The sequence below is a fragment of the Deinococcus arboris genome, assembly GCF_009755355.1.
Lineage (GTDB): Bacteria > Deinococcota > Deinococci > Deinococcales > Deinococcaceae > Deinococcus > Deinococcus betulae.
The window spans coordinates 1-57,671 of record NZ_WQLB01000011.1; the positions used below are offsets into that span (position 1 = coordinate 1).

At 66.1% G+C, this 57,671-nt stretch carries 44 protein-coding genes and 1 pseudogene (1 of these 45 running past the window's edge); 24 read left to right on the plus strand and 21 right to left on the minus strand.

Annotated elements, in window-relative coordinates; translation table 11 throughout:
* Positions 1-228: 228 nt before the first annotated feature.
* The 3 genes and pseudogenes from GO986_RS23425 to GO986_RS09845 form a co-directional block, all read left to right on the plus strand.
* Positions 229-414 (plus strand): annotated as a pseudogene (locus GO986_RS23425) (carbohydrate-binding protein); the annotation flags it as partial.
* Positions 415-528: 114 nt separating this feature from the next.
* On the plus strand, positions 529-1,296 hold the full coding sequence (locus GO986_RS23220; protein WP_198170568.1) for a chitinase: 768 nt from the start codon (positions 529-531) through the stop codon (positions 1,294-1,296).
* Between the two features lie 272 nt (positions 1,297-1,568).
* Positions 1,569-2,597: a glycosyl hydrolase family 18 protein gene (locus GO986_RS09845; RefSeq protein ID WP_198170570.1), complete on the plus strand. Its 1,029-nt coding sequence runs from the start codon at positions 1,569-1,571 to the stop codon at positions 2,595-2,597.
* Positions 2,598-2,750: 153 nt separating this feature from the next.
* On the opposite strand, the gene GO986_RS09850 is transcribed toward GO986_RS09845, so the two are convergent.
* Entirely contained in the window at positions 2,751-4,514 is a 1,764-nt protein-coding gene (locus GO986_RS09850; protein ID WP_198170572.1) for a phosphodiester glycosidase family protein, read from the minus strand.
* Between the two features lie 401 nt (positions 4,515-4,915).
* Entirely contained in the window at positions 4,916-8,200 is a 3,285-nt protein-coding gene (locus tag GO986_RS09855; protein WP_157459131.1) for a hypothetical protein, read from the minus strand.
* Between the two features lie 178 nt (positions 8,201-8,378).
* Between GO986_RS09855 and GO986_RS09860 the strand changes: the two genes are divergently transcribed.
* The gene (locus GO986_RS09860; protein WP_157459132.1) at positions 8,379-9,008 is read left to right on the plus strand and encodes an SIMPL domain-containing protein; all 630 of its coding nucleotides are present in this window, start codon (positions 8,379-8,381) and stop codon (positions 9,006-9,008) included.
* 97 nt (positions 9,009-9,105) lie between these two features.
* Here GO986_RS09860 and GO986_RS09865 read toward each other — a convergent pair whose 3' ends face one another.
* From GO986_RS09865 to GO986_RS09920, 12 genes are all read right to left on the minus strand, one after another.
* Positions 9,106-10,314, minus strand: coding sequence for a S8 family peptidase (locus tag GO986_RS09865; RefSeq protein WP_157459133.1), 1,209 nt, complete (start codon positions 10,312-10,314; stop codon positions 9,106-9,108).
* 410 nt (positions 10,315-10,724) lie between these two features.
* Positions 10,725-11,567 (minus strand): MurR/RpiR family transcriptional regulator, encoded by an 843-nt coding sequence (locus GO986_RS09870; protein WP_369409276.1) that lies wholly within the window; start codon positions 11,565-11,567, stop codon positions 10,725-10,727.
* Entirely contained in the window at positions 11,564-13,228 is a 1,665-nt protein-coding gene (locus GO986_RS09875; protein WP_369409278.1) for an N-acyl-D-amino-acid deacylase family protein, read from the minus strand. Before GO986_RS09875 ends, GO986_RS09870 begins: the two co-directional genes overlap by 4 nt.
* A complete protein-coding gene (locus GO986_RS09880; protein ID WP_157459134.1) occupies positions 13,225-14,727 on the minus strand; it encodes a serine hydrolase domain-containing protein in 1,503 nt (500 codons plus the stop codon). Before GO986_RS09880 ends, GO986_RS09875 begins: the two co-directional genes overlap by 4 nt.
* 67 nt (positions 14,728-14,794) lie before the next feature.
* A complete protein-coding gene (locus GO986_RS09885; protein WP_157459135.1) occupies positions 14,795-16,477 on the minus strand; it encodes an ABC transporter substrate-binding protein in 1,683 nt (560 codons plus the stop codon).
* 25 nt (positions 16,478-16,502) lie between these two features.
* Entirely contained in the window at positions 16,503-17,522 is a 1,020-nt protein-coding gene (locus GO986_RS09890; RefSeq protein ID WP_232337716.1) for an ABC transporter permease, read from the minus strand.
* Positions 17,519-18,547: an ABC transporter permease gene (locus tag GO986_RS09895; protein WP_157459136.1), complete on the minus strand. Its 1,029-nt coding sequence runs from the start codon at positions 18,545-18,547 to the stop codon at positions 17,519-17,521. The genes GO986_RS09890 and GO986_RS09895 overlap by 4 nt, the downstream gene beginning before the upstream one ends.
* A 19-nt stretch (positions 18,548-18,566) precedes the next feature.
* Positions 18,567-19,730: an o-succinylbenzoate synthase gene (gene menC, locus GO986_RS09900; protein WP_157459137.1), complete on the minus strand. Its 1,164-nt coding sequence runs from the start codon at positions 19,728-19,730 to the stop codon at positions 18,567-18,569.
* 582 nt (positions 19,731-20,312) lie between these two features.
* The gene (locus tag GO986_RS09905) at positions 20,313-20,816 is read right to left on the minus strand and encodes a hypothetical protein (protein ID WP_157459138.1); all 504 of its coding nucleotides are present in this window, start codon (positions 20,814-20,816) and stop codon (positions 20,313-20,315) included.
* Positions 20,809-21,726, minus strand: a complete 918-nt coding sequence (locus GO986_RS09910) for a DMT family transporter (protein ID WP_198170574.1) — start codon at positions 21,724-21,726, stop codon at positions 20,809-20,811. Before GO986_RS09910 ends, GO986_RS09905 begins: the two co-directional genes overlap by 8 nt.
* A complete protein-coding gene (locus tag GO986_RS09915; protein ID WP_157459139.1) occupies positions 21,723-22,238 on the minus strand; it encodes a DUF1697 domain-containing protein in 516 nt (171 codons plus the stop codon). Before GO986_RS09915 ends, GO986_RS09910 begins: the two co-directional genes overlap by 4 nt.
* A gap of 13 nt (positions 22,239-22,251) precedes the next feature.
* Positions 22,252-22,677, minus strand: a complete 426-nt coding sequence (locus tag GO986_RS09920; protein WP_157459140.1) for a VOC family protein — start codon at positions 22,675-22,677, stop codon at positions 22,252-22,254.
* Between the two features lie 352 nt (positions 22,678-23,029).
* Here GO986_RS09920 and soxR point away from each other — a divergent pair, with 352 nt between their 5' ends.
* Positions 23,030-23,506, plus strand: a complete 477-nt coding sequence (gene soxR, locus GO986_RS09925; RefSeq protein WP_157459141.1) for a redox-sensitive transcriptional activator SoxR — start codon at positions 23,030-23,032, stop codon at positions 23,504-23,506.
* On the opposite strand, the gene GO986_RS09930 is transcribed toward soxR, so the two are convergent.
* The 3 genes from GO986_RS09930 to GO986_RS09940 all read right to left on the minus strand — a co-directional run bounded on the left by GO986_RS09930 (position 23,481) and on the right by GO986_RS09940 (position 25,870).
* Positions 23,481-24,635, minus strand: coding sequence for a sensor histidine kinase (locus GO986_RS09930; RefSeq protein WP_157459142.1), 1,155 nt, complete (start codon positions 24,633-24,635; stop codon positions 23,481-23,483). The genes soxR and GO986_RS09930 overlap by 26 nt on opposite strands.
* Positions 24,636-24,699: 64 nt before the next feature.
* The gene (locus tag GO986_RS09935; RefSeq protein ID WP_157459143.1) at positions 24,700-25,371 is read right to left on the minus strand and encodes a response regulator; all 672 of its coding nucleotides are present in this window, start codon (positions 25,369-25,371) and stop codon (positions 24,700-24,702) included.
* Positions 25,372-25,459: 88 nt separating this feature from the next.
* Entirely contained in the window at positions 25,460-25,870 is a 411-nt protein-coding gene (locus tag GO986_RS09940) for an SHOCT domain-containing protein (RefSeq protein WP_157459144.1), read from the minus strand.
* Between the two features lie 329 nt (positions 25,871-26,199).
* Between GO986_RS09940 and GO986_RS09945 the strand changes: the two genes are divergently transcribed.
* The gene (locus GO986_RS09945) at positions 26,200-26,799 is read left to right on the plus strand and encodes a GNAT family N-acetyltransferase (RefSeq protein ID WP_157459145.1); all 600 of its coding nucleotides are present in this window, start codon (positions 26,200-26,202) and stop codon (positions 26,797-26,799) included.
* Between the two features lie 461 nt (positions 26,800-27,260).
* Here GO986_RS09945 and GO986_RS09950 read toward each other — a convergent pair whose 3' ends face one another.
* The gene (locus tag GO986_RS09950) at positions 27,261-28,271 is read right to left on the minus strand and encodes a DUF4352 domain-containing protein (protein ID WP_157459146.1); all 1,011 of its coding nucleotides are present in this window, start codon (positions 28,269-28,271) and stop codon (positions 27,261-27,263) included.
* 122 nt (positions 28,272-28,393) lie between these two features.
* On the opposite strand from GO986_RS09950, the gene GO986_RS09955 reads away from it, so the two are divergent.
* From GO986_RS09955 to GO986_RS09965, 3 genes are all read left to right on the plus strand, one after another.
* Entirely contained in the window at positions 28,394-29,713 is a 1,320-nt protein-coding gene (locus GO986_RS09955; protein WP_157459147.1) for a hypothetical protein, read from the plus strand.
* A 433-nt stretch (positions 29,714-30,146) separates the two neighbouring features.
* Entirely contained in the window at positions 30,147-31,019 is an 873-nt protein-coding gene (locus GO986_RS09960) for a carboxypeptidase-like regulatory domain-containing protein (RefSeq protein ID WP_157459148.1), read from the plus strand.
* Positions 31,020-31,124: 105 nt separating this feature from the next.
* A complete protein-coding gene (locus GO986_RS09965) occupies positions 31,125-33,311 on the plus strand; it encodes a tetratricopeptide repeat protein (RefSeq protein ID WP_157459149.1) in 2,187 nt (728 codons plus the stop codon).
* A gap of 477 nt (positions 33,312-33,788) precedes the next feature.
* Here the strand turns inward: GO986_RS09965 and GO986_RS09970 are convergent, their stop codons facing one another.
* Both GO986_RS09970 and GO986_RS09975 read right to left on the minus strand, forming a co-directional pair.
* Complete coding sequence (locus GO986_RS09970; protein ID WP_157459150.1) at positions 33,789-35,150, minus strand: FAD-dependent oxidoreductase; 1,362 nt, start codon at positions 35,148-35,150, stop codon at positions 33,789-33,791.
* Between the two features lie 144 nt (positions 35,151-35,294).
* Positions 35,295-36,428 (minus strand): carboxypeptidase-like regulatory domain-containing protein, encoded by a 1,134-nt coding sequence (locus tag GO986_RS09975; RefSeq protein ID WP_157459151.1) that lies wholly within the window; start codon positions 36,426-36,428, stop codon positions 35,295-35,297.
* Between the two features lie 654 nt (positions 36,429-37,082).
* Here GO986_RS09975 and GO986_RS09980 point away from each other — a divergent pair.
* From GO986_RS09980 to GO986_RS09990, 3 genes are all read left to right on the plus strand, one after another.
* Positions 37,083-39,101: an ATP-binding protein gene (locus GO986_RS09980; protein ID WP_157459152.1), complete on the plus strand. Its 2,019-nt coding sequence runs from the start codon at positions 37,083-37,085 to the stop codon at positions 39,099-39,101.
* A 209-nt stretch (positions 39,102-39,310) separates the two neighbouring features.
* Entirely contained in the window at positions 39,311-39,709 is a 399-nt protein-coding gene (locus GO986_RS09985; protein WP_157459153.1) for an ABC transporter substrate-binding protein, read from the plus strand.
* Between the two features lie 169 nt (positions 39,710-39,878).
* Entirely contained in the window at positions 39,879-40,769 is an 891-nt protein-coding gene (locus GO986_RS09990; protein ID WP_157459154.1) for an SDR family oxidoreductase, read from the plus strand.
* Positions 40,770-41,017: 248 nt separating this feature from the next.
* Here GO986_RS09990 and GO986_RS09995 read toward each other — a convergent pair whose 3' ends face one another.
* On the minus strand, positions 41,018-42,058 hold the full coding sequence (locus tag GO986_RS09995; protein WP_157459155.1) for a GNAT family N-acetyltransferase: 1,041 nt from the start codon (positions 42,056-42,058) through the stop codon (positions 41,018-41,020).
* Positions 42,059-42,900: 842 nt separating this feature from the next.
* Here GO986_RS09995 and GO986_RS10000 point away from each other — a divergent pair.
* From GO986_RS10000 to cobO, 12 genes are all read left to right on the plus strand, one after another.
* A complete protein-coding gene (locus GO986_RS10000) occupies positions 42,901-43,641 on the plus strand; it encodes an energy-coupling factor ABC transporter permease (protein WP_439648706.1) in 741 nt (246 codons plus the stop codon).
* Positions 43,625-43,957 carry an energy-coupling factor ABC transporter substrate-binding protein gene (locus GO986_RS10005; protein ID WP_198170576.1) on the plus strand — a complete coding sequence of 111 codons (333 nt, stop codon included), beginning with the start codon at positions 43,625-43,627 and terminating at the stop codon, positions 43,955-43,957. The genes GO986_RS10000 and GO986_RS10005 overlap by 17 nt, the downstream gene beginning before the upstream one ends.
* Positions 43,958-43,963: 6 nt before the next feature.
* Positions 43,964-44,644, plus strand: coding sequence for a cobalt ECF transporter T component CbiQ (cbiQ, locus tag GO986_RS10010; RefSeq protein ID WP_157459156.1), 681 nt, complete (start codon positions 43,964-43,966; stop codon positions 44,642-44,644).
* 132 nt (positions 44,645-44,776) lie between these two features.
* Entirely contained in the window at positions 44,777-45,595 is an 819-nt protein-coding gene (locus tag GO986_RS10015) for an energy-coupling factor ABC transporter ATP-binding protein (protein WP_157459157.1), read from the plus strand.
* Positions 45,592-49,944, plus strand: coding sequence for a cobaltochelatase subunit CobN (gene cobN / locus GO986_RS10020; RefSeq protein WP_369409279.1), 4,353 nt, complete (start codon positions 45,592-45,594; stop codon positions 49,942-49,944). The genes GO986_RS10015 and cobN overlap by 4 nt, the downstream gene beginning before the upstream one ends.
* Complete coding sequence (locus GO986_RS10025) at positions 49,928-50,713, plus strand: class I SAM-dependent methyltransferase (RefSeq protein WP_369409280.1); 786 nt, start codon at positions 49,928-49,930, stop codon at positions 50,711-50,713. Before cobN ends, GO986_RS10025 begins: the two co-directional genes overlap by 17 nt.
* Complete coding sequence (locus GO986_RS10030) at positions 50,710-52,371, plus strand: VWA domain-containing protein (RefSeq protein WP_157459159.1); 1,662 nt, start codon at positions 50,710-50,712, stop codon at positions 52,369-52,371. The genes GO986_RS10025 and GO986_RS10030 overlap by 4 nt, the downstream gene beginning before the upstream one ends.
* A 195-nt stretch (positions 52,372-52,566) precedes the next feature.
* On the plus strand, positions 52,567-54,444 hold the full coding sequence (locus GO986_RS10035) for a VWA domain-containing protein (RefSeq protein ID WP_157459160.1): 1,878 nt from the start codon (positions 52,567-52,569) through the stop codon (positions 54,442-54,444).
* A gap of 247 nt (positions 54,445-54,691) precedes the next feature.
* Positions 54,692-55,438: an adenosylcobinamide-GDP ribazoletransferase gene (locus GO986_RS10040; RefSeq protein WP_369409281.1), complete on the plus strand. Its 747-nt coding sequence runs from the start codon at positions 54,692-54,694 to the stop codon at positions 55,436-55,438.
* Positions 55,435-56,037, plus strand: a complete 603-nt coding sequence (locus GO986_RS10045; RefSeq protein ID WP_369409282.1) for a histidine phosphatase family protein — start codon at positions 55,435-55,437, stop codon at positions 56,035-56,037. Before GO986_RS10040 ends, GO986_RS10045 begins: the two co-directional genes overlap by 4 nt.
* Before the next feature lie 587 nt (positions 56,038-56,624).
* Positions 56,625-57,536: an ABC transporter substrate-binding protein gene (locus GO986_RS10050; protein WP_157459161.1), complete on the plus strand. Its 912-nt coding sequence runs from the start codon at positions 56,625-56,627 to the stop codon at positions 57,534-57,536.
* Positions 57,533-57,671 carry the 5' end (the start) of a cob(I)yrinic acid a,c-diamide adenosyltransferase gene (cobO, locus tag GO986_RS10055; RefSeq protein WP_439648707.1) on the plus strand. Its footprint extends 491 nt past the window's final position, so only the first 139 of its 630 coding nucleotides appear in the window; the start codon lies at positions 57,533-57,535; its stop codon lies off the right edge, out of view. The genes GO986_RS10050 and cobO overlap by 4 nt, the downstream gene beginning before the upstream one ends.

The window sequence follows — 57,671 nt, forward strand, 5'->3', positions numbered from 1 at the left end:
AAAGGCCAAGTGGAAATAATTTTCCAACTTGCCTCCGGCTAAGAAAAATGTTACCGTAACGGCCTCAAATCAGTCCGTCTTCGGCCGCCGCTTCATCTGGGCGCTGCGTTCATCGGCTTCAGCCGAGCCCTAGCCGTTTTTCTGGAGGAATGCCCTATGCCAAGTCGTTCAGTTGCCCACCACTGGTCTACACGAGTCCTTTTCACCACGGCGTTAGGGGTAGCCCTTATGGCCTGCGGCGCTGCACCATCCACCCCGACGAACCTCACTGCCCAGGCCGTCACCTGCGCGGTTTGGTCGTCCAGCGCCACCTATGTTCAGGGCGACACCGTCACCGCTAGTGGAAAGGCCTACCGGGCCAACTTTTGGACGCAGGGTGACTCGCCCGCCTCCCGGAACGGCCCCGCCAGCAGCGGGCAGCCTTGGACGCTGATTAGCAGCTGTGGCAGCACCACGCCGCCTCCCACCACCCCCCCGCCGACAACGCCACCCCCAGCCACTTGCAGCGCGACTACCTGGACTCGGGGCGTGAACTACACGCTGGGCACGGTCGTGCGTTACCCAGGCAACGGCCAGTATTACAAGCTGGTCAACGTCGGCAGCAACGGCAGTGACGGCACCGACCCTACCATCAGCACCTGGTACTGGCAGCCCACCACCTGCAGCACCACACCTCCTCCCTCGTCTGGCGGCTTTGTGGTGTCTGAAGCCCTGTTCAACCAGATGTTTCCCAACCGCAATTCCTTCTACACCTACGCTGGGCTGACCACGGCCATGCAGGCTTATCCTGCCTTCGCGAACACTGGCAGCGACACGGTTCGGAAGCAGGAAGCCGCCGCGTTCCTGGCCAACGTCAATCAGGAAACCGGCGCCCTGGTCTACATCCGGGAAATCAATCAGGCCAACTGGAACAGCTACTGCTCGTCGGGCAACTGCGGCGGCAAGCAGTATTACGGTCGCGGGCCGATGCAGCTGTCCTGGGACTACAACTACCGCACGGCCGGCGCGGCCCTGGGCATCGATCTGCTGAACAATCCGGACCTTGTGGCCACGGACTCGGCTGTGGCCTGGAAAACGGCGCTGTGGTACTGGATGACTCAGCGGGCGCAGGCCGCCCGCACGCCCCACGACGCCATGGTGAGCGGGGCGGGCTTCGGTGAAACGATCCGCGCGATCAACGGGGGCATTGAATGCAACGGCGGGCCCGGACGCGAGGGCATGCTGAACCGTGGCCGCTACTACACGGATTTTGCCGGGCGGCTGGGTGTTCCTACGGGCAATAATCTGACCTGCTGATACGGATTCCGTCTGTTTCGCGGACACATCAGTCCTTTCCCGATGTGTCCGCTCCACGCCCGGAACCCGTTGTTCTCCTTCTCGCTGTGCTCGGGTTAAATCGCTTCTGTGAACAATTGAACCAGAGTCCGTATGAGTCGCCAGGACCGGGGGAGGTACTTGACCTGCCCAGCAGCTGGCCCATGATGGAGATAAAGATGCGTTCGCTCCCCCACCTTGTTTCTGCCCTTCTCCTGAGCGCTGGCGTCGCGGCGTGCAGCAGCCAACCACCCTTGGCAAGCGGCGTAGCGCTGCAGCGCGCGGCTCTGTCGGCGCAGGCCGCTGCCTGCACCTTTCAAACCTGGCAGGCCAACACGACCTACACCCTGGGCACCACCGTCCTGTACCCCGCCAATGGCCGGTACTACAAGCTCGTCAACGCGACGGCGGGGGGCAGCGATAAGACCGATCCCACCATCAGCACCTGGTACTGGCAGCCCACCACCTGCAGCGGGCCGTCTTCCGGGAATAAGGTGCTGGGCACGTATTACGCCACCTTTGCGCCGAGCGCCCCAAGGCTTCGGGAGATTCACCCTAACTACACCCTGATTTACCTCTTTGCAGCGACGAACGCGCCAGGGCAGCCGGCCGGCACCCTCAAGTTTGATCCACCGCCCAATGGCAGCGGCGCCTGGACGAATTGGACGGCAGATCTCCAGTACGTCCGCTCCACTCAGAAGCGCAAGGTGCTGCTTTCGGTGGGCGGCGCCGGAAACGCCATCCGGTTTACCACCCGCGCCGTCTCGACCACTTTTGTCAACAGTGTGGACAAGCTCTATCAGGCTTGGGGCGGCTTTGATGGCTTAGACTTCAACACCTTCGAGGGCGACGCGGCGCCGAACACCAGTGAAATGATCTGGATTGGCCAGGAATTGAAGCGCCGGCATCCCGGCTTCCTCATCACTGCGCCGCCTGCGCCATGGAATACCGCCGATCAGCAGTTCTGCAAAGCCATGCTGACGGCTGGTGCACTTGATTACTGCGCGCCGCAGTATTACGACGGGCCGCAGTTGAATGACCCAGCTTACCTGCAGAGCAACCTGCAAACGTGGGTCAATCTGCTGGGGGCAGACCATGTGGTGGTGGGCTTTGGCGTGAATCCAGGGCTGGCCAACTACTGGACCATCGGTTCGGCGGTCAATACGTTCTCTCAGGCGAACAGTCGTTTTCCTGGTCTCCGTGGAGCGTTCGACTGGCGCCTCGACTGGGATGTACAGCAGGGCTCGCCTTTCGCCCAGCAGTTTGGCCCGCTGACCCGATAACAACTGCAACACAGCGACAGCGGCGGCCATACTGTGGCCGCCGCTGTCTGCTGTACTTCATCGATTCAAAGTGGCCGAAGACCGTTAGATTCAACCGCTCTGGGTCTCGTCGCACCGTTCATCTGAACGTGACAGAGCCTCAGCGGAACCCTGTCATTTCCAGACGAGGGCGTTGAGGATGTTGCGCGCATTGCCGAAAGCGTAGTAATCCGACCCCGTCAGCGGATTGATGTGCTGGCCCAACCAGGCCATAGCCGCCGACGGGCCTCCGTCCAGGCGAATGGCGCCGCTTAAGTAGCCCAGGCCTTCAAACACACTGCACAGGTCCCTCGGCGACGAAGTCCCGCTGCTTGTGGATGACACCAACGCCATGCGGTTGAGGCCGATGCCCACCGCGCTCCAGCGGTTAACGCTCGTGGTGTCGAGGTTAGGGTTGCAGGCGCCGTTGCGAATGACCGATGTGGTCGAGCCGATCACGTTGTAGTTGTGCGTGCCGAAATTCAGCGATGTGCTAGCGCCGACGAAAAACTCAGCGGACGTGCCTTTCGAGCGGTCGGCCGGCTGCATCTGGAAGCCCAGGATGGCTTCGGTCGTCGAGGTTTTCTTGCGCGCCGTGCCCGCCGTAATCAGCGTGCCCAGCGGCGTGCCGTACCCCGTGCCCATGTACGTCCCTTTGTCGCCGTCCCAGGTAAAGCCGTTGATGGCCACCACCGCGCCTGTGCCGTGAGACGTGATCGGGCGCAGCACATACTTGCCGGGGTAATCCACGCTGGGTGTCACCGGAAGGTCCACGGTGCGGCCACGGTTGGAGCGGTCAATCAACACGATGTGCACGTAGGGCGCGACGTTCTCGCAGTCAAAAATGCGAATGGCGTCCGTCCCGTCCGCGAAATACTGCTCGTATTCTGCCCGGCGGGCCGTCAGGCTGTTTTTGCAGGCGGACGTGTCCTGCGCCGAGATGGACGCAGCATTCAGGGTCTTGCCCGGCAGGGCGATCCGCTCTCCGCTGCTGGTTTCGATGACACTCCGGTCGGTGTACACCTGAGCGCCGCTGAGATCCTTGGCCTGAAAAGTCAGCGTGTCCCCGTTCATAGTCACTGCGGGCGTCGTCTTGTCGGCCAGTTGCACCTTGTAGTCCGCTGCTGTCAGGCCCTTAGCAATGCGGTCCCGGTTGACCTTGAGGGTGACTGTCATGGGGTCCTGAGTTTTCAGGGCAGGCCACACCGCCACACGCGGCACAATCCCGCCTGTGTCGATCAGTTCCATGCCAAACAGCTGCGCCTCTTTCAGGCTGCCCGCCGCCATCGCCAGGCCCATCGGGCTGCCAGCGGGCCAGGCCATCGCCCGGTCCGGGCGGTAGGCGACCACCGAACCGGCCGTTGGGGGCAGCGGCGCCGTCCCCAGATAGGTCACTTCCAAGCTGCTGGCGTCGCCAGGCCGGACGGTGCTAAGGCTCAGGAAGATTTCCTGACGCTCGCCCGCTTGCAGGGTGATCGGCTGGGCCAATCGAAGGGTACGGAACGCCACAGGCTGACCGGCGGCCGGGTCGGGCTGCACGATGATCCGGTCAATGCGACTGGGAGGCAACGTAACGTCACTGAAGAGCTTGCCCCGGCCAGTGCCGTCATCGCCGGCCAGGACGCCACCACTGACTCCGGTGGCTGTACATGTCGTGCTGCACAGGAAGACACTCCTCACCCCAATAGACGGCAGGTTAGGGACGTCCCCAATGAATGACACCCGAACGCGGGTCTGGTCTGCAGGAATGGGTCCCGGTTCAAACGGTGTGGCCGGGGCGCCCGCCGTTTCATTGAGTACCGACAGGGCGTAAGGGTCGGCGCTCTCGGGCGTACGGCCGCAGGCGAGAAGCGTGGTGAGACACAGCAGGGGCAGGGTGACGCGGGACGCATAGGACATTGATGAACCTCCGGGGTAGGAAATGACCTGCGCATCATCTCGGCCCCGACACATCTCATGGTCTGGTTTATCCCAAGGCGCCATGAATGATGCCGCAAGGGCTGCCCACGCAGGAGAAGGCTTTAAAGGGCTCTGGTATCGCATGAGCCCCCCACGACAACTTCCGGCTCAGGTCCTGACCACCCGCCAGATAACGCAGGGGAGTCGGCTCGGCGCGAAGACCAGCCCGAGCTATAGAGCCCTCACCTAAACCGAAAGCCAGACTTTCTCCGCTGATACGCCGTCCCTCGCTTATTTACAACACGCTTGAACCTGTCTGCTCGCTTCTGGAGCGGTCAACCGCAGGTCCGGTTTGATGGATCGGAGAGGCCGGCTCACGTCTGGACGCTATGTGTGCGCAGTTACGTCGTGGCCTGCTCCATTTCTGGCAGCGTGAACTGGGCGGCGCCCGCGACCAGGGGGGACGGATCAGCCCGGTAAGTCTGAAGCTGACGCAATCGCTCGGCCGTCCAGCCGCCCAGAGCAGCGGCCTCTAGGATCAGCACCTCCAGCGCCAGACGCCGAGCAAGCTCGTTGCCAGTGAGGAGGACGGCCTGAAGGGCTGGCACGGCGCCAACGTCCGGCCGCTGGTGGACCTGCTTGAGAGCAGTCACGCCCGCCATCAGCGCTTCGGCGTGAAGTTGTCCCTGCTCGGTCCAATGCTGGAGCCGCGCCCCCAGAGCGGGCCAGGGTTCGGCCGCCACCGCCAACTGAACCTGAAGGGTCAGGGTTAGCGAGTCAGTGGCCAATGCTTCTAGCACTGCCTGGATTAGAGGGGCAGTTCGGTGTGGGCTGCTCGCCGCCACTGCCTGAAGGGCTTGAAGGGCGGCTTGCAGAGCGCGGCGGTCTGGCAGGAGCTGCCGGAAGGCCTCGCCGATGGCCTGGGCATCCGGGGTCCCGTAGGAGGCGAAAATCACCCCCGCAGCCGCGGTCGTTTCTTCCGAGTAAGGAGAGGTCAGGCGCTGCAACAGAGTAGGCAAGAGGATTCGCTCAGGGTCTGTCAGAGGCTGGTGAAAGTGCAGAGTGGCCAGGCGAACCGTCGCGTCTGGGTGGCCCAGCAGGGCCTGCACGAGGGCCAGGTACTCGCGGCCACTGTGACCTGTCAGCGCCTGACCCGGCAGCCGGACGAGGCCGCTGCTCAGGGCCACATCCCCCGACTGCGCGGCGGCCAGCAGCACGGGCCACGTCTCAGCCTGACCCAGATGGTTCCACAGGCCCCGCAGCAGCGCCACCCGCACGTCACGGTGCAGGTCTTCGGTGCTGAAGTCCAGCAGGGCGCGGTAGGCACGGTCGCCACGCAGCTCGCCGATCAACCGCACCACCTCCTTGAAGACCGTCACCCGTTCGCGCGGGACGCCCAGCAGCAGGTCCAGTGCCTGATCTGGCGCCATCGCCAGCAGCGGGCGCCGCAAGGCATACAGAGCAATGCGGGCGCGGTCATCCTCCAAGGCGGCGAGGAGCGCCGGCACCCCCCGCGCCTCGTCAAGTTGCCCCAGCGATCTCAGCGCCCGGTCCCGGAGCGCCGGGTTGGAAGCGTCCAACTGGGCCAGCGCCGTGAGCCGGTCCAGTTGAGCGTCTCCTGGCGCCCTGGACAGACGCGCCAGTAAGCCAGGGCGGCGGTCCAGAGGCACTGAGGTCGGCAGAGCCGCCAGTTGGCCCAGAGCCGTCCACACGCCCGGCAGACCACGCTGCGTGTCCTGAATGACTTCTATAAGCGTGGCTGCAAACGTTTGCTGCTGCGTCCGCGTCCAGCGGGTGAAGCCAGTCATGAACGGCAGGACAATGCGGGTCTTGCCCGTACTGAACCGGCCTGCAAACGCCCGGCGGCCCAGGAAAGGCGTCAGCAGATCCTGCCGCTGCCGGTGCAGATGGTCGTAGATCACCGCCTGGGTGGCCCAGCTGGCGTCCTCGCGCAGGAGTTGGGGCACCAGGGTGGCAAAGCGCTGCGGCTCGTGGGCCTGCAGGAGGCTGAGGGCCCGCAGTGGGATCCACCGCTCCTTCGACTGCCGGATACGCTGTTCAAGCAGAGCGAATAAATCGGCTTGTCCTCGGATGTACCGGCCGAGGCTTTCAATCCCCTGCAGCAGCTGATCTTCCCGTTCACGTGTGGCCCACGCCTGAAAAACAGGCAGCAGGGCAGCCATCACCCCCGGCGCAGTCGCTGCGGTCAGGTGCCGCTCCAGACGTCCAAACTGAACCTGGCCCCTGGCCTGAACAAAGCGGGCCAGCCAGGCCGCGCTCCACTCGGGATGAAAGGGCAGGAGGCGGAGAATCAGACGCAGGGCCTGCCGCGCCGTCTGGTGGGACAGGTCTGCGGCGTCCAGGGCGACTTGCAACACCTGTCCCAGCGCGTCCAGGCTGCTCACCTGCCAGAGGCTGGGTGGTAGGTCCGCCAAACCGCTGAGCATGGCGAGGCGCACCGGGTCTTGCTCATGGCGCCTTGCGGTCAGCAGGGCGAGTAACTCAGTCTGCCGGAAACGGTCATAGCGCACGGCGAACGCGAGGCTGGTCAGCGCCTGGGCACGCAGGTCTGGGTCCGGCGACCGGAGCGGCGTGTCCAGCAGGGCGCGGGCGTCGCCCCAGGGCAGCAGAGCGGCATAGGTCAACCGCTGCGTCGGCCGAGTCTGCAAGGTAGGTAGGTCAACATGTCGCCGCGCCTCTTGAATCCGCAGGTCGGCGGGGAGGTGCTGGGCGATGGGCAAGGGCAGCACACCGGCCGAGGTTGTCAACTGCTCCAGAACAACCGAGGCCAATCTCTGGCGAGCAGCGGGCGGCAGGGTGCCGTAGGCCTGCTCAATATGGGGCAGGATGCCAGGGCGATGGCGCAGCAGGGCCGCCACGACATCGTAAGGAAGGTGGCGCAGTCTGGGCGTGAGGGTCAGGGGCCCTGGACTGTCCTCGGAACTGAGGACCAGCTCGGCCACCGCCTCCGGGCGCACCAGAGCGAGGTGCTGCAGGCGAAGGTGGCCCAGCGGCGTGGTGCGCCCCAGGGCTTGAACTAAGTTCAGCCCGAGGTCCAGGTCGCGTTTTGCCAGGACCGGCAGCAGCAGGTTCACCTGGGCTGTGACCTGAGGTGCGGGCTCAGACAGATTCTGTGCGCGCCGCAAGAGTTCCTGGCCGGCCACAACCGGGTGCCAGCGGGCGACGCGCAGCCACATCGGCTGTAGGCCAGGCTCGTCCAGCAGGGCTGGGAACAACTGCTGCACCAGGTCGGAGGAAGCGTAGGGTAAGGCCAGTTGGGCCGCTGCCGGGTCCTCCTCCAGTGTGCGCTGCACCCACTCGTCAACGGGCCCCGCAGATCGGCCCGCTTTGCGCCAGGCCATGAGCAACTGCCGCTGCCCAGCAGGCGGTAGCTGAGGCAAAAGAGTCAGCATCTGCTCATCGGTGCCGAGGAGCGCCACGAGTCGGCGGGCAGGACCGGCAACGTGCTCGGACGGGTCCAGAACGGCCTGAGCCGCCCGGCCCCCGTCCCGACTGCCAAAGCATGAAAAGAGGGCGAGGAGCCGCTCATAGACCGCGCCCCGAGACAAGTCATCCAGCAGCACTTCTCGGTCGGCAAGAGGTTGGCGGCCGATGGCCACCATGCGCTGAACGCGGTCATGGTGGGTCAACGCCTCAAATTCAGTCAGCAGCTGGGTAGTCTTCACGGCACGCCTCCTTCCCGGGTCAGGGCTGGCCTGCACCCTACGACAGATCAAGTGGCTGCATGGACTTGGTTCATCACTGTGGGGGCATATGACCAAGAACACGAAAGAGACGTTATGGACTATGGGGCACCGCCATTTTTGAGCGCAGGTGCAAGGGTCAGGCTCTTATTCTGAACAGATGGGTGTACTGCGCATTCAACAAAAAGAGCAGCAGGACGTAGCGGCAGTCGGCGCGAAACTGTATCTGGAGGTGGCTGGGGAAACCCTCGTGATGGGCACTGCCGCCACCGAACGGGTCAAGGAGGTGCGGGAAGTAACCCGGCAGCTCCAGGCAGTGGGAATCCCACCGATGCAGATTCAAGTGCGCGGTGTGGAGATCAGTAACCGGACGGGACTACTGGCCAAGCAACAAAAGGCTCGGTTCCTTCTGGTGGTTGAAGCGGCACCAGAACTTCTCCCGCAGGTTCTTGGTGTCCTGGCTGATCAAAAGCACGTGGACCTTCAGCGGTTGGAATGGATCTTCGACGACTTTGAGGTCAGTTTGCGCCTGGGGGCGAAGGCCATGCAAAGAGCCCGGCAACGGGCAGAAGCGATTGCCCAGGCCGCAGGCCACCGGGTCGTGGGTGTCCTGAACGCTTCAGATACCTGGGAGATGCCCGTCAGCACGGTCAACCTCCAGCAAGAGTGGTTGGGTCAGGACACCCAGCGGGCCAGCCGCGCCCGCTCAGGGCCGCTGGAAGCTGGTGTGCCCTACACCTCAACGCACGTCTTTACCGTCCAGCTCACGGTGGATTTTCAATTGGAATAAAGGACTGCGGACCACCTGACGCGCGGCCCTCTGTAGAAGCAAGAAGGCCACCTGAATTGCAGGTGGCCTCGATCAAGTGTGTTGTGTGTAGTCTGGCTCAGCGGGTGTAGAGGAGGCGGTTGGGGCTGCCGGCCCCGGCGTTCGTGACCTTATTGGGGGTCGAGCTGCTGATGATCGCGTTGGTGACGCTGCTCGTGCTGTTGGCCCCCAGGGCCAGTTCCAGCACCGCCGCCCCCGCCACATGGGGGCTGGCCATGCTGGTCCCGCTGATCGTGTTCGTCGCCGTGTTGCTCGTGTTCCAGGTGCTCGTGATGTCGCTGCCGGGGGCAAAGATGTCCACGCACGAGCCGTAGTTAGAGAAGCTGCTGCGGGCGTCCGTGCGGGTCGTGCTGCCCACAGTAATGGCGTTGGCGGCGCTGGCGGGGGAGACGTTGCAGGCGTTCTGGTTCTCGTTGCCGGCGGCCACCACCATCACCAGGTTGCGGCTGGCGGCGCTGTTCACGGCGTCATTCACCGCCTGGCTAAAGCCGCCCCCCAGGCTCATGTTCGCCACGGCCGTCGCGCTGCCCTTGTTGCTCACAGCCCAGTTCACGCCCGCAATCACGCCCGAGTTGCTGCCCGACCCCTGGCAGTTGAGCACCTTCACCGCCACCAGCGTCACCCCTTTGGCCACGCCGTAGGTGCTGCTGCCCACCGTGCCGGCCACGTGCGTGCCATGCCCCTGGCAATCGCTGTTGTTGCCGTCGCCCGTGGTGTTCGTGCCCCAGATTGCGCGCCCCCCAAAGTTGGTGTGGGTGGTCCGAATCCCGGTGTCGATGATATAGGCCCTCAGGCCGCTGCCGGTGGCGTCGTAGACGTAGCTGCCGTTCAGGGGCAGATTGCGCTGGTCAATGCGGTCCAGGCCCCAGGTGGCGCCGGTCTGGGTGGCGGTCATGTGCATCAGGCCGTCCTGCTCGATGTACTTGACGCGGGGGTCGGCCTGGAGGGTGGCCAAGTTCTGGGCGCTGAGCTTGGCGGCAAAGCCCTGAATGGTCTGGGTGTAGAGGTGCTGGACCGTGACGCCCTGGGGGTCGAGGTTCAGGCTGCTGATCAGGCCGCCGGCATCCTGAACGGTGAGGTTGGCGGCGTCGTCCTGGAGGACCACGATGTACTGGCCAGGAATGGCTTCGGGATTGCTGGTGCCCAGGAGGGGGGCGCCGGCCGAGGGGGCGGCCGCCGTGTCCGGGGCGTGGGGGACGGTGCTGGTACCGCAGGCCGCGAGCAGCAACGAAAGCGCAAGAGCAGAAGTCAGGGTACGTCCGTTCATGGTGATCCTCCTGGGGTAGGACCGCAACACCCACGCGCCGGCACTAGACTCGACAAAAAGGGTCGGCCAGCGCGGCAAAAGTAATCTGTTGTCGGAACTGGACCGATCATAGGCAGCTGGCCGTCAAGTCAACATGAGAACGGAATCTTAAAGGTTCTTGAATGTTGCCTGTGGGCTTAGGAACATACCCCTTCACAACGTCAAGGTGCTGGAAAATAGATGTCCCTATATACAGGACACCTGAGAAAATGAGTCTTTAAGTCAATGGAAATCTCATGATTCTAAGCTTTGTTGATTTAGGCCTCTGCGATGGCTGGAGTGGTGAAAGCAAATGACACGAAGACGTCGTCAACCAGATGAGACAGTTGACTCGCTGCGTGACTGGCTACCAACAGCTCTCTGTTCCGCGCTCAGTACTCGTACACGCTGAACGCCGCGTTCAGCCGCTCGGCGGCTTCCAGATGGCCGCCGCCCAGCTCGCGCGCCACGAGCGAGGCGATGAGTCCGGTCAGGCTCACGAAGGGCGCCACCGAAGCGACCACTTCTGACCCTTGCGTGGGCAGCCGCAGGCAGTGGTCAGCGGTCTTAGCCAGCGGCGAGGCGCCCTGGTCCGTCAGGAGCAGAATGCGGACCCCCTGTGCCTGGAGGGCGCGGGTCACGCGCGTGGTGGCGCGGCTGTAGCGCCGGATGGTGTACACCAGCGCGGCGTCCTGCGCGCCCATCTCCAGCAGGTGCTCAGGCCGGCTCGCCAACAGATCGGCGGCGTGGGCGTGGACATGCGGCCGGAAAGAGGCCAGCAGCGACTCGGCAATCAGGGCCATGCCGTGAGAGGCGCGCGCCCCGATAATCCACAGGTGCCGCGCCCCCACCAGCGCCCGCACGAGGCCCAGCACCTGCTCCTCGGAAAGCGCGGCCAGGCCATCAAGGTTGCTGCGCTCGCCCCGCCAGAAATCAGCGACCACCGCGTCCTGCCGGCCCGGCTGCTGAATCCCCAGCGTGGCGCGCAACTCCTGGCGAATAACGCGCTGCAGGTGGGGGTAGCCCTCGAAGCCGACGCGCTGACTGAACCGGGTGATGGCCGCGCCGCTGACCGACAGCGACTCGGCGATTTCTCCGGCGCTCAGGAAGGGGACCTCCTCGGCGTGGTCAATAAAAAAGCGCGCGATGGTCTGGTCCCGCGTCCCAAAGGTATCCAGCCCGGCGCGCAGGCGCTCGACGGCGGTCAGGCCCGGCGCCGCGTTCACGGTGGTCACGGCGCGGCCACATCCCCGAGCGTCAAAGCCCCCGGCGTCCGGGCGCCGGGCGCGTACAGCCGGCGGCCTGGCCGCGCCCGCGTGTGCTGCCCCTCCCGCAGCACCCGCACGCCATTGACCCACACATCGCGCACGCCTTCTGAAAGCTGCTCGGGTTGCGCGTAGGTGGCGCGGTCGCGCACCGTGTGTGGGTCAAAGGTCACCACGTCGGCAAAGTGGCCCTCCCGCAGTTCTCCCCGGCCCGTCAGGCGCAGGTGCTCGGCGGGCAGGCCGGTCATGCGGTGGACGGCTTCTTCCAGGCTCAGGAGGCCGCGCTCACGCACATACACGGCCAGCAGGCGCGCGAAGTTGCCAAAGGCGCGCGGATGCCCGCCCACGCCGCCGTCCCAGCGGTCTTCGGGGTCGTATCCCGCCGCGTCGGAGCCCAGCATCACCCACGGCTCACGCAGTTGGCGCTCAATATTTGCCTCGCTCATCAGGTGATACAGACTACCAACCCGGTCTTCCTCGGCGTCCAGCAGGTCCAGGGCCGTGTCGATCCAGTCCTGCCCGCGCGCGGCGGCCACCTCTGCCAGCGAGCGCCCGATATAAGCCTGATGGTCAGGGTGTCTCAGGCCCACAGGAAAGACGCCCGTTGGCCCGGCCAGGTGGCCCAGGGCCTCCCAGCTGCCGTCCGGCGCCAGCATGGCCTGCCGAATCCGGGCCCGCTCTGCCGGGTCGCGCAGGCGGGCGACCCGGCCGCGCCCCTCACTGGCCCACGGCGGGGTGACCGAGGACAGGCCTGTGCCCCCAGCGGTGTACAGATACAGGTCCGCGTGGATGTCGCGCCCCGCCGCGCGCTCAGCGTTTACCCGCGCAATCACCTGGGCCATCTTCGGCCAGGCGGGTTGCCCGGCGGCCTTGAGGTGATAGAGGTGAAGCCGCGCCCCACTGCGCCCGCTGATGGCCAGGGCTTCTTCCAGGCCGTCCAGAATGGCCTCGCCCTCAGAGCGCATGTGGGTCACGTAGATACCCTGGGCGGCGGCCACCTCCGCGCACAGGGCCACAAGTTCGTCAGTGTCTGCAAAGGAGCCGGGCGGATAGATCAGCGCGGTGGCGAGGCCGTAGGCGCCGTCTTCCATCGCCTCGCGGACCACGCGGCGCATCTCGGCCAGTTCGGCGGGGCTGCTGCGGCCCTCGGCGTGGCCACGGGCATACTGGCGCACCGTCGCGCCGCCCACAAAGGACCCGAAGTTCACGGACGCGCCGACCTCTTCCTGGGCGCGTAGCCAATCACCGAAGCGCGCCCAGCCCCGTGAGCGCTCAGCCCAGCTCTCATCGCCGCCCGGCAGCCCGTGGACCGGAAACCCGTGCGCCTCGCCAGGAATCGCGGGTGCCGGCGTCCAGCCCTCTCCCATGATCTCGGTGGTCACGCCCTGCATCACCTTGCCCACGCTCAGGCCGTCGCGCAGCAGGGTAGAGATCGAGTGGCTCATCACATCAATGAATCCGGGCGCCACGACCAGGCCAGAGGCGTCCACTGTCTGTGTGTCTTCGGGCGCCGGGCCGCCCGGCTCGGCCACACGCACAATGCGGTCCCCCTCAATCAGCAGGTCGGCCGGGCGGCCCGGCGCCCCGGTGCCGTCCACCACCGTTCCCCCGGCCACCCAGACCCGGTTCACGGCTGAGAGGCCAACTCGGGTGTGGCCGCGCTGGTGGTTCCCTCCACCTCAGTGTCCTGCGGGGCGTCCGTCGCCTGGTCGCGCGGATACAGCCGCCCCCCAAAGCGCATGAAGTCCACTGTGCCGTCCCCGCTGCGCAAAAACTCTATTCCGAGGCCGTCCGCGTCGCCGCCCGCAACCAGGGCGCGGTCGGGCCCGATAAAGCGCACATTCAGGTCCTGTGAGCCCCCAGCCGCAGTGTCGGGAATGGTGAGGACCAGCGCCCCACTCCGCGACTCGGCATTGAGCTTGTAGGGCTGTCCAACGGCGGTGTAGGCGCCTGCAAAGTCGGCCAGGCCAGCCTCCTCGTGTTCATAGGTGTCCAGTTCGGGGGCCGTAAGGCCCAACACCTCGCGCTTGACCCACTCGCTGAGCTTGCGGTTCAGGGCGTGCCCGTTGCTGGCGTTGGTCATGCTGATAAACGCGACCCTGCGGTCTGGCGAGACCCAGAAATCCGAGGTCTGGCCCAGCGTGGTGCCGCCGTGGCTGAGGATGGTCGTTCCCTCGTACTCGTCCACAAACCAGCTCTGGCCAATGAATCCGCGCTCGCCGGGGAAGCCGTTAAACGCAGCGCCGATGGGCAGGCGCTCGGCCCACAGGCTCTCGCGGCTCACGGCGGCCAGGGGCGGCTCGGCGGGGGCTGACTCTTTTTCCGGCGCCTCTTCGTCCACGGGGGTTGGCGCCGGCGGCACCGTGCCGTCCATGAGGTAGTGGGCGTACTTCGCCATGTCCACGGCGGTTGACGAGCAACTGCTGCCAGCCGGGGCGGCCGAGCGCATCATCATCCAGGGCCGCTGCGCCCTGAATTCCTCGCCCACCTTGTTGTGGCCGGTGGCAAAGCGGTGGGTCATGATCTGGTTGGTGAAAAAGAAGCTGTGGTCCATGCCCAGCGGCACGAAGATCCGCTCGGTCACGGCCTGCTCGAAGGTTTGCCCGGTCACGACCTCAATGACGCGCCCAGCCACAAAAAACCCCGCATTGTTGTAACTCCAGTGGCCGCGCAGAGGCACGACCTGGGGCGACTCGGCCAGCTTGTCCAGCCCCCGCGCCACGGCGTCGTCGCCTTCTCCGGTGTCCTCAAAGAGGTCGCCCAGCCAGCCGCCCTGGTGGGTCAGCAGGTCGCGCACCGTGGCGTGCTCGGCGGCGTGTTCGTCTTGCAGCCTGAACTCTGGCAGGTACGTCCGCACCGGTTGGTCGAGGTCCAGCCGGCCCTCGGCCACCAGCGTCGAACAGACGAGCGAGGTCAGGGTTTTGGTGGTGCTGCCGATCTGAAAAATGGTCTCTTCGGTCACCGGCAGGGGATGCTCCAGGCTGGTCACGCCCAGATTCACGTAGTAGTCACCGCCCGGCAGCAGCAGGGCGAGGCTGACGCCGGGGGTCCTGAACTCGCGGTGCAGGCGCCTCGCCTCGGTCTCGAAGGCGGCGGCCAGCAGGGCGTCTGAACGGGGAGATGCAGTCATAAGAACTCCTTGTGGGGTCTGGGTGGCGGGCGTGGGGTCAGCTGGCGGTCTTGGCCTCACGCCGCCTCTACTTCGACAGCGTGCGGAACAGGTTGGTGCGGTTAAAGGTGGCGTAGCCCTTGAGGGCCGACGACGTGGCCGCAAAAGCCAGCGGCTGCGGCAGCGGGAAGGCGTAGGCCTGGGTGTTCAGGGAGCGCAGCAGCGCCGTGTAAAGCGGCTTGCGGGCGCTCTGGCCCACCGCGTCACGCGCCTGATTCAGCTGCGTTTCTAGCCGGGGGTCACGGAAATTGGTGGCGACGCCCAGGATGCCTTCTGCGCTGTACAGGCCGCGCAGCACAGTGTCGGGGTCGGCCCCGCCCCAGGTCAGGGCACTCAGGGGCAGCTTGCCGCCCAGCAGGGCCGCGTTGCCGGCACTCAGCTCCTGCGAGCTGATGGTGACGTGAAACTTGGGATTCAGGCGCTCGATATTCTGCTTGAAGATCTCGGCCACCACCTGAGACAGGCCGCTGCCCACCACGTAGTCCAGCGGGATGGTAAAGCCCGCCGTCCACAGCCGGCCCCCAAACGCCTGCCGGAATTCGGCCTCGGCGGTTTTCAGGTTGTAGGCGGGGGCTCTGAGCGTCTTGTCGTCGGCCCAGTTGTTGGGCGGCAGGGTGGTGGTGCGGGCGAGCCCCTTGCCCTGCAAGGCGTCACGGGTAAACGCCTGGGTGTCAAAGGCCGCCGCAAAGGCCCGCCGCACATGAATGTCGGAAAAGAGGTTGGCCGGCATGTTGGTCTCGGCCAGTTGCCCCGCCGAAAGAAGCTGGCTGTCTTTGACATTCTGGTTAAACAGCACCACGCTGGTGAGGTCGCGGGTGGGCAACTCCTCGTACACAGTGACGCCACTGACGCCCTTCAGCCTGGTCAGGGTGTCGCGGTCTGGCACGGCGGCAATGTCAGCGTCGCCCTTTTGCAGCGCCAGCACGCGGGCGGTGTCACTCTCCACCTTTTGCGGGATCACGTTTTTCAGAGGTGCTGCGCCGCCCCAGTACCCGGCAAAGGCCCGCATCACGAAGCGGCTGGAGTCGCGCGCCACGAAGCTGTAAGCCCCGGTGCCGATGGGCTTTTGCGCCAGCACCGAACTGGACACGTCTTTGCCGGTCCAGGCGGCAAAGTCCCGCGCGGTGCCGCTCCAGTCGCCGCCGGCCACAAGGACCTTGTGCGGCACGATGTACATCTGCGTGATGGAGTCCAGCAGGCTGGGCACATTGCGCTCCAGGCTCAGGACCAGCTGGCCCGCCGCGTTGCAGCGTACGGTCTGGGCCAGCCGCGCGAAGGTAAAGGTCCGCCGGACCTCGGGACTGAAGGCCGTGATGCCCAGCACGTTGCTGCGCAGCTGCGCCGCCAGCGAGGTCTCGTTGCCCACCAGCAGGGCGCGGCGCAGCGAATATTCGGCGTCGGCGCAGGTCATGGCCGAGCCGTCGTGAAAACGCACGTTCTTTCTGAGGGTAAAGGTCGTGACCCGGCCGTCCTTGCTCTGGGTGAGGCCCGTGGCCAGGAGGGGCCGGTAGGTGCCGAACTCATTGAGGTACAGCCCCTCGTACATCTGCTGAACCGGCAGCACGTCGTAGGTCACGACTGCCTGGGCCGGTTCAACGCTAGCGGTAGCCGAATTGGTCTGAAAGACCAGCGTGTCCTGCGGCGTGGCGAGCGCCTGCGAGCAGGTCAGGGCGAGGGTCAGGGCGGCGAGCGGCGCGGCACTTCGTGTCATGGGCAGACCTCCGGGAGAGTGGCGGCTAAGCGTGGCGCGGGTCAAGGTCTTCTCCCAGGGCGTCGCCCAGGAGGTTCCAGCCGATGCTGTACAGCACGATGCACAGCCCAGGAAAAAGGGTCACGTACCAGTAGGCCAGGGGCTGGCCCGGCGGCCCCTGAATCCACTTCTGCGCCAGGGCGATCAGCTGGCCCCAGTCGGCGTAGCCCAGCGGCGTGCCCAGGCCCAGAAACGAGAGGGCCCCCGCCACGATGGGCAGGCTGCCCATTTCCAGCACGGCGATGCCGAGCAGCGGGCCGGCGGCTCCGGGCAGGACGTGGCGCAGCGCGAGCCGCGCCGGGCTGGCCCCCAGGCTGTGCGCGGCTGCCACGTACTCCAGTTCACGCAGCCGCAGCACCTCTGCCCGGACCACGCGGGCCAGTCCGGCCCACGACACCAGGCTCAGCGCCAGCACGATATTCCCCAGCCCCGGCCCCAGCGCCGCCACCAGCACCAGCATCAGCACCAGTGCGGGAAAGGCGAAGAGAATATCGGTCAGGCGCATCAGCAGGTTGTCGGTCACGCCCCCGAAAAACCCGGCGGCGACGCCCACCAGACTGCCGATGGTCACCGTGATGGTCAGCACGGTCAGCCCCAGAAAAAAGGCGGTGCGCGTGCCCCACACCAGGCCGTAGCGGATGTCGTAACCGCTCACCCGGCCCAGCGGCGCGTCCCCGGCAGGCGGCGTGGGCTGAGCGGCAAAGCCCTGGCGCGGCATCTGAAGGCACGCGGCGGGCGTCGCCACGACCTCGCGCACGTAGGCGGCGGGGCCGGGGTAGGTCTGCCCCTCCGTCATGCCCAGGGCCCGGCGGCAGTTGCCCTGCGGCGGGGCCAGCAGTGGGGCCAGCAGCGCCACCAGCACAAACAGGGCCACCAGGACCGCTCCGACCTGCGCGGGCACGCGGCGACTCAGAAAGTGCCGGCGGTGGGTGCCTGCTGTCCGGTCTGTGTCCATCACTGGGCGGCGCACGGTCAGCCGGGCCACGTCCGGTCCAGTGCCGCTCATGTGTACCTTACGCGCGGGTCAATCAGCGCGTAGGCGAGGTCGGCCAGCAGGTTGGCGACCACCACGATGGTTGCGGTGAGCAGCGCAAACCCCAGCATGCCCGGCAGGTCGCCCTGCGCCGCGGCCTGCGCCGCCCAGCCGCCCACGCCGGGGTAGCCGTAGAGCGTTTCGGCTAGCACCGCGCCTTGCAGCAGCCCCGAAATACTCAGGGCCATCAGCGTCACCACGGTCAGCAGGGCGTTGCGCCGCGCGTGCCGGCCGACCACCACGCCCTCGGCCACGCCTTTGGCCCGCGCGGTGCGGATGTAATCGCTGCTCAGCGCCTCAATCATGCTGGCGCGGGTGCCCTTGACCAGCGCGGCGCTGCTGACCAGCAGCAGCGTCAAGACCGGCAGCACGAGATGCTGAATGGCGTCCCAGAACACGTCGGGTCGCCCGCTGAGCAGCGCGTCCACGGTGACCAGCCCGGTCACGCGGCGCACCTCGCCGGTCAGCAGGGCGACGGCGCCGTCGTTGCTGAGGTTGCCGGTGCCGGGCAGCAGGCCCAGCGCGCCGTAAAACAGCACCAGCAGCCATACGCCCAGCACGAAACTGGGGACGCTGTGACCCAGCACGGCAAACACGCGGATGGCGGTGTCCGCCGCCCGGCCTCGCTGCACCGCCGCCCAGCTGCCCAGCCAGACGCCCAGCGCCACCAGCGGAAAAAAGGTGTATAGGGCCAGTTCCACGGTGGCGGGAAAGCGGGCCAGCAGCGTCTCAAGAACCGGCTGACCGCTGGTGCGCGAAAGGCCCAGGTTGCCCGCCAGCACCTGCTGGAGCCACATCCCGTACTGCTCGAATACGTTGCCGTCCAGGTGGTTGGCCCGGATGATGTCCTGCACGCGCGCCAGCTGTTCGAGGTTGCGGATGTAAGAGGCGGCGCGCTGCTCGGGCGGAATAAGCTGCGTCACCAGCACAATCAGGAACGTCACCGCCAGCAAAATGAGCGGCAGTGCCAGCAGGCGGCGCAGCACATAGGTCAGCATGGCCCCTCGCGCCCTGGCCTCATCCCGCCCCCCAGGCTGTGACCTGCGGACTCGCCAGGGTAACGGTCTCCTTCATCCGGGTCACGCTGTCCAGAAACGGCAGGTCAAGCGTGACCCCGGTGCCGGGTCCCGGCGGCACGGGCATCAGGCCACTCTCGGTTTCCAGCGCCTCGCAGCTGATGTCGCGCGCCCAGTAGCGTGAGGAAGAGCTGGTGTCGCCCGGCTTGGTGAAGTTCTCCAGGGTTGCCAGGTGAATGTTGTGGGCGCGCCCGACCCCGCTTTCGAGCATGCCGCCACAGCACACCGGGGCGCCAAATGAGGCCGCCACGTCATGCACCCGCCGCGCTTCCAGGTAGCCGCCCACCCGCCCCACCTTGATGTTCACGAGGCGGCAGGCCCCGGTTTCCAGCGCCTTGCGAGCGTCCTGCGCGGTGGTGATGCACTCGTCCAGGCACAGTGGGGTCCGCATGAGGGCCTGAAGTTTGGCGTGGTCGCGCAGGTCGTTCCAGGCCAGCGGCTGCTCAATGTAGTCCAGACCCAGCCCGTCCAGCTCTAGCAGCGTGTTGAGGTGCGCCGGCGTATAGACGGCGTTCGCGTCTACCGTGACCGGCATGTCGGGTAAGGCGGCCTTCACGGCCCGCACGACCTCAACGTCCCAGCCGGGCTCAATCTTGAGCTTGATCCGCCTGTAGCCGCGCTCGGCGTGCGCGCGTGCTGTTTCGACCGTGGCCTGCACGCTCGGCTGAATCCCCAGTGAGACGCCGACCGGCACCGCGTCCCGCACGCCGCCCAGCAGGGCGGACAGCGGCCGCCCCAGGCTCCGGGCGTGCAGATCCCAGAAAGCCATCTCGGCGGTGGCCAGCGCCATGCGGTTGCCGCGTAGAAAAGAGAGGTGGCGCGTGAGTTCTTCGGGATTGACCCAGTCCCGGCCGAGCACTTCGGGCAGCACCGTTTCCCGCAGGAGGGCCAGTGCCCCTGACAGGGTTTCTTCGCGGTACTGCGGCCGGGCGTCCATCACCCCTTCGGCGGCGCCTTCCAGCCCTTCACCGAAGAGCCTGAGCAGCAGGAACGTCTTCTCGCCCACCACCCCGAAGCTGGTCCGGAAGGGCTGCAGCAGCGGCAGAGAAACGACGCGGAGTTCAGCGCGGTCAAGCCTCACGGTCAACTTGGCCTGCGGGGACATCTACGGGCAACCATCGCAACTTGGGGCACAGGGACATGGGCAGCTCCTGGGGAAACCTAAGGCGGGAACAGTGGTGCAAACTGTAGAAGATTTTGCAAGATGATACGCCTTTGCAGAAGCGCTTACAAGCGCTGACCTAAGTTCGGATGCCTGAAGGGTCTGTCAGGGTGCTGGTGAAACGCTGGTTGCGACGACTCAAAGTTCCCAGTTGAGCACAGTGAAGTGTGGGGACAAGGGGTGGGCGGCAGAGGCGTGAGACGCTCTGCCAATTCTTCCTCACTGTGTCTGGGCATGCGAGCGGGCGCCGGCTTCACACTGCATCACCGTGCCGTGGGGGAGTGTTGGCTGGACCGGGGCGGCATGAGACGAGAAATACCCCGAAGCTCATAGCTCGGGTTAAAAGGTCTATTTACCCCCGGCGCCCGTCACCAAGACCTCCGCCGGACCTTTTACAGGGTGAGCGGCGTAGCGCGCTTGAGACGCATGCCCTTATCTGGGGGACTGCCTTCAACGCCCTCAAAATGACCAAATCTTTCTTCAGTTAGGGTCTTTGTTTGGTCCTACGCGGTCACCCGCTTCCCCTCAGGTCGTGGACGTTGAGGCCGACGAAGCAGCGCTCTGCGCCTGCTGATCTTCCAGCGCCTTGTAGGCGCAAACCGCCGCCAGGGCGGCGACTTCTAGGGGCACGCCGCTGACGCTCAGGTCCACATCTTTGCCCTCAAACCGGCCGCCAATCCGGCCCTGCAGGCGCGCGCCCTCTTGTGTTAGGGCCACATCCTTGCCGTCCAGACGGCCAGAAAACCGGCCGTGGACCTGGCCACTGCCAATTTGAAGATGCACGTCGTCACCGTCAAGGCGGCCGCCCAGGCGCACATGAACCGCCTGAGGGGTGACCTCGCCATCGGCATCGAAGCCCGCGAAGGTGCCGCCAATGCGGCCGTCTACGTCGCCCGCGCGCACTGTCAGGTGAATGTCCTTGCCTTCAAAGCGCCCGCCAATGCGGCCCGAAAGACGCTGACCGTCCCAGTCGGCATGCAGGTCATAGCCATTGGTCAGGCCGCCGATGCGTCCGTGCAGTTCACTCATGCGTGTGGGTACGCGGCCTGGGGCCCGCGGGTTGCGTGGCGGCCAGTGCCACACCTGCCACGCAGAGCCCCAGCCCGGCCAGCGACCACAGGCTCAGCCGCTCGCCGTACAGCACAAAGGCTTCCAGAACGGCCAGGGGCGGCACGAGATAGAACAGACTCCCCACCTGCGCGGCTGGGAGGTCGCGTAGCAGGCGCATGAGCAGCAGGATGGCGCCCACCGACAGCACCAGCACCAGCCAGGTCAGCGACAGGATAAATTCCGTGTTCCAGTGAATGGTGCCGCCGCCCTGAGCCAGCAGGATCAGCCCCATCAGCAGGGCGCTGGCGAGGTACTGCACCGTAGTTCCGCCCAGGAGCGGCATCCCGGCTCCGTACCGGCGCTGGTACAGCGTGCCCGCTGTGGTGCAGGCCAGGGCGATCCCCGCCGCCAGTAGCGCGCCGGCGCTGAGGCTCCCGGTGCCCACCGGTCGGCCCACGACCACCAGCAGCACGCCGACAAACCCCAGGCCCAGCCCGCTCCATTGCCGCGCCGTGACCGCTTCGCCCAGCACCGGCGCCGACAGCAGCGCCGTCAGCAGGGGTTGCAGGCCCACCAGCACACTGGTGACGCCCGCTGGCAGCCCTAGATGGATGGCTACAGTGACGCCGCCCAGGTAGCCGGCGTGCAGCAGCAGGCCCGTGACCGCCGCGCGCCGGGCCTGGGCCGGCGTGGGCCAGGGGGCCCGCAGCGCAGCGGTCAGCAGCGCCATCAGTAGGGCCGCGAGCACGAACCGCACGCCCAGAAACGCAAACGGGTCGGCGTTGCGGGCCGCGCCCTTGGTGCCCAGAAAGCCGGTGCTCCACAGCAGCACGAACAGCAGTGGCGCTGCGCCCAGGAGGGCCGTCTTCAGGCGCGGGGCTGCGTTCACAGCCGCCCGGCGATGGCCTGCACGGTGCGCCAGTTGCGGACGGTACACGGCACCCCCAGCACCCGGGTCAGCGCGGCCTGGGACAACCGCAGGTTCCGCGTGCCTTCGGGCACCGTCTGGTACACCTGCGCGCCTATCAGGGCCCAGCGTTCGGGGGTCACGTCGCGCGCTTGTAAGGTGGCCACGGCGTCCGGTCGGGGCCCACGTGCCAGAAACGCCACGCTGACCGGCTCCGTCAGCAGATGGGCGGGACAGTGCCGCGCGGCCTGCCGCCAGTCTTCGGCCGTTCGCAGGGTCACGGGAATGGCGAAGCCAAAGTGAGTGCCCAAAGCCGCTTCCAGGTTCTGGCCCAGGTTAGGGTCCGGATCGGCGTCGAACAGGGCGTTGCCGCTCTGAATGTAGGTCTGCACGCCGGTCAGGCCCAGCGTGCCCAGCAGGGTGCGCAGTTCGGCCATGCTGACCTTGCGGGTCTGGCCTAGATTCACGGCGTGCAGCAGGGCGACAAACCTCATGCCTGAGGTTGTATCAGGTTGCCGGAGGCAGCTTCGGCCATGACCGGGTACACAGCACCAGCCGGTAGCCGTCGGGGTCCTGCACCGTGACGCCCCACTCGTCCCAGTAGGGGTTCAGAGCGGCCACGCGCTGACCTCCACACTGCTCCAGGCACTGAATGACCTCCGCTGGCACGGGCCCATCCAGGTACAGCACCAGCAGGTCCTCGGCAGTCGGGGTGGGCGTCACAGTCTGGTCGCGTGCGTGCGTCAATTCCAGATGCCAGGCCGCGCCCGGCAGACCCAGCATGAGCAGGTCGGCAAACCCGTCTCCGCAGCTTTGCCACAGCACCTGGAGGCCCAGGCCGTCCTGATAGAAGTGCTGTGCGGCGGCCAGATTCCGGCTGGGCCGCGCCAGCCGCAGGTGCAGGGTAGGCGACAGGGCAACAGAGTGGCTCATGATTGACCACCATAAGCAGGCTGGAAGTTCGCAGAATGAGCGGTCCAGCCTCGCAGCGACGTGCGTGGACCACGCTTGAATCGGCTCGGTGCTCCTTTGACGAGGAAAATCATCCAGCGTTCTGCCGGATGACTTCCGAATGGGGACAGGAGGTGCAAGGTGGATTCCGGTCGTGGCGTGGTCCCCTCGGGTCTGGCCCACGGCAGATGTATGAGGCCGTGCCTGGCCTGGGAAGGCGGCCCAGGGCCGTTCAGGCGCAGGCGCCGCAGAGAGGCTGTCGCCGCAGGAACAGAAAGGGTCATGCCTCTACCCTAGAACCTCAAGTACACTTGAGGTCAAGAGGTGACCTGCTTTGACTGTACTCACCCCAGCTGAAGTGTCGGCCCGCAGCGGTCTGGCCGTGAGCGCGCTGCACCACTACGAACGCGAGGGGCTGATTGCCAGCACGCGCACGGAGGGTGGCCAGCGGCGCTATGCCCGCGACACCCTGCGTCGCCTGGCATTTATCCGTGCGGCGGCGCGGGTGGGGGTGTCGCTGGCCGAGATTCGCGCGGCTCTGGCCACCCTGCCCGGCGGGCGCGTGCCCACGGCGGCCGACTGGGAGGTGCTGGCGGCGCGCTGGCAGGCCGAACTGGACGACCGCATCGCCGCACTTCAGCGCCTGCGCAGCGACCTGAGCAGCTGCATTTCCTGCGGGTGTCTGTCGCTGGACACCTGCGCGCTGCACAACCCTGGTGACGACTACGCCCGCGCACACCCGTCAGGCAACCGCCTGCTGGGCCGAAACGAAAGCGGCGCTGAGGTCAGGCGCCGGGCAAGCGCACCGTAAATTCTGCGCCGCCCTCTGGATGGTTGCGGGCGTCCAGCTGCCCACCCTGAGCGTCGGTCAGGGCGCGGGCAATCGCCAGGCCCAGGCCGCTGCTGGCGCGGCCCTGTGGGTCCCGGGTGCGGCTTGCGTCGGCGCGGTAAAAGCGCTCGAAGGCGCGCGACAGGGCGCTGGGGGAAAATCCGGGGCCGTGGTCGCGCACGCTCAGTAGCCCCTGCCCGCCTTGAAGGGCTGCCCGAAGTTCCACCGGGCCCGGCGCGGCATAACGCAGGGCATTGTCCAGCAGGTTCTGAAGGGTCTGGCGCAGCCGGTCGGGGTCAGCCTGTACGGGCACAGGGCCGCCCGTTTGAACAGTGAGGGTGACGCCCACGTCAGCCGCCTGGCGGGCGTAGGTGTCGGCAAGCGTACGCAGCACTTCACCGGCGTCAACCACCTCTGGCTTCAGGGTCAGGGCGCCGCTTTCAGCCAGGGACAGCAGGCGCAGGTCCGTGACCAGCCGGGCCAGCAGCAGCACCTCGCCGTGCAGCCGCGCCAGGGCGGCGCTGTCCACGGGCTGCACGCCGTCCTGCATCGCCTCGATCTCTGAACGCAGCACGGCCAGCGGGGTGCGCAGGTCGTGGGCAATGTCGGCCACCAGCCCGCGCCGCCACGCTTCCTGCCGCGCCAGGCTCAGGGTGAGGTCATTAAAGGCCCGCGTCACGGCCCCCACCTCGTCCTGCCGGGGGGGCATGGGCAGGGCCACGTCCCGCGCGCCAGCCTGAAGACGCTGTGCGGCGTCGGCCAGGCGGCGCAGCGGCCAGGTAAGTTGCCGCGTCACCAGCGCCGCCACCACGGTGGAGAGCAGCGTGCTCACCAGCGCTGCCCGCACCGCGCCGCCCATGATGGTGTGCCCGGCATTGCGGACCAGCAGGTCCCATTCGGCGGTGGTCAGGGGCGCGGCGGTGTCGGGCCGGAAGTCGGCCAGCACGCGCAGGGTGGTGCCGACCGTCATACTGGTGGTCAGGACCACGGCCAGCAGCGCAGTCAGGGCAAAGGCCCGGCCCAGCCGTGCCCGCAGGCCCCAGGGCCGGCGCCCCTTGCGCCCCAGGCGGCGCTGGAAGCTGGGGGGCAGACCGGAGGAACGGCGGCGCATTACCCCGCGCCTCCGGTCTGCCACTGTAAGGTTGCCGGTGCCGTGCATCCCCCGGTGCCCTTGCTCAGGCCAGCCATAAGCGGTAGCCCACGCCACGCACAGTGTCGAGCAGCCCGGCGTCGGCCCCAAATTTGCGCCGCAGATTCTTGACGTGGGCGTCGACCGTGCGCTCATCGGTGCCGCGCTCCAGTCCCCCCAGCGCCGCCAGAAGCTCGGCGCGTGAGCGCACCACGCCCGCTTCCCGCGCCAGCAGGGCCAGCAGCCGGACCTCGGCGGCGGTCACGTCCAGGTCGGTGCCGTGCAGGTTGACCCGGAAGGCGGCAGGGTCCACGGTCAGCGGGCCCGCGTGCAGGGTGCCGCTCACATCCGTGGCCGCGCCTGCCCGGCGCAGCACCGCTTTGACACGCGCCACCACCTCGCGCGGGCTGTACGGTTTGACCACATAGTCGTCGGCGCCAATGCCCAGGCCCAGCAGGCGGTCAATTTCCTCATCGCGTGCGGTGAGCATGATGATCGGCACGTTCGATTCGGCGCGCACCCGCCGCGCCACCTCCAGCCCGTCCAGTTCCGGCAGCATCAGGTCCAGCAGAATCAGCGCTGGGCGGGCCGCGCGCCACAGTTCCAGCGCGCGGCGCCCGGTGGCGGCCCTTTCGGTGTGGAAGCCCTCGCGGCGCAGATAGCCGTCCAGAATGTCGGCCAGACGCGCCTCGTCTTCCACGATCAGAATCGTGCTCATCAGGAGTCCTATTGTTCACCAGAGCTGGGCAGGGGCGTGACGATCTGAACTGGGTGCTGCGTCCTGTCCGTCACGCCGGCCTCCGCCGTCAGAGTTTCAGATCTCCCTCGGCCTCAGGTTGCCCGGACTGACCAGGCTTGTGCTCACCGCTCAGGGTACGGCGCAGGGCCTCATACTCGTCGGCGTTGATCTCGCCTTTGGCGTAGCGCTCGCGGGCAATCTGCTGCGCCTGATCGGTCATGAAGCGGCTCCGGCCCTGGCGGAAGGTCTCGCGCAGGTGGCGAACCTCCTCGGGCATCTGGCCGGGTCCACCAAAGCGGTGCAGGCGTCGGCGCCTCAAGAAGAGAAAAGCGCCTATCCCCAGGGCCACCAGCAGGAAGCCGGGTGGGCCGTCGTGGCGTGGCGCCGACAGGGGACCGTACCCGTAGGGCACACCTTGCAGGGGCAAGTAAGTCTGAGGGACAGCCTGGGCAGGGGCGTTGTTGACAAAAATATCCATTGAGAGAGCTCCTTTCGCGGGGCCAGGTGGCCTTCTCGCGTGCTCAGAAGGTACGGTCAGCGCCGTGAAGGGTGCGGGAAGCCTATGTGAACTGGGCGTGAATGCGGACCCCGCTCTGGAGGAAGGCTCACTGGTTCTATTAACTGAACGCCAAAGCGAGCCGTGCTGAAGCGAGTTTCATTTGAAAGGCCGTGGGCAATGGCGAGCTACAACAGTCTGCCTGGAGCGGCCCATTCACCATCTACCTCAGGCCAGTCATGAAGCGCATGGCGAAGATTGAGCCTGCATGTGTCACTTCCCGGTCATTCCCAGCCTGTCAGGCTCTAGGCATGACCGATCTCTCTTCCTTGCTGGCGGCTCTCCCTTCTCTCCGTACACCCCGCCTTCTTCTGCGGCCCCTCGGCCCCTCCTACCTCAATCAGGTCATGGCCAGCTTGCAAGACCCTGAAGCCATGCGGTTAACAGGGACGGCCACTCAATTCACCGCTGACCAGGTGTCGCAGTTTCTGACCGCAGTTCAGGGTGCGGAGAACCGCGCCGACTGGGCCATTCTTCGGCTCTCTGACGGCCTTTACCTGGGAGAAGCCGTGCTGAACGATCTGGATGCGAGGAACCGCAGCATGAATTTTCGCATCGGCCTGAGTAGTTCCGAGGTCTTTGGTCAGGGTTACGGCAGCGAAGCGACGCAGGCGGTGGTGCGCTACGGGTTTGACCACCTGGACCTTCACCGCATCAGCCTCGGGGTCTACGCCTTTAATCCCCGTGCGCGCCGGGTCTACCACAAATGCGGCTTTATAGATGAAGGACTGGAACGTCAGGCCCTGCACTGGGAGGGGGTCTGGGTGGACCAGTACCGAATGGCCCGGCTGGCTACTGACCCGGCGGGCGAGATGGAGAGCATGCCCTACGAGGTGGTCTCCAAAGATTAAGAGTGTGGGGTGATCGGGCGCGGCGTCTCACCCAAGCCCCTCTTGAGCCGCGTTGTAACAAGTTGCCGACTCAAGATCAAAGCGGCCAAGGCTCATCCTTGGCCGCTTTCAAGACTGCGGCCAGAACAATGCTGGGCAGCCCTGCTGCTCAACTGCCCTGGCAGAAGCAGCTCATATCTTGTTGGTCAAATCGGAGGCTGACTGGCCAACAAACTCGAATCTATTCCCAGGCTGTCTGACCAAACCATCCTGACTCAAGGCTATCTCGGTGGTCATAAACAGTCCCCGAGTGAGCTGGTCAGCCTCCGTCAAATGAAAACCCACAGCAGAGAGGGAGGCTCTGCTGCATCAATCTCGGCACCCTGTGCAACGCCATGCGTATGAAGGCCGGTCCAGAGCAGAGGCCCTAAGCATCGACTCTGGACTGGCCTCAACACTCCCAAGTCCTGACAGGCAGGCCGTTACTTCAGAGCACTCACGTCAAACAGCAGGGTGTGGCTGTAGCCTTCCTGAAAGACAAGGGTCTGCAGAGGGGTGCCGTCCGGCACTTCAAACACGTAGCGCGCCCGGTATTCTGCGCCAGGGGCAAGTTTCAGGCCCGGTCCTCCCTCGCCTCTGGCCTTGAGAACCGTGAGGTAGCGCAGCCGCTCTCCGTCGGCGTCCAGAATTTCGGGCATCAGGGTTTGCAAACCCAGGTAGCGCTCCTGCGGCGCTTGATTCTTGAGCACCACGGTGGCCACAACGTAGCGGTGTCCACTGCGTGGGGCGCGGCCATCCAGCACTTCGGTGCTGAGGGCCGTCGTTTCCAGCCGCAGGTCAAAGCTCTCCAGGGGGTAGCTCTGGCCCACCTTGGCTGGCACGGCCCCCAACGCGCTGGCCCCACTGGCATCGGCAGGATCGGCGTAAGGCGCGGCCAGTGGGCCAGTTACCCGGCGCAGATCGTAGCGCAGCACGCCAGTGCCGGCTTCGTGTTCCACGATCAGCTTAGGCACCACGCCCGCTGCGGGCACCACGATGGCCGTCACGAACTCCAGAACCTGAGAAGGCTTGAGCTGCAAACCCACCAGTTCGCCGGTGGAAGCCAGGCCCACGCTGCGCACCGAGGGGCGGTTGATGTTCTGGGCGTCGACCGCCGTGAAAGTGAAGGACCGTGAGTCAAAGTACACGTCTTTCTTCTGAGGATTGGCCACGCGGAAGGTCAGGACCAGCAACTTTTGATCGGCCTTCGGGGTAAAGACCTCGTTCCCAACGATCACGCGCGAAACGCTGAAGGCAGCCTTCGTCAGGGTGAAATTGAGCGGACTGCTTTTGCCGAGGGTATAGGGCTGCTGGAGCGTCGCGTTCAGGCCCGCCAGCGGCACCGTCCCCTGTACAGCCGGTTTCTGTGTCGTCGGCGCCGCCGCGGCCTGGGCCGATTGACATGGATTCAGGAGGGCGAGGGTCAGCAGGGTCGTCCAGATCACCTTGTTCATGTGGCGACAGTAGAGGTGAGAGAGTGACACACCAGTGACAGGGGAGAGCCGTGCAGCTGTGGGGGGTTCGTTCCTCGGGCGGTGTCACTCAGGCGTCACGTTGCCTCTCTTACCGTCAGAGCATGAGGCTTTCAGGTCTTCGATTTCTCTTCCTAGGCACTCTTCTGTCCTGCTGGGCGCACGGCGCTGGTCTGGCCGGTGCTGATCACGACGGCAACGGCATTCGGGATGATATCGATGCGTATATCGCAGAACACACGCCTGCGGCGTCGCCTGAGCGGGAGGCTGTTCAGGACTACGCGCGCGGTCTTCAGCGTCTGGTGACAGGACAGCCACCTCAGGTCTCGCTGGACAGCACCCCAGTACTCTCTCTGATTCGCAGTGGCAACAAAAGCTGGGCGGAGTGGACGCGGGAAGTGAGAAGCCGAACGGTCAATACAGGCGCGCGGCTGGACGCTTACGCCGCAGCTGTGCAAAAGGCCGGGCCGCAGTTTCTTCCGCTCTACCCGATCGGCGAAGACGACTGCGCCAGTGGGCAGTGCACGGTCGTGATCTTTCAGAACGGCATTCTGACCACCGAGGAAACGGCGCTGAAGAGCATGTTGGCCCTGCGGCGGCTTCTGGGAGAGACGGCGGGGCCACAGCGCCTCCTGTACGCGCTGAACTACAACCCCACCGAAGGGTTGTTGGACCTTGTGGAGGTCTTCCGGCAGAAATTTGGCGAGCATGATCTGGGCGCCGCCCTGTTCGCCGGCACCTACGGAGAACCGGCGGCACTTTCAGCGGTCGCTGCTTCCCTTCTGGAGGCGAAACTCAGGGCTCAGACCACAGATCAGCTGCCCACCACAGTCGGCGGCTGGATGACCGCCCTGAGCAATCCAGGCAGCCTGCTTCCTAAAGCCAAACCTGTCCTGCCCACAGTTGACGAGGTCGCTGACACGACGCGGCAGTACGTTGAGGCCTACCTGGGGTCTCTCGTTCAGACGACGCTGCGCCTGAAGGACCGCGCAGCGAACTCCACGTACATGGACGACAATGCTCGGCAATTGACAGACGGTGTCGAGGCTTATCTCCGCCGGGGTCTGCGCGTCGTGCTGGTCGCGCACAGTCAGGGCAATCTGTACGCCGAGGTGGTCAACCGTGAACTTGAGCGGCGCGGTGTGCCGACCCAGCACTTTGCGGTCGCTGGGATCGCTGTTCCCAATGGGCATTCCCCGGCGAATGGCCCATACGTGTCAACGCAGGCAGACCTCGTGATCGGCGCTCTTCGCCTCATTTTTCCTGTGCTGGCGGCCAACGACCACACTGTGCCGGCGGCTCAACCTGGAAGTGCATTTCTGGGGCACGCTTTTGTGGATGTGTACACCAGTCCGGGCTCGGCCGTCTCAAAGCGGGTCGCCGACGTGGTGTTACAGGCCATCGATCAGGTGAGTCGGCCGTGAATCCTCCTGGTCACGTCACTTTGCGGTTGTAATCGCAACGTCACTTGGGTTTTCCTGTGCAGGAGCAGTCCGGGACGTTGAGAAGCCGGAGCGGCCTGCTGCAGCTTTTTGGGCTGATCCTGACACCCTCCCAACGACCAAAACCCCAAGATGGCATTTGCATGACAGCGGCCAGCTGTGCGCCTGGGGCAGAGTGGGGCGAGGTCACACGGTCTGGAAAGCTGCGCCAGCAGTGGCTCCTGGCGCTCTGCAACTGGGCACAATACACGAAAAGCCCGCTGGGAACGCTCTTTTGAAGGCTAAGCGGCTGAGTCGCTGTGCCTGGGAGGTTCTCGCCTGCACCGCTGGTGAGGGCATCATCCCCGTGCCACCACTCAATTTCTAAAGTCTTTCTCAAGAGGAAGCCCCAGCGGCTTCTGAAGGAGGAAGACCCATGTTCCGATCACTGACTGTTACTTCTCTGCTGCTGTCTCTGGTTCTCGGCGCCTGCTCGACATCACCCGCAGGTGGAGGCGTGGTGCCGCCCGACCCGGTGCCCCTGCCTGGCGACCCCGGCCCCGTACCCAACCCCACCCCTGGCCCTGATCCCACCCCTGGTCCCAACCCCACGCCCGGTGATCCCGTTCCGCCGCCTCCCGGCGACACCTCGGCACAGGGCTTCATCACGGGCCGGATCGTCAACCAGTATGGGCAGCCCGTGGTCAATGCCGAGGTGGTGGCCGACAACACGCTGGCCTACAACAGCAACCTTATTACCCACACCGGCGCCGACGGCCGCTACAAGATCAGCGTGAACGGCATGCCCACCACCTTCAAAGTCAGCGCCAAAATCACGCTGAATTACCCGCCCTACAACCCGCAAGTGGATCTGGTGCCGGACGGCGAAACGGTGGTGCCTGGCAACGTGGGCGGCGTCGTGAACTTCACGCTCAAGCCTGGGACGTCTCAATACGGCAACCTGGGCATGATTCAGGTAGAAAACGGCGCTGGGTACTTCGTCGATCTGTCCAAGGTCGAACTGACGGTCAACTCGGTTGGGACGCTGGCCGATGGCAGCAGCGGCGTGTCCTTCAAGGTCAAGCCGACCCACCTGTGGAGCTGGTACGTCATCAACGTGATGTACGGCACCTACACCGTCACCGCCACCGAAAACGGCGTGCCCCTGGACGTCCGCAAGAAGTTTGACGGCGGAGAGCTGTACGAATGGCACAGCAGCTTTACCGGCGGCTTTACCAAGGACATGTGGGCGCCCAATCCGGTCATGAACCTCCAGCTCCGGCCGCACAACGACGATCCCACCCCCTGAACTGAACCCGCCCCCTCTCTAAGCCCTGAAGGCCCAGCCTCTCTCACGCCGCACCAGAACGTGAGAGAAGGGTGGGCCTCCGCCTGTGTCCCAGGAGCTATTCATATGTCTATTCGTTTCGTGCTGGCCAGCTTGCTGGCTCCGCCCACCGCTTCGCGTTATCTGGGGCCGACCATCCTCCGGTCAGCTGTGCCCCTGCTGCTGTCTCTGGGTTCTGCACAGGCGGCGCCTGACCTTTACGGTCAATTCTGGGGCGACGCCCTGCCCCTCCCACCTGCGGCCCAGCAACGCGAGCAACTGGACCGCGACCGTCTGTGGGTCTGCCCGGTGGTCACGGGGGCCGACGTGCAGGCGGCGCTGAACCCAGCGGTGCAGACCTTGCAGGAGACCATCGCCGGCATGGCCAAGGATGACCCCGCTCGGGCGGCCCTGCAGCAGACCCTCAACCAGCTCAAAGCCTCTGGCCAGAGCGTCCCATCACCGGCCGCGCCCCGGCCCAGCGCGGCGCCCCTGACCCTGACCCAGGCCCTGAAGAACACGCGGACCTGGCTGGGGCAGCATGAGGCGGCGGGGGTCCGGGGCCTGGCCGCCAGCCCAGAGGGGAAGTCGGCGGGGCGGGCGAGCGCCTTTGCGCTGCAGGCCACCCTTGCGGGTCGCCCAGAAGCGGCGCTGGCAGGTCTGCTGACGGCCCACACCCTGGACCCCAAGAACGCCGATACCCTGGTCAATCTGGCTGGGGCGCTGGTCACGGTGAATCTGCCCGCCGAGGCCCTGGCCGTACTGGCGCAGGCCGAGCGGCAAGGCATTGCGCCTGGCGGGGCCATGGGGATTTCGGTGCAGGCAGTCGCGCTGAACAACCGGGGCGGCGCCCTGGTCAAGCTGGGGCGATTTGCCGAGGCTGACAAGGTGCTGCGTCAGGCCCTGGCCCTGCAGCCCACCCTGACGGAAGCGGGCCAGTTGTTGGCTCACGCCTTACTGTGTCAGGGCAAAACCGCCGACGCGGTGCAGGTGATGCGCCGCAGTGCGCGCCGTACCCCAGGCACGGGCGCAGGCCAGGAGCTGCCGACCTCGTCAGGCCCTGGGCCTTCAGCCAGCCAGCCCACGCCGGCCAGTGCTGGACAGGTCGAGAGCCGCCGGCCAGCCCGCCAGGTCTTCGACATGACACGTGGCCAGAGCATCACGCTCCCTGACCTGAAGATTGCGCAGACCCCGGCCCAGGCGGTGCAGTTGCTGGACCGTTACGTAGCGCTTGACGAGGAACTGAGTGAGCGGGGACTGGCACTGGTTCGGCGGCAGGAAGCGGTCGAGCAGCAGTTGCGCAACCGTGGGGAAGCTCTGCCGGCGACCCAGGCGAGACAGAAGGCGATCTGGTCGGCGCTCATCGCCTCGCGCGCCGAGCCAGAGCTGCGAGCGCTGGACACCCGTCAGGACCGCACAGGTGACGAGGTGGCCCGCATCTGGGGTGACTTCTGGCACTGCGAAGGCGGCTGCTCCATTGCGGTCATTATTGACAAGGCACACGGCGACGAAGAGGTCTTTCGCGGCCTGTGCGTGCCCCAGTTGCAGGGCGCCCATGAACGCTGGCGCAGCGCCATGCACGCTTACGCCCATGACCTCGCCGCTGCGGCCAAGGCGGACTACCTCTACGAAACGGCCCTGGCCGCCAACTACAGCGATCCTCTGTGGCATCAGCGCGCGGCGCTTCAGGCGGAAATTGAGGCCACGGGACGGTTTGGCGCGCTGGTCAATGCCGCCCGGCTCTGGGCGCATGACGTCAAAAGTTTTGAGAGTGGTTGTGTCGAAGGCTCTAGTGGAGCGGCTGACTCGGTGCCAGTGGCCGTACCTCTGAAGTTGCCACCGCCAGACGTGTGTAAGCCTCTGGTGGGCCTCTTCACCACATCGGTGTCGCTGGGCGTGGTGGATGCGGGCTTTAGCTGCGACAAGGTCTCGCTGAAAGTGGCACCCTCTGGCCTGCTGACCTCCTTCGTCAAAGCAGAGCTGGATATGTCGGCCGAGAAGTGGAAAACGACGGTGATCATCGGCCTTCAGGGCGGCGGCAGCCTGAAGGAAGTGGCTGGACTTGGGGTCAAGGCGGCGGTGGGGGCGTATGTATCTGCCACGCGTGACGGGATCAAGGATTACGGCATGGTCGGCGAAGTCAAATCGTCTATCGGCATCAATGTTGGGGAAAAGCTGCCCATCGGTCAGGTCAAGATTGGCGAGAGCGCGAAGGCCATTAATGCCCGCTGGAGTTTCGTGACTGGCGAAACCATCTTCGATGTAGGGCACTGATCGGGGCCGCGTTTGGCGTGCTGGTTGGAACAGGACCGATTGAGGAGGAAATGCAGGTGAAATCCAAGTCAGGGCAGGAGGATGGTCCTCTCCTGCCCTGATTTCTGTTGTCAGTCGGCTTTTGCCTCTCCTGTCTCTCAAACGGGAAGGTGTTGGTTCACCCAGGCCTGACCCGATATACGCCTTTTTCTTGCTGCAGATCAATTCACCTGTACTGAACCGCTGCCAACAAAGCCCCCCAAGCGGTTGTAAGCAACTATTGAGCAACTGTTGATCAGAGCTGCCCCCTGTGCTGAAAGTCATCTCGGCAGACCTTCGGGTGTTCAGCGCTGACCTCTCGAAAACAGCAGGAAAAGGCGTCAGCAAAGCTCATCAAGGCTGACCAGTCCCTTGGGCGCAACGCCCTTTCATCCAGTTACCGCCTCAACCGCACAAAGCGCCCAACCGTTGGGCTGGGCGCTCTGTGGATTATGCGGGTCAGGCAGGGACAGACAGTGCCGCTTGCTCCGTTCGGTGCTGGCGTGCGGCGCGGCTCACGCGCAGGAGGGTGCCAGGCGAGACCAACGCAGACGGCGGCCGCAGCAGGTGAGCCACCTCAAACAGCGCCGTGGCCAGGCTGGAATCGTGAAGGCTGGCGCGCTGGAAGTGGCCCATGTACCAGTTCATCGCCTTGATAAGCGCTGGCCGTGGTCCCGGCACCTCGGGGTAGGCCAGGTCAGCGTTGGCCGCCATAGACCACGCCAGCTCCACAATGCGGCGGGCGGCCTTGAAATATGTCAGCCCCAGCGGCGTACTGGACCTTCTGCCGGTCAGCACACGCTCAAGAGCCAGGGCTTCCAGCGCGGCCACTGTCATGCCCTGACCGTACACCGGATTAAAGCTGCACCACGCGTCGCCCACGACCAGCAGGCCCGCCGGAAAACGGGTCAGCCGCTCGTAGTGGCGGCGGACATTGGCCTTGAAGGTGTACGTCGAAAAGCCACTGAGCGGCCGGGCAGTGGACAGGAAGGCATGAAACTCAGGAGCAGCCAGGTCGGCGGCAAACGACAGAAAGCCGGCCTCATCCTGCGGCGGGTGGTGGCCCAGCCAGCCGCCCTGCATCACCAGCCAGCGGTCGCCCTCGACGGCCGCCGCCGAGCCCAGCGTGTACTCGTGGGGCGGCTGAGGCAGCACCGCAAAGGCGTTGGCGCCGCCCAGGTCACCGGGCCGCCGGGCATATTCACGGGTCACGTAACGCAGGTTGATGGGCAGCTGCGTCTCGGCCGGCGCCGCGAAGCCGTGGCTCTCCAGCCAGGCCGGGGTGCGCGACCCACGCCCGGTGGCGTCCACGACCAGCTGGGCCGGAAGCTGAAGGTCCTCCCCGCTGCCCGTTTGACACTGAACACCGACGGTGGCCTGCCCGTCTGCGCTGAGGGTGTACCCCAGGAAGCTCAGGCCGTCACGGAGCGTGACATTCGGCAGCGCCAGCACCCGGCGGCGAATCGTGGTTTCCAGCAGCGGGCGGCTCAGACACAGCAGCCCAATCCCACTGTGAACGCGGGGACGCCGCACGCCCCCCTGGACGGTGACAGTGTCTCCAATCAGGTCGCTGCTGACGGCGCCGGCCTGGGTCAGTTCGGCTTCCAGGCCGGGGAACAGGTCCGCCATTGCCCGCAGGCCGCCGGCGAGGAGCCCGTGGGTGTGTTGGCCCTGAGGGACCCCCTTGCGGGCGCCGACCAGGTCGGTCAATACGTCGCGCTCAATGAGGGTCACCCGGTCAAAATGACTGGAAAGAACGCGGGCGCTGAGCAGGCCAGCCACACTGGCCCCCACCACCACGGCGTGGGTTGGTGTATTCATAAGAACCTCCTGGGAGAGCCCCAGTGGGATGCGAAGAGGCGAGAGGTGACAGCCATCCTCCGCTGGACTGACGGTGGAAAAGCACTACCAACTGGCCCCAGAGCCACTCAGGGGTTCGTCTCTGACTGACTCTGGGCGCGGCTTTCAATTCGTGGGCTTCAGGGTGATGTCGGCGTTTTTGACCGGAGCCATGACGGTGCCGTCGCTGTCGTTCAGGAGGCCCAGCAGGTCGCCGTCACTCACGTCGCCGTCGCCGTCCTGATCCAGCCACGCCACCAGGCGATATTCGAGGCCCGGCGAAAGGTTGTTCAGAATGTAACTCACCTGCTGTCCAGACCCCTTGACGGTCACAAAACGGGTGAAGCCCTCGTCGCAGTCCTCGCCGCCGTGGCCTGCCGGAACGCAGGCGAACACCACGGCGCCCTTCAGGTCGGTGTCGGCCCGCAGCGTGCCGGAAATGGTCGGGCCCCCGGACGAACCGGAACTGGCCGTGCTGGAGCTGGCGGCCGAGCCACCGGCTGATGGGCGGGCGTCGGGCACTGTGGCTGTCTCGGGGTGCCGGATTTCGACGTTCAGGGCGGGATTGGGCGCCCACATGTCCTTAATGAAGTCGCCGGTAAAGCTGCTACCCCACTCGCGCAGAATGGTGCCGTCGCCCTTCTGGCGTACCTCCAGCGGCTGACCGTTTTCAGTGGCCGTGACCTTGTAGGTGCCGTACATGACGTTCACCACGAACCAGCCGGCCAGATGCACCGGCCGGACCACCAGGGGTTTTCCGCTGCTGCCGTCGGCCAACTTGCCCACAGGTGTGAGGGTCAGCACCACCTTGTTGTAATCGACCAGGCTGGAGACGCCGACACCCATCTGCACGGTCACGAGGCCCAGATTGCCGTAGGGCGTGGACGTATCGGGTTTCAGGACGAAGTCCACGACGCCGCCGACATTGCCCGGCACCACAGCCTGCCCTTTGGCACTGAGCGAGATGGGAATCTGGGCGCCCTTGTACTTCAGGGTCGTCTTGGCACTGACCTTAAAGGTAGTGGGCATGCCGTTGACGCTGATCTTGTAGTGGCCCTGGGCGTCGGTGCGGGTAATCAGGTTGCTGTTGTAGCCCAGCGTGTTGTCGGCCACCACCTCAACGTTGGGCAGTGGCGCGCCGGCTTGGTTGACCACGGTGCCAGTAATAAAGCCCCGGACGGCCTGGGTGGCGTGGGCGGAGGTGCACAGGCCGAGCGTGAGGGCCGAGGCGAAGATGGAGCGGGTTAGGATTCGGTTCATGGGGAAGCCTCCTGGGCCGGAGCCCGGAAGGGCTGTTCGGCTGACCCCTGCACCTTAGGCCTGGGTGGATGACAGCGGCGTGATGGGCTTTTCCGCCGTTTCACACTGTCTGGTACTGAGGATCGGCGCGGCCAGTCCCGGCGCAAGCGTCTTCGGTGCGGCTGGGCCCCGTGAAAGCGGCGCTTGCTGGGCGCCATCATCGGCGTGTCATCCGCCAGTCCTTGCTGGGCGAATCTGGCTTTTTCAACCTTCAAGGACTTATTGCAGCCTGCTCCAACTGACCGCACCTGGCCCGCGCCGCCCCTCGTCCCAGCGCCGAAGAAACGCAGAAAGCCCTTCGGTAACCGGCCCCTCTCAGTCGTTTCGCCGCCTGCGCTTCCCTGAACTGTTCCGGAGCGCGTTGTGGTGCTCTGTGGTGACGTCCAACCCTCATACGGATTCCGGCTGTTTCGCTGACCCACTGGGAAAGAACCGATATGCAACATCCACCTCTGGAACCCGCTTTTGCTCCTTCTCGCTCTTCTGCGAAGCTCTCCGAGTCTGCTGCGCCGCTTTGTCAGTCTGCTCGGCGTTCATCGTTGATGGAAGCGATTGGGAGTTCGGATCGCTGGCAATCTTCCGGAACCCCGGGGCACGATCCCGTATCATCGGGGCATGTCTGTAAGGATGGACGCGCCCTGGCAGCTGGCTTTGCTGGGCCGGCCCCAGGTCACTCGCCCTGATGGCCAGAAAGCCGAGTGTCCGCCGCGCCTGCTGCTCATTCTTGCCTTCGTAGCTTTGGAGGGACGGACGGCACGGGCGCGGCTGGCGTCCATAATGTGGCCGGACGTTCTGGAAAGCGTGGCCCGCAACAACCTCGTCCACGCCCTGCGCCGCATTCAGGCGCTCAGCGGGGCGGGCCTGCTGCTGGTGGGCCGGGACATTGACCTGGCGCCGGGCGTTCAGCTGGACGTGGGGCCCCTGCTGCACCCGGAGCCCGGCCAAGACCCACCCACCTTCGGCCCGGCCCTGACCCTGCTGGACGGTCTGGATTTTGAACTCAGCGCCGACCTCGTGGCCTGGATTGAGGTGTGGCGTGAGCGGCTGACGCAGCTGGCTGTAGAGCAGGTGCGCCGGGCCGTAACCCGCGAGCAGGAGCAGGGGGACTTGCGGCGCGCGCTGGACTGGGCTGAACTCTGGCTGCACACCGATCCTGTGTCGGAAGATGCCTACCGGACGCTGATGCGGCTGCATTACCTCAATGGCGACCGGGCAGCGGCCCTGCGAACGTACCAGCGCTGCGTGACCGCCATTGAGCGGGAATTCGGCAGCGCCCCCTCAGCCGAAACGCACCGCCTGGCCGAAGAACTTGGGCGCCTGGCGCCTGCCCCGCCCGGAGACGCTTTGCCGTCGCCGCTGCCCCTGTCAGTGTCCCGCCCCCCGGTGCTGATTGGCCGGGAAGAAGCCTGGGCACGCATGGAAGCGGCCTGGGCCAGGGGACAGATCATCTTTATTTCTGGCGAGCCTGGGGTGGGCAAAAGCCGACTGCTTCAGGACTTCGTGCAGGCCAAAGGTTCACATGTGTGGCTGGACGGCCGCCCCGGCGACCTGACGGTGCCGTACAGCACCCTTGCGCGCATCCTGCGCACCTACCTGCGGGCCGCGCCCGACGTTGAGCTGCCGGGTTATGTTCAGCAGGAACTGTCCCGGCTGCTGCCCGAATGCGCCGGTCCCGGCGGCCCACCCCCGCCTATCGTGGATGAGGAGGCGCGCCTGAGGTTCTATACCGCCATCGGGGACGCCATCGTCCTGACGACCCAGGGCGCGTCGGTGATCGTTCAGGACGACTGGCAGTACTGCGACAAGGCGACCTCAGACTTCGGGGCGGCGTTTGCCTCCCGCACCTATCCGCTGGCCGAAGGCCAGACCGGGCCGCCGGGCATTGTCGCCTTCCGGGCCGGCGAGCTGCCCCTGCCCCAGAAAACCATGTTGCAGGGGGTGGTTCAGGGCGGTCAGGCCATTCATATCGAACTGGGCCCCCTGGACGAGGCCGACACCCGGCGGCTGGTGCACAGCCTGGGTGTGCCGGAACTGGAACCGCGCATCGCGGCCATCACACAACTGGCTGGGGGTTATCCCCAGTTTGTGCAGGAGGCGGTGCGGTATCTGCTGGAGGCCGGTGCCGACGATACGGGTCCCCTGCCGCTGCCCCCCCTGATTCAGGAGGTGCTGATGCGCCGCCTGGAGCAGCTGTCCGAACGGGCCCTGCATGTGGCCCGCGCGGCGAGTGTCTTGCAGCAGGATTTCACGGTGGACCTGATTGGCGAGATGCTGGGGCTGCCCTTGCTGGACGTGGCGGCCGCCTGGGAAGAACTGGAAGGGCGGCAGATTATGCAGGGGGAACGGTTTAGCCACGACCTCCTGCTTCAGGCGGTGGCGGCGGGCATTCCGGCCAGCATCCGCCGGTTGCTGCACCGCAGCGCGGCCCGCACCCTGGAGCGTCATCATGGCAGCGCGCCGCGCATTGCCGGGCACTGGGCTTCTGGGGAGTCGCTCACGCAGGCGTCGGCGTGGTTTATCCAGGCCGCCGCCGCCGCCCGCGCTGCGTTCCGGCTGGATGAGGCCGAGGGCTTTGAGTGGCAGGCGCAGCAAACCGCCTCGGCGGCGCGCACGGCCGGCCCGGCAACTGCCTGACCCAGAGAGATTTGGAGGTCGCCTGAGAGATGCCCTCAGCAGTGACCAGGCAGGCAAGGTGGCTCAGCAGACCCAGTGACTGCCACCGCCAGCGGCTGAAGTGAAAAGCGGTCCACGGAATCCCGCTGTCAGGCTGAAACTGAACCCCAGGGGGGTCTCGCTCTAGGGGAGGCCGGGGGAGGAAGCGGTGGTCGACCAACGGGCCTGTCCTGGACCATGCCGTTCTCCCGCTCTTTGAAGCGGTGCTGGCGGCCAAACCTGACTTCACCATCATGTACTCGTCGGCGGGGCTGCCTGGCTCGAAGGCGAATTACGCGGCCCTCAGCAAAATTGCCCCCACCCTGGCCTTCGATTTCGACGCGATGGACGCGGGGTGGCGCTCGGCCCTGGAGGAACTCGGCCGCGTCTTTGGCCGCACCCAGACGGCCGAGCGCTCCATCCAGACTTTTGACCGCCGGGTCACCGAGCTACGCGGCAGGCTCGCCCCCGTCCTGGCCTGGCCCAACACGGCCCTGCTGGTGATGTTTGAGCCGATCAGCGTGATGGCCCTGGGCCACACGGTGCAACTTCGCACCCTATGTGTGGCGGACGCTTTTGCCAGAAGCTAAAACGAGGGCTTGCGCTCAAGGTCAATCGCAGTTTTCTCGGAGGGCCTCCAGCTGGACATCCCAGAGAGCTGTTCGGCGTACCGTGAGCGGAGCAGAGCTGATGACTGGCTTCTCAAGAACTGGGCCACTGGCCGCCCCTTGCACCAGAGGCCATACGAAGGAGACAACGATGACAACCGAGGGCAAAGTTATTCTCATCACGGGAACATCCAGCGGCGTGGGCCTTCACACCGCCCTTGAACTGGCAGCGGGCGGCCACCACGTCTACGCCACCATGCGAAATCCAGAACGTGCCGGGGTGCTGCGCCAACTGGCAGAGGAGCATGGAGTCACCGTCCATGTCCGCACGCTCGACGTGCAGCAGGACGACTCGGTGCGGGCCTGCGTCCAGGGCATTGTTGCCGAGACCGGGCGGCTGGACGTGCTGGTCAACAACGCCGGAGCTGGTCTGGTGCGCGCCACCGAACAGGCCAGTGACGAGGACGTGCAGCAGGTGCTGGACCTCAACCTGCTGGGTGTCATCCGCTGTGTGCGCGCGGTGCTGCCCGTCATGCGGTCGGCTGGACATGGGCAAATCGTCAACGTAACTTCAGTGGGTGGGCTGGTGGGGCAGCCTCTGAACGACCTGTACTGCGCCGCAAAGTTTGCCGTCGAAGGCCTGAGCGAGAGCCTGGCGTCCTATCTGGAGCCGTATTTCGGTATCCGGGTGCAGGTTGTCGAGCCTGGCGCCATCGCCACCAACTTCCTCAGCACAGTGCTGGCCGGACTAGAAGAATCGCCGGGGCCACTGGACGAGGTGTACCGGCCAGTGCTGGACGATTACCTGGCCCCGATGGTGACGCTAATGGAGCAGGCGCGGGCGGGCGGCGGGCCGGTGGCTGTGGGGCAGACGCCGCAGGAGGTCGCGCAGGTGATCGCGCGGGTGGTGTCGGGCGAGATCACGGCCTTTCGGACCCGGACCTCGGCGTCCGGCGAGGCCTTTACGGCGCTCAAGACCTCGGGCGACCCCACGGGCGACGCGCTGCTGACGCTGGTGCGGCAGCGGTTCCTGAACCGCTAGCTGGCTGCTAGGCCCGCGCCCTTCACAGGAGAAAAAAAGCCTGTGCTGTTCAGAGACAGAGGCCCATGAGAGTTAGAACCGAATGTCCCGCTGAGCGCCTTGACGACTGATACGGACTCCGATTAAATCGTTTGCAAAAACGGTTTAATCCGAGCAGAGCGAGCAGGGCGGGTTCCGGGCGTGGAGTTTGCACACCAGTTCTGTTCTGGTTTGTAGACGTAATAGACGGAATCCGTATGACTTTCCGCTCAGGCGTGTCGTCGGTCCAGATAGGTTCGGAGGTCGCTCATAGCCAGTTGCCAGTCCGTATGGATGAGGTACGTGCGAAACCCTAAGGCCTGATTGATGCGCAACATCCCGATGTTGTCCTTCGTATTGCCCGCGCGAATGAACCGAACGTCTGGGTTGAGGCGCTGTGCCGCCAGCAGGTTGGCCACTTTGATCCAGCGTCCCAACGAGTGCCGCCGGTGGTCAGGCTGCACAGCTGTCCCGTGCTGAATCATGATCGTGGGCCGCCCCACGTCCCAAAACAACTCCGTGAACGCCACCACCGCTCCACTTGATCGGTGCTCTGCGAAGGTTGTAAGGCGTTGACGCCCAGTTGTGAACAGTTGTTCCTCCTGGCGCCGCAACTCCTGCGGGGTCACGCTGACCGCTACCGCTGCGGCATGTTTGGTGCCTTGGGGTGCGGTCTGCATCGCGCCGTACGCCTGGGCAATGTTGGTCAGACGATCCTGGGGATAGGGCCCCAGGTGTGACCAGGTACGGTACTCAGGCGCCGCTTCAGCGGCCTCACGTACCCAGTCTGCCAGCACTTGAGGGTTGAGGCTGTGGAGGTCCAACTCCATGAACTGCTGTTTCATCACCAGCTGTGCGCCAAGATGACGCAGGACCGCTTCACCACTGGGCAGACGGCTAGAGGCATTGGTCAGCAGCACCTGCCAGCCAGAGCGCTCTGCCAGGCTGGCAATCTCTACCAGGAGACGCCGAGCCAGGCCACGCTGACGGTGGGCAGCCAGGACGGTTAACTCGACCTCAGCCTGATGGATGTCATGAGCTTGAGGCAGGGTCACGGTCGCGCGGGCCACAACTTGGGTCTCTTCCCAGAGCAGGAGATAGTGTCGGTCTCTGGAGAGGTCAATTGTCCGGAGACCAGCAACGATGCTCTCGACATTAAAAGGTGGATCGCTCGGCATGCGCTCAGCCCGAATCATGTCGAGATGGTGGGCCAGTGCATGCAAGTGAAAATCGGATGCCGTGCTGGGGGTGAGTAGTTGGGGAGCCGGCAAGAAGCCTCCAGAGGGGTAGGTCATGAGATGTGAGGCGTTGACCGCACTATAGAGAGCACCTGAAGGAAGCCAAAAACAACGGCGACACGATCAGCGAGTCTGGTCTGTTTATGGAAGACCTATCTCCAATATCACAGCCCTGTGGAAGCCCCTTTGCGCTCAAGCAGACAGGTCTGAACTTCATCAGAGCACGACTCGATATACATACCTATTTTTTTAGCTCTGGTCGAATGTTAGGACGAATTGGATGAGCCAACAGTGGGAAGTTCTGATCTTGCCCTAGCGCAAGCTCAGAGAGGTTGGCGGCTGATCTCAGGTAAATGCGGGTGGAGGGCCAGACGCTCAACTTGGCAGGCGGTAAGAGCCTCCACTGCCAGAGGAGGTTAGACAGTGCCTTTCAGAGCCCATTCAGACATAGGCTTATACACGAAAGGGCGAATCCTAACGCTCTGCCGCTTGGCTCAACACCCAAGCCAGCCACAACCACGCAGAGTCGTTCCCTTCAGGGCCAGCCTCAGCACAAGTGCCGAATCACCTGACCGCGTTGGCCCGGTGCTAGACTTTTTCGACCTGAGTCAGGGGAAGCCCGGTGACTGCGCTCCGCGCACATTCCGGCACTGTCGCGCAACGGTAATGGAGGCTTTGCCTCTTAAGTCCGAATGCCTCTCAGGGACGCAGAGCCTATTGGTTTCTGCACCTCTCGCCAAAAGAGGGCCACGACATGAGCCTTGCCTGACCCTTTCCAGTGTTCTCGCATTCCGCTCTGGCCCCGGCTGGAGCGGAGTGTTGCGTCTTCCGCTCTAGAGCCTTTCACCAGACGCGCAGGACCTAAGGAGAACTGGGTGTTCAGACCTCAATTCAGGGGGCGGCAGGTGGTGGCCCTGAGCGGCGCCGCCGCGTTGCTGCTCGGCTCGCAGGCACAGGCCATGCATATCATGGAAGGCTTTCTTCCCAGAGAGTGGGCCCTGGCGTGGTTTGTCATCACCGTGCCCTTTTTTGTTCTGGGTTTGCGGCGGCTGCGGCAGATGATGCGCGACCATACCGAGAAAAAGCTGCTGCTTGCGCTGGCCGGGGCGTTCGTCTTTCTGCTCTCGGCGCTGAAACTGCCCTCGGTGACGGGGTCCTGCTCGCACCCGACCGGGGTGGGCTTGGGCGCCATCCTTTTTGGCCCGCTGCCGATGGTGGTGCTGGGGGTCATTGTGCTGCTGTTTCAGGCGCTGCTGCTGGCACACGGCGGCCTGACCACGCTGGGCGCCAACGCTTTTTCGATGGCAGTGGCCGGGCCTTTCGTGGCCTACGTGGTCTGGCGCGTCCTGCAGCGGGCAGGGGCGAACCGCAATGCCAGCATCTTTACCGCTGCGGCGCTGGCCGACCTGCTGACCTACGTGGTGACCTCTGTGCAGCTGGGCCTGGTGTTTCCTGACCCGGCAGGCGGCGTGGCGGCGTCTACCCTGAAATTCCTGGGCATCTTCGCGCTGACGCAGATCCCGATTGCCATTGCCGAGGGGCTGCTGACCGTGCTGGTGCTGGATAAAGTCGTTGAATTCGAGGGCGAGGGGGCTGTTCGTGAAGCCCTCAGCTAACCTGACCCCACTGGGCCGACTGGCCATCGTGCTGGGCATTGCCGCCCTGGTCATCCTGCCGCTCGTGTTCCTGAAAGGCGCCGAGTTCGGCGGCGCCGATGGGCAGGCCGAGACCGCCATCACGCAGATCGACAAGACTTACAAACCGTGGGCCTCTCCCCTTATCGAGCCGGCCAGCGGCGAGATTGAGTCGCTGCTCTTTGCCTTGCAGGCGGCGCTGGGGGCAGGTGTCATTTTTTACTACCTTGGGTATCAGCAGGGGCGCCGGAGAGGGCGAGGCAGTGAAGCGCCGGAAGTGCGGAACGCCGAGTTGTGACGGCCTATGTTTGAGCTTGACCAGTATGCCCAGACCAACCGTCTCGCGCCCTTGCCGGCGGCCTGGAAGGTGGGCGCCGGGCTGGGGGCGCTGCTAACCGTCATTTCGCTGGACCTGCCCGCCGCGCACGCCCTGGTGCTGCTGGTCATGGCCGCCCTGACAGTCGGTGCGGCGGGTCTTCCGCTGCGGCCCTACCTGCGGCTGTACACCATTCCGGCGTCGTTCATCGCGCTGAGCCTGCTGACCGTCGCGCTCAGCGTCACGCGCTCGCCAGAGCCGCTGCTGTGGGCGGTGCCGCTGGGCGGGGGGTTTATCGGCCTGAGTGAATCGGGCGTGGACGCCGCGCTGCTGCTCTTCACTCGCAGTCTCTCGGGCATCAGCGCCACGTACTTCATTGCGCTGACCACGCCTGTTTATCAGTGGGCCGGGCTGCTGCACCGCCTGAAGGTGCCGCGTGAATTCACTGAACTGACTATCCTGGTTTACCGCTTCGTAACCATCTTTGCCGAGGAACTGGACACCATGCGGCAGGCCAGCGACCTGAAATTTGGGCAGCGGAACCCCAGGGTCATGATCCGTTCGGCGGCGGCGCTGGCGGGCCTGCTGTTCACCCGCGTCATGAGCAGTTACGGCAGCTGGCAGCGGGCCCTGGAGCTCAAGCTCTACCGGGGAGAGTTTCACCTGTGATGCGGATTTTGCGATATGGAAGCGCAGACGGTGCCTGTCCGGCTGTGCTGCAATAAAGCGGAATCCGCATCTTTCCCTTCTCGCTCCGCTCGGATTTCAGCGAGCAGAACGCTCGATTCAATCGGAGTCCGTATGAGTGCCCCGCTTCTGTCCACCCACGACCTGAGCTACACCTACCGCGACGGCACCCAGGCGCTGCGGGGCGTGAGTCTGGATTTCGGCCTGGGGGCTGTGACGGCCCTGATCGGGGCGAACGGCGCCGGCAAAAGCACCCTGTTTCTGAACCTGCTGGGCCTCCTGAAACCCAGCGGCGGCCAGGTGCGCTTTCAGGGGCAGCCGCTGGGCTACAAAAAAAGCGCGCTGGAGGCCTACCGCCAGCGCGTGACGCTGGTTGTTCAGGACCCGGACCGGCAGATTTTCTACGCCCGCGTGGCCGACGACGTGGCCTTTGCCCTGCGCAACCTGGGCCTGCCCGACGCCGAGATTCAGGAGCGGGTGGAGGGAGCCCTGCGCGCCACTGGCACCGAGGCCCTGCGCCACAAAGCTGTGCATTCTCTCTCCTACGGCCAGAAAAAGCGCGTGGCGCTGGCAGGCGCCCTGGCGCTGCGCCCGGACGTGCTGCTGCTCGACGAGCCCACCGCCGGCCTGGACCCCGCCATGACAGAGGACATGATTGACCTGCTGGGGCAGCTGCGGGAAGGCGGCACGCGCCTGATCGTGTCCTCGCACGACATGGACTTTATCTATGCCGTGTCTGACCACGTCTTTTTGCTGGGGCGCGGTGAGGTGCAGGCCAGCGGCGCCCCAGCGGACGTGTTCCGTGACGCGGCCCTGCTGCGCGGTTGTCATCTGCGTCAGCCGTGGCTGGTGGCCCTGCACAGCCAGACCGGCTTGCCGCTCTTCCCGACGCCAGAAGCCTTGTTTGCTCACCTGAAAGGAGGGCCGCTGTGACGTCCAAATCTTCTCCCCGTTCGCCGGGCTCGCGGCAGCGCGTCACCCGCGCCGATGGGCGCACCATCAATGTGGTCCGGAAGCGCGGTCACCTGAGTTACTGCTTTCATGGGTGCTGCTGCGGCCGCACCGACCGGGGCTACGCGGCCGCGCCGGTGGACACCTACAAAGAAGAGTGGACGCGCCGCAAGCTGCGCCATCAGGTGCACCTGACCAAAAGCGGCTGCCTGGGGCCCTGCCCCCTGAGCAACGTGGCGCATCTGGTCTTTGACGGCCAGGACGTGTGGTTTCACTCGGTCAACGACCCGTGGCTGGTGGTGGCAATCTTCGACTACATCAGCGCCATGCTGGAGGCAGACGGCGCCTTGCCCGTGCCCCCGGAACTGGTGGAATACACCTTCAACTACTACACCTGGGACGCCGCCAGTGGCCAAGGTGTGGGCCAGCCGCAGGCGGCCGCACCCCTGACGCCCGGTGACCTGCACGGCTTTGCGCTGCTCAGCCATGCCGACACCGACCTGCTGAACTTGCGGGCGGCCAAAGACACCCTGCCAGACGACTTTGGCCCGGTGACCGGCGCCCTGCTGGGGGGCATCCGCAGCGACGCGCAGATGGCCAGCCTGCTGGGTGGGGCCGTGGGCAAGGCCGAGGTGGTGGTCGCCCGCCTGCACGGCCAGATCAGGAATATGCCGGGCATGGACCTGCTGCTCTCGCACGCCCGCCGGGCTGGTCAGACCCTGCTGCTGGTCAGCGGCGCCAACGAGCCGGACGCCGAACTGGCGCGGCTGTCCTTGGCGCCGGCGCACACGCTGGACACGGCGCTGGCCTACCTGGCGGCCAGCGGCTGGCAGAACACCCGCGAACTGCTTCTGTCTCTGTCGGACACCCTGCGGATGACCGGGTACGGCGCCCAGCCGCCTCTGGCCCTGCCGGAACACGGCGTGTATCATCCCCAACTCCCCGAAAACGCCACGCTGGCCGACTGGGAGCGCTGGCACGACCCCCAGCGTCCGGCTGTGGGTGTCCTCTTTTACCGCGCGCACGCGCTGAGCGGCAACACCGCCTTTATCGACACGCTCATTGAGGCGCTGGACGAGGCGGGTGCGGACGCCCTGCCAGTCTTCACCACGTCCCTGAAAGATGTGGACGGCGCCGGGAATCCCAAAGCCTTCGCGCTGTTTCAGGCTACGGATGACCAGCAGCTGGGGCGGCCCCTCATCTCGGCCCTCATCACCACCCTCTCTTTTGCCATGGCCGACGTGAATGCGGGCGGGATCACTGCGGCGGGGGACAACGTCTCGGCGCTGGCCCGGCTGGGGGTGCCGGTGGTGCAGGGCGTGACGCTGGGCGGCGGACGCGGCCCCTGGGAGACCAGCCCACGCGGCCTGAACCCTCTGGATACCGCCATGAACGTCGCCATTCCCGAGTTTGACGGGCGCATTATCTCGGTGCCCTTTGCGTTCAAGGAGCAGGAGGGCGAGGTCCGGCGGCAGGTGGCCGACCCGGAGCGCACCGCGCGGCTGGCCGGAACGGCCCTGCGGCTAGCCCGCCTGCGGCACAAGGCCAACTTCGAGAAGCGGCTGGCGTTTATTTTTACCAATTCCTCCAGCAAGGCGTCGCAGGTGGGCAACGCGGTGGGGTTGGACTCGGCGGCGTCGCTGCTGCGGGTGCTGCGCGCCCTGAAGGCCGACGGCTACGACGTGGGCGACTTGCCAGCACAGTCCGATGACCTGATGCACGACCTGATCGAGCGGGGCAACTACGACCAGACCGTGATGACGCCAGGGCAACTGGCCCGGGCCGCCGTCAGGATTCCGGCGGCGCAGTACGGGGCATGGTTCGCTGAGCTGCCTGCCTCTCAGCAGCGGCGCGTGACCGAGCAGTGGGGCAAGGCGCCGGGCGAGGCGTATGTCCATGAAGGCCAGCTTTGCCTGGCGGGCCTGACCTTCGGGAAGATGTTTGTGGCGCTGCAACCTCCGCGTGGGTACGGCATGGACGCCGACGCCATCTATCACACGCCGGACCTGCCGCCTACCCACCACTACCACGCCCTGTACCGCTGGCTGCGGGAGCCGGAAGTGCTGGGCGGCTTTGGCGCCGACGCCCTGATTCATGTCGGCAAGCACGGCACGCTGGAGTGGCTGCCCGGCAAGGGCGTGGGCCTCTCCGAAACCTGTTTTCCAGACAGCCTGCTGGGCGACCTGCCGCTGTTCTACCCGTTCGTCATCAACGACCCCGGAGAAGGCACCCAGGCCAAACGCCGCGCCCACGCCACTATTCTGGACCACCTGCCCCCGCCCCTGACGCGCGCGGATACTTACGGCCCCCTGGCCGAACTCGCCCGGCTGGTGGACGAGTACTATCAGCTCGAACTGCTTGACCCCAGCAAGCTGCCGCTCCTCCAGGGCCAGATCTGGGACCTGGTGCAGCAGGCCAACCTGGGCACTGACCTGGGCACCATGCTGCGCCGCGACCACGGCGACCACGTTCACGAGTGGGATGAAACCGAGACCGAGGACGGCGTGCCCACCGCCATCGCCGAGATGAGTGGGTCGGACGTGGCGCACCTGCTGGAAGACATTGACGGCTACCTGTGCGAGCTGGGCGCGGCGCAGATCCGGGACGGTCTGCACACGCTGGGTCTGGCCCCCCAGGGCGAGCAGCGCCCAGAGATGCTGCGCGCGCTGACCCGCCTGGCCAATGCCGAGGTACCGGGCCTGCATGCCGGTCTGGCCGACCTGCTGGCCCTTGACCTCACCGAGTTGCTGGAAAGTCCCGGTCAGCGCCGTGAGGCGGACACCGTGCTGAACAACCTGGCCGGCCAGCCGGTGCAGACGAACGCAGATGCGCTGGAGCTGCTGGACGAGCTCGGCCTGCATCTGTACCAGACCTTGCAGGACCGGCACTTTGACCCGGCGGCCATTCCGGAGGTCCTGGCGCTGACCCTGGGCATGCGGGAGGGCTACGGCATGGTGCCGCGTACGCTGGACTACGCCTGCCGCGACCTGAACCGCAACCTTGACCGCACCGAGGAGGAAATCACGAATCTGCTGCTGGGCCTTGCCGGGCGCTACGTGCCCGCCGGGCCCAGCGGGGCACCGTCACGCGGTCAGGCGCACATCCTGCCCACCGGCCGCAACTTCTATGCCGTGGATCCGCGTGCGGTGCCTTCGCAGGCGGCCTGGGCGGTGGGCCAGAATCTGGCGCGCGAAGTGCTGGAGCGCCACCGGCAGGAAACCGGCGGGGCGTACCCGGAACACGTCGCCATCAGTGTGTGGGGCACCAGCAACATGCGCACGCAGGGAGACGACATCGCCCAGATCTTTGCGCTGCTGGGCGTGCGTCCCCTGTGGCATCCGCAGAGCCGCCAGCTGGAGGGCGCCGAACTCATTGCCCTGGAGGACCTGGGCCGCCCGCGCATTGACGTGACCGTGCGGATCAGCGGGTTTTTCCGGGACGCCTTTCCGCACCTGATTCACCTGCTGGACGAGGCTTTTCGGCTGGCCATGCACGCCGACGAGGACCCAGACCAGAACTTTCCGCGCCGGCACTACCTGGCCGAACTGGAAGGCCGCCTCCTGGACCTGCCCCCAGAAGAAGCCGAGGCGCGCGCCACGTACCGCGTGTTTGGCAGTGCGCCCGGCACCTATGGGGCGGGCATTCTCGACCTGATTCAGGAGGGCAACTGGCAAACCGACGCCGACTTTGCCAGGGTGTTCGTGAACTGGGGCGGGTACGCCTACACCGCCGCCGAACAGGGGGCCGACGCCCGCGAGGACTTCCGCGCCCGCCTGGCACAGACGCAGCTGGTGCTGCACAACCAGGACAACCGCGAACACGACATTTTTGACAGCGACGATTACCTGCAGTTTTTCGGCGGGATGATGGCGTCGGTGCGGCACCTCAGCGGCGTGCAGCCGCGCGGCTACTTTGGGGACAGCGCCAACCCCGAGCGGGCGCGGGTGCGCGACCTGAAAGAAGAGGCCCTGCGCGTCTATCGCAGCCGCGTGGTGAATCCCAAGTGGCTTGACGGCATTCGCCGGCACGGTTACAAGGGCGGGCTGGAGCAGACCGCCACCGTGGATTACCTGTTCGGCTTTGACGCCACCGCTGACCTCGCCCACGACTTCATGTATGAGGGCGTCGCCCAGGCCTACGCGCTGGACCCCGAGAACCAGGACTTCCTGCGTCAGAGCAATCCCTGGGCGCTGAACGCCATCGCCAGCCGCCTGCTGGAAGCCGAGGGGCGCGGCATGTGGCGCCCGCAGTCCGAGACGCTGTCAGCCCTACAGAGCCTGCTGGCCGAGAGTGAAGGGCTGCTGGAGGAACGCGGTGAACGTGCCCGCTGATCCCTTGACCCGCTGGCGCGACCTGGTGCTCTCGGCGCGGTCGGAGCGCTACCGGCCCGACCGCGACCTCGCCTTCTGGCAGGGCAAGGCCGCTGACTACGACCATACCCAGCCGGCGCTGCCCAACACGGTGAGCTGGCTGCGGGGCGACCTGCACAGGACCTGGAGTCTGCTGGACGTGGGCGCGGGCACGGGCCGCCTGCTGCTGCCGCTGGCGGGGGCGGTGGCCCAGGCGACTGCCCTGGACTACTCGCCGGACATGCTGGCCCAGCTGCGGGCCAGGGGGGCGCTGCCCCACCTGAGGACCGTGTGCTGTTCTCTGGAGGAGGCGCCCGACCAGGTTCCGGTCCATGACGCCGTTCTCGCGGCCTGGTCGCTGGCGTATCAACCCGACCTGCGCCCAGCCCTGGAGACCCTACGGGGCCTGAGCCGCCACGCGCTGTATCTGCTGGAAGACGACGGTGTGGGCAGTCCACATGTGCAACTGCGCCGCGCACTGGCCGGCACCCCCAAGCCGGGCCGGGCGCGGTTGCTGCGGGAAGCGCTTGAGGCCCTGGGCTGGCCTGTGACAGCGCAGACCATCACAGAGAGTCGGGAGTTGACGTTTACGACCACGGCTGAGCTGCTGGCCTTCGCCCGCCTGCCGCTCTCTGAGGCACAAAGCCTGGCCGCCCTCAAGCCGTATCTGCGGCAAGAAGCTGGGGGGTGGCGCTACCGCTGGACCTTCGAGATCACCGTGCTCCGGGTGGCCTGCGGGGCGCCGGCATGACGGCGTATCCCCTCTGCGCGGTGGCGCACCAGCCCCACCTGCTGCTGGCGCTGTCGCTGGTGGCCGTCTGTCCGGCCCTCGGTGGGGTCCTGATTCGAGGTGACAAGGGGTCAGCCAAGAGCACGGCGGCGCGGGGGCTGGCGGCCCTGCTGCCGGGCGGCGGCCCCTTCGTGAACCTGCCGCTGGGCGCCACCGAGGACCGCGTGGTCGGCACCCTGGACCTGGACGCGGCCCTGAGGGGCGAGGCGCGGCTCCAGACGGGTTTAATGGCGCAGGCCCACGGTGGGCTGCTGTATATCGACGAGGTCAACCTGCTGCCCGACCATCTGGTAGATGTGCTGCTGGACGCCGCCGCGATGGGCGTGGTGCGGGTGCAGCGCGACAGCCTCAGCGCCGAGCAGCCGGCCCGCTTTGCGCTGGTGGGCAGCATGAACCCCGAGGAGGGGCAGCTGCGCCCACAATTTCTGGACCGCTTTGGCCTATGCGTGGATGTCCTGGCCCCCCGCGAGCCACAGCAACGGGCAGAGATTCTGCGCCGCCGCATGGCCTTCGAGACGGACCCCCAGGGGTTTCGGGCGCAGTGGGCCGGGGAAGAGGAGCGGCTGGCCACTCAGCTGCGGCGGGCCCGCGAGGCCTGGGCACAGGTGAAGGTGCCGGATGACCTGCTGGGCCAGCTGTCCGCGCTGGTGCTGCGTGCTGGGGTCGCCAGCTTGCGGGCGGACCTGGTGCTGCACCGCGCCGCCCGCGCCCACGCGGCCCTCCAAGGGCGCTTGGCCGTGCAGTGGGCCGACGTGGAGGTAGTGGCCCCCCTGGTGCTGAACCACCGCGCCGCTGTTGCGCCGCCGTCCACGTCGCCGCCTCCCCCTGCGCCGCCCAGCGAGGACCCGTCGCCACCCCCGCCGGACCCGGCTCAGGCTCCCCCCGACGCCGCGCCCGAGGACATCTTCGCGCCTGCGCCCGCCGCGCCTATCACGCTGCATCACACGGCGCTGGGCCGTCAGCCAGCCGGAGCGCCGGCCGGCCGGGTGGTCCGCACGGTGGCGGACCCGCAGGCCGGTCGGCTGCACCTGCCGGCCACCCTGCGCAGCGCCCTGCAACGGGGGGCGCCGGGTGACTTTCACCTGACCCGCGATGACTTTCACGCGCCGGTCTTAGAGGTGCAGTCGGGCCGCCAGGTGCTGTTTGTGGCGGACGCCAGCGGCAGCGTGGGGGCCGCCGGCCGCATGGGCGCCCTGAAAGGGGCCATGCTGGCGCTGCTGGCCAGCGGCGGTGGACGTGACCGGGCCGCGCTGGTGACGTTCCGGGGCAGTGGGGCCGACCTGCGGCTGGACTGGACGGCCGACCGTCAGGAGGCCGAAGACGCGGTGCGCTCGGTCCCCACGGGCGGGCGCACGCCCCTGGCCCACGCGCTGCACCTGGCCGGCACCCTCCTGCGTGCCCAGCCGGGTGCGGAACTGGTGGTATTCACCGACGGGCGGGCCAATGTGCCGCTTCACCCTGGCAGCGACGCCTGGACGGACGCGCTGGAGCAGGCCCAGAGCCTCAGAGGCCACCCCTGCACAGTGGTCAACACCGAGAGCGGCCACGTCCGCCTCAGCCGCGCCGCGCAGCTGGCCCAGGCTCTGAGCGGGGCGGTTCAGGACCTGCACCCGGTTTGACAGTGCTGTTGCCCTCTGGCCTGTCGAGGGGCCGGCGGGCGAGTCAATGTGGTCACCTGCGCAGGCTGGGGCGGGCGCCCCGCCTGCAAGCGGTCCCCATGTGCGGCCAGGGTGCCTGCTCGGAATCACTACACTGAAGCAGGAGAGAGGCTGGCGAGGCCATATGCGCGCCGCCAGCGCTCTGAAGGAGAGCACATGACCGTACTTCTCAAGGGGCAGCGCCTGGCCCTGGGTGCTCAGGGTCAGGGCCTGACCTTGACCCTGCACGCGGCACTGGACCACCCAGACGTTGACCTCAGTCTGTTCGCGCTGAATGACGCCCGCACCATCGTGGATGACCAGTACCTTGTGTTTTTCAATCAGCCCACCTCACCGCGCGGGGAAGTGCGTATGACCGCCGCGCCCGGAGACGTGCAGTTCACGCTGAACCTCGATCAGCTGCCAGAGTGGATCTCACGCCTGGTGCTGTGTGCCACAAGCGACTCGCAGCCGATTGGCCGCCTGCGGCGCGGCCAGGTGACGATCACGCCGTCGGTGGGCGACCCTCAGCAGTTCATGCTGACCCCCGGCGGCGATGAGCTGGCCGTCATGCTGGTGGAGATCTACCGGCACCAGGGGGCGTGGCGCGTCACGGCGGTAGAACAGGGCTTTAACGGCGGCATGGCGGCGCTGGTGAGGTCCTTTGGTGGAGAGGTGGCCGAGGAAGAACCGGCCCCGCCAGCTCTGGCCACTGTGTCTCCGCCCGCGCCTCCAGCCGCGTCAGCGCCCGCCAGCAAGGTTGACCTGCGCAAACAGCAGGTTGGTGCGGTGCTGACCCGGACAGGGATCAGCGGCCTCAGGGCGCGGGTCATGGTCGTGATGGACGCTTCTGGCAGCATGGGGAAGCTCTACAGCCGCGGCACAGTTCAGGAGACGCTCGAACGGCTGATTCCTGTTGCGGCCCGTCTGGACGACAACAATGCCATGGAGTTCTGGTATTACGCCAGCCGGTTTGCGCGCATGGGCGACCTCGACGAGGACAGTGTGCTGGGTGTGGCGGGCACGCAGATGCCTCAGCTGATGGGCGTCGTGCCCGCCGTGAAGCAGATCGGCTACGGCAACAATGAGCCCCCGGTGATGCAGGACGTGCTAGGGGTGCACCGGGAAGCCGCCGCAGAGGACCGTGCCGCGCGCCTACCTGTGCTGCCGACCCTGGTGCTGTTCGTCACAGACGGCGGCATTGACAGCGGCACCAGCCGGAAGATCGAGAAGATTCTCAAGAGCACCGCCTCCGAGGCGCTGTTCTGGCAGTTCGTGGGCCTGGGCCAGGCAGATTACGGGGTGCTGGCCAGGCTCGATACCTTGCAGGGACGGGTACTCGACAACTCCGGGTTCTTCGCCGCCGATGACATTGACCAGTTGGACGACGAGCAGCTCTACAGTCAGCTGCTCAGTGAATTTGCGGCCTGGTGGAAGAAGTGGGAGACGCTGGGCTTGGGTGGGCCGCCCGCCGCCCGTACACCGGCGCCGGCAGCAGCTGCGCCTGCAAGTCAGGTCAGCCTGAAGAAAAACGCCAGCGTGAACATCGAAAAAGGCAAGAAAATTACGATCACCCTGCAGTGGGCCGGTCAGGGCGATCTGGATCTGTACGCTTTTTATGTCCTCAAAGATGGAACCACGGGCAAGGTGTACTACCGCGAGCAGGGCGCGTCCAGAAGGCCCCCGTACATCACGCTGTCGGGCGACAGCCGGAAAGCAGGCCAGGAAACGGCGGTCATTCACCGGCCGGACGAACTGGCACATGTGGTGTTCGCGGCGTACAGCGCCGTGTCAAACGGGGCAGGGTCGTTTGCCAGCTACAAGCCCCTAACCATCTTCACGGATGATCTCGGCCAGGAGGTCACGGCGCCGGTGCTGGGCCGCAACCACTTCTCGTTCTGGGTGGCCCTGTCGGCCATCGACCTGACCGGCGCGCAGGCAAAGATCAGTCATCTGGAGCGCTACTCCAGCTTCGGCACGGAGCGCAGCCCAGTACTACACGCTTCGGGGAAACTGGAGATGAATAAGGGCGTCATCGAGTTCAAGGGACGGTGAGGATGGTCTCGCGCGTCGTCGCTGCGCAAACCGGAGCGGCCAGGTCACCCTCGACCGCTTGGCAGACCAATGGAGGAAGTCAGCGAAAGAGGCAGCGGCGACAAGGGAGGTAAGGGGGTTGCTGGCTATCCAATGAACCTGGCAGTTGCTGCCCGGCTTGTGTGGACAGTCGCCCGCTGCACTGCGGCTGAGGTTGCTCTGGGCGCAAAGTAGGCCTTCTCCCTCGCCGTCGTGTAGAACGGGCGGCGTGAAGCGTGGGTTCTGGATGGGTAGGTTCTGGACACAGTGGCGGGCGGCTCAGCTGGCCGTCACCTTTCTGTCGGTCATTCCTCTGCCCGACCCAGGGAATGTGGGCGCCCAGGAGTTCCGGCGGGCCAGCGCCTATTACCCGCTGGTGGGGTATCTGGTGGGGGGCGCCGCCGCCCTGGTGCTGTGGCTGCCTCTTCCGCTGCCGGCGAACGTGCAGGCGGCGCTGGCTGTCTGGGCCTGGCTGGCGGTCACTGGCCTGATGCACTTTGACGGCCTGGTGGACAGCGCCGACGCGCTGCTGGCGCCACGCTCGCCAGAACGGCGCCTGGAAATCATGCATGACGTATATGTCGGGGCGTTTGGGCTGGCCACGGGGGTAGTGGCCCTGCTGCTGCTGTGGAGTCTGCTGGGTGCGGGCCTGCCTGCCTACGCCGCTGTGGTGGCGGCGGTGCTGGGCCGCGCGGTGATGTGGGGCGTCATGAACGCTTTCCCGGTGGCAGGCAGCAGTCGCCTGGGCGGGCAGTCGCGCGGCGGCGCCGTCTGGGTGCCGCTGCTGCTGACTGTGCCGGTGCTGCTGCTCCCCGGCGGCTGGCAGGCCGCGCTGGCGGCGGGCGCCGGTGGCTGGCTGGCGGCCCGGTTTGCGGCCGGGCGCCTGGGAGGTGGGCTGAGCGGCGATATCTACGGCTTGGTGGTGGTGGCCGCCGAACTGGGCGCGCTGGGAGCCTATGCCTGGGGCCGGGCGTGACCCTGCGCCTGCATCTGGTGAGGCACGCGCCCACAGCCCGCAACCGCGAGGGCCGCTATCCACTGGCACACGATGACGCTCCTCTTTCCGCCGCCGGAGAGGCACTGGCGCGGTCTCTGAAGTTGCGCGGCGCCGTGAATGAGGGGGCGACCGTGTTCGCGTCCCCGCGCTTGCGGGCGCGGCAGACGGCGGCGCTGGCCGGCTTTCCTCACGCCGCCCCCGCCCCCGAGCTGACCGAAGCGCAGTTTGGGGTGATGGCTGGCCTGACCTGGGCCGAGCTGGAAGCCCGCCACGGGCCCGCGCCGCGCGCCTGGATAGAGGCCCTGGCCGACCCTGATTCGGGCGGTGGCCCACCAGGGGGCGAGACGGGGCGCGCCTTTCACGCGCGGGTGCGGCACTGGCTGGACGCTCTGCCCAGCAGCGGCGAGGTGCTGGCCTTTGCCCATGCGGGCAGCCTGCAAGCCGCCCTGCGGGTCACCGTGGGCCTGAACGCGGTGGTCACGCCGCCGGGCACGCGGGTCACCCTGGACCGGGGCAAGGTGGACGGCGGCGGGGCGGCGTGGTGGCTGGTCGCGCTGGTGCCGCCCGAGGCACCGTAACCGCACGGGCTGCGCCAGCTGAGACAACTTCCAACTGTCAGGCCCAGACACCAGCACAGAAGTTGTGCGCCTGGAACCCGCTGGACTTCTGCGCCCCTTGTACGGCCTCCAATGGATATCGAGCGGCCTTGAAAAGCGATGCAGCAGCCTCGAAGAGATTCGCAAAAGGGCGAGAACAACGGCAGATTTCGCCGTGTGGAGGCGCAGACGGCGCCCTTCTGCGCTGTGCGGTCATGACGCAGAATCCGTACCACTCGGCTTGAACCGTCCTCGCAAGCGGTGGCCTCGGAATCCGTCTGATAGGCTCGGGGCACCTGAGCCAGGGGAAGTCCGGTGAAGGTCTGCTCTCCGAGCGGCCCAGTCCGGCGCTGTCGCGCAGCGGTAATCAGGTGCGGAATACAGTTCCCACCTGTCAGCCCGAATGCCTCTCAGGGACGTCTCGCCTCACGGCGGGGCACCTCTCGCTGTCAGAGGGCCGCAGTTACGCATGAACGCGACCTGCTTTCCGGCCCCAGGCCCTGGCGGGTTTTTCTGTTTCGTGCGCCCGCACAGGTGGCCTGTTTTCGCCCCGCACGCCGGAGCTTTTCATGCCCCACCCACGTTCCCTCGTCCCTACCCCTGCTCGCTGGAGCCTGAATCTGACGGCTGTGCTGGCCGCGGCAACCCTGTCGGGCGCGTCGGCCACCAGATACCCGCTGACGGTCACCGACGATCTGGGACGCGCGGTCACCCTGCGCGCCGAGCCCCGGCGAATCATCTCGATGCTGCCCAGCCACACCGAGACCCTGGAGGCCATCGGCGCCGCTGACAAGCTGATTGCAGTGGACCTCTACAGCAATGCCCCCAAGGCGCTCGTTGACCGCTTGCCCAAGGTGGGCAGCGCCTATCAGCCCAACCTTGAAGCCATCGCGGCCCTGAAACCCGACCTCGTCCTGGCCGACGAATCCAGCGGCTCGCGCCTGACCGAGAAACTGGCGGCGGCGGGCCTGACGGTCTACGGCGGCACCGCCCAGACCTACAAGGAAGTCTTCGAGAAGATCGCCACTCTGGGCAAACTCACCAACCGCGAGGTCAACGCCACCCGCCTGGTCACCCGCATGCGCAGTGACCTGAATGGCCTGCAACAATTGGTGATCGGCCGCCCCAAGGTCAGCACCTACTACGAGGTTGACCCCGCGCCCTATTCGGTGGGCCCCAACTCATTCATTGGAGCGCTCATCAGCCAGGCGGGCGGCCAGACCATCGTGCCCGCGCGGCTGGGCAACTTTCCTAAACTGGACCCGGAACTGATTGTCAAAAGTGATCCGCAGGTCATGGTAGGCCTAACCCTGGATGAAGCCCGCCGGCGCCCCGGCTGGAGCAGCCTGCGTGCAGTGTCCTCTGGTCAGGTGTTTAACCCCACGCCCGAAGAGCGCGACGCCCTGAGCCGCCCCGGCCCGAATCTGGTCACCGCGCTGCGCAGCCTGATTCGCTGGCTGCACCCTGAGGCGCTGAAATGATGGGCGACACCGTGCCCGGCGAGTCCACCCAGGAACGCCGCGAGCGGGCCATGCGCGAGCTGACCGAGCAGCGCGACGCTTACCGCAAGAAAGAGGGGGTGAGCAAGGGGCGGCGCGGCCTGATTATCGTGAACA

Coding starts and splice junctions, on each gene's coding strand:
- GO986_RS09850 (WP_198170572.1), bottom strand. CDS start 4,514: ATGTCCTATGCGTCCCGCGTCACCCTGCCCCTGCTGTGTCTCACCACG.
- GO986_RS09860 (WP_157459132.1), top strand. CDS start 8,379: ATGGGTGTACTGCGCATTCAACAAAAAGAGCAGCAGGACGTAGCGGCA.
- GO986_RS09865 (WP_157459133.1), bottom strand. CDS start 10,314: ATGAACGGACGTACCCTGACTTCTGCTCTTGCGCTTTCGTTGCTGCTC.
- GO986_RS09880 (WP_157459134.1), bottom strand. CDS start 14,727: ATGACTGCATCTCCCCGTTCAGACGCCCTGCTGGCCGCCGCCTTCGAG.
- GO986_RS09885 (WP_157459135.1), bottom strand. CDS start 16,477: ATGACACGAAGTGCCGCGCCGCTCGCCGCCCTGACCCTCGCCCTGACC.
- GO986_RS09890 (WP_232337716.1), bottom strand. CDS start 17,522: ATGAGCGGCACTGGACCGGACGTGGCCCGGCTGACCGTGCGCCGCCCA.
- GO986_RS09895 (WP_157459136.1), bottom strand. CDS start 18,547: ATGCTGACCTATGTGCTGCGCCGCCTGCTGGCACTGCCGCTCATTTTG.
- menC (WP_157459137.1), bottom strand. CDS start 19,730: ATGTCCCCGCAGGCCAAGTTGACCGTGAGGCTTGACCGCGCTGAACTC.
- GO986_RS09905 (WP_157459138.1), bottom strand. CDS start 20,816: ATGAGTGAACTGCACGGACGCATCGGCGGCCTGACCAATGGCTATGAC.
- GO986_RS09915 (WP_157459139.1), bottom strand. CDS start 22,238: ATGAGGTTTGTCGCCCTGCTGCACGCCGTGAATCTAGGCCAGACCCGC.
- GO986_RS09920 (WP_157459140.1), bottom strand. CDS start 22,677: ATGAGCCACTCTGTTGCCCTGTCGCCTACCCTGCACCTGCGGCTGGCG.
- GO986_RS09930 (WP_157459142.1), bottom strand. CDS start 24,635: ATGCGCCGCCGTTCCTCCGGTCTGCCCCCCAGCTTCCAGCGCCGCCTG.
- GO986_RS09935 (WP_157459143.1), bottom strand. CDS start 25,371: ATGAGCACGATTCTGATCGTGGAAGACGAGGCGCGTCTGGCCGACATT.
- GO986_RS09940 (WP_157459144.1), bottom strand. CDS start 25,870: ATGGATATTTTTGTCAACAACGCCCCTGCCCAGGCTGTCCCTCAGACT.
- GO986_RS09945 (WP_157459145.1), top strand. CDS start 26,200: ATGACCGATCTCTCTTCCTTGCTGGCGGCTCTCCCTTCTCTCCGTACA.
- GO986_RS09950 (WP_157459146.1), bottom strand. CDS start 28,271: ATGAACAAGGTGATCTGGACGACCCTGCTGACCCTCGCCCTCCTGAAT.
- GO986_RS09955 (WP_157459147.1), top strand. CDS start 28,394: ATGAGGCTTTCAGGTCTTCGATTTCTCTTCCTAGGCACTCTTCTGTCC.
- GO986_RS09960 (WP_157459148.1), top strand. CDS start 30,147: ATGTTCCGATCACTGACTGTTACTTCTCTGCTGCTGTCTCTGGTTCTC.
- GO986_RS09965 (WP_157459149.1), top strand. CDS start 31,125: ATGTCTATTCGTTTCGTGCTGGCCAGCTTGCTGGCTCCGCCCACCGCT.
- GO986_RS09970 (WP_157459150.1), bottom strand. CDS start 35,150: ATGAATACACCAACCCACGCCGTGGTGGTGGGGGCCAGTGTGGCTGGC.
- GO986_RS09975 (WP_157459151.1), bottom strand. CDS start 36,428: ATGAACCGAATCCTAACCCGCTCCATCTTCGCCTCGGCCCTCACGCTC.
- GO986_RS09980 (WP_157459152.1), top strand. CDS start 37,083: ATGTCTGTAAGGATGGACGCGCCCTGGCAGCTGGCTTTGCTGGGCCGG.
- GO986_RS09990 (WP_157459154.1), top strand. CDS start 39,879: ATGACAACCGAGGGCAAAGTTATTCTCATCACGGGAACATCCAGCGGC.
- cbiQ (WP_157459156.1), top strand. CDS start 43,964: ATGTTTGAGCTTGACCAGTATGCCCAGACCAACCGTCTCGCGCCCTTG.
- GO986_RS10015 (WP_157459157.1), top strand. CDS start 44,777: ATGAGTGCCCCGCTTCTGTCCACCCACGACCTGAGCTACACCTACCGC.
- GO986_RS10030 (WP_157459159.1), top strand. CDS start 50,710: ATGACGGCGTATCCCCTCTGCGCGGTGGCGCACCAGCCCCACCTGCTG.
- GO986_RS10035 (WP_157459160.1), top strand. CDS start 52,567: ATGACCGTACTTCTCAAGGGGCAGCGCCTGGCCCTGGGTGCTCAGGGT.
- GO986_RS10050 (WP_157459161.1), top strand. CDS start 56,625: ATGCCCCACCCACGTTCCCTCGTCCCTACCCCTGCTCGCTGGAGCCTG.